Annotated in this window: 45 protein-coding genes, 1 tRNA gene, 1 pseudogene and 1 riboswitch (2 of these 48 cut by a window edge); of the genes and pseudogenes, 15 read left to right on the top strand and 32 right to left on the bottom strand. The window is 73.6% G+C overall.

What is annotated here, in order from left to right; all coding sequences use genetic code 11:
- The 3 genes and pseudogenes from ACFV0T_RS04610 to ACFV0T_RS04620 form a co-directional block, all read right to left on the bottom strand.
- Positions 1–178 carry the start of an enoyl-CoA hydratase/isomerase family protein gene (locus ACFV0T_RS04610; RefSeq protein WP_385774535.1) on the bottom strand. 899 nt of this gene lie to the left of the window's left edge, so the window shows 178 of its 1,077 coding nt (coding positions 1–178); its start codon is at positions 176–178; the stop codon falls past the left edge of the window.
- A gap of 5 nt (positions 179–183) precedes the next feature.
- Positions 184–348: pseudogene (locus ACFV0T_RS04615) on the bottom strand (acyl-CoA dehydrogenase family protein); the annotation flags it as partial.
- A gap of 149 nt (positions 349–497) precedes the next feature.
- Positions 498–2,423, bottom strand: a complete 1,926-nt coding sequence (locus ACFV0T_RS04620; protein ID WP_385774537.1) for an ABC transporter ATP-binding protein — start codon at positions 2,421–2,423, stop codon at positions 498–500.
- 171 nt (positions 2,424–2,594) lie between these two features.
- On the opposite strand from ACFV0T_RS04620, the gene ACFV0T_RS04625 reads away from it, so the two are divergent.
- On the top strand, positions 2,595–3,527 hold the full coding sequence (locus ACFV0T_RS04625; RefSeq protein WP_385774365.1) for a YbhN family protein: 933 nt from the start codon (positions 2,595–2,597) through the stop codon (positions 3,525–3,527).
- Between the two features lie 376 nt (positions 3,528–3,903).
- On the opposite strand, the gene ACFV0T_RS04630 is transcribed toward ACFV0T_RS04625, so the two are convergent.
- Positions 3,904–4,647, bottom strand: coding sequence for an SDR family oxidoreductase (locus ACFV0T_RS04630; RefSeq protein ID WP_385774367.1), 744 nt, complete (start codon positions 4,645–4,647; stop codon positions 3,904–3,906).
- Positions 4,648–4,706: 59 nt separating this feature from the next.
- Here ACFV0T_RS04630 and ACFV0T_RS04635 point away from each other — a divergent pair, with 59 nt between their 5' ends.
- Complete coding sequence (locus tag ACFV0T_RS04635; RefSeq protein ID WP_385774369.1) at positions 4,707–5,471, top strand: crotonase/enoyl-CoA hydratase family protein; 765 nt, start codon at positions 4,707–4,709, stop codon at positions 5,469–5,471.
- 116 nt (positions 5,472–5,587) lie between these two features.
- On the opposite strand, the gene ACFV0T_RS04640 is transcribed toward ACFV0T_RS04635, so the two are convergent.
- Genes ACFV0T_RS04640 through ACFV0T_RS04650 form a run of 3 tightly spaced genes read right to left on the bottom strand, consistent with a single transcriptional unit; the run spans position 5,588 to position 9,647 of the window.
- Entirely contained in the window at positions 5,588–6,811 is a 1,224-nt protein-coding gene (locus ACFV0T_RS04640) for an NAD(P)/FAD-dependent oxidoreductase (protein ID WP_385774371.1), read from the bottom strand.
- Entirely contained in the window at positions 6,808–8,211 is a 1,404-nt protein-coding gene (locus ACFV0T_RS04645) for an FAD-dependent oxidoreductase (RefSeq protein WP_385774373.1), read from the bottom strand. The genes ACFV0T_RS04640 and ACFV0T_RS04645 overlap by 4 nt, the downstream gene beginning before the upstream one ends.
- Positions 8,208–9,647 carry an FGGY family carbohydrate kinase gene (locus ACFV0T_RS04650; protein ID WP_385774375.1) on the bottom strand — a complete coding sequence of 480 codons (1,440 nt, stop codon included), beginning with the start codon at positions 9,645–9,647 and terminating at the stop codon, positions 8,208–8,210. Before ACFV0T_RS04650 ends, ACFV0T_RS04645 begins: the two co-directional genes overlap by 4 nt.
- A gap of 298 nt (positions 9,648–9,945) precedes the next feature.
- Here ACFV0T_RS04650 and ACFV0T_RS04655 point away from each other — a divergent pair, with 298 nt between their 5' ends.
- The 4 genes from ACFV0T_RS04655 to ACFV0T_RS04670 all read left to right on the top strand — a co-directional run bounded on the left by ACFV0T_RS04655 (position 9,946) and on the right by ACFV0T_RS04670 (position 16,312).
- The gene (locus ACFV0T_RS04655; RefSeq protein ID WP_385774377.1) at positions 9,946–10,929 is read left to right on the top strand and encodes a hypothetical protein; all 984 of its coding nucleotides are present in this window, start codon (positions 9,946–9,948) and stop codon (positions 10,927–10,929) included.
- Positions 10,930–11,008: 79 nt separating this feature from the next.
- Positions 11,009–12,589, top strand: coding sequence for an amino acid permease (locus ACFV0T_RS04660; RefSeq protein WP_385774379.1), 1,581 nt, complete (start codon positions 11,009–11,011; stop codon positions 12,587–12,589).
- Positions 12,590–12,791: 202 nt separating this feature from the next.
- Positions 12,792–13,883 carry a mechanosensitive ion channel family protein gene (locus tag ACFV0T_RS04665; RefSeq protein ID WP_385774381.1) on the top strand — a complete coding sequence of 364 codons (1,092 nt, stop codon included), beginning with the start codon at positions 12,792–12,794 and terminating at the stop codon, positions 13,881–13,883.
- 209 nt (positions 13,884–14,092) lie between these two features.
- On the top strand, positions 14,093–16,312 hold the full coding sequence (locus tag ACFV0T_RS04670) for an NADP-dependent isocitrate dehydrogenase (RefSeq protein ID WP_385774384.1): 2,220 nt from the start codon (positions 14,093–14,095) through the stop codon (positions 16,310–16,312).
- Positions 16,313–16,410: 98 nt separating this feature from the next.
- Here ACFV0T_RS04670 and ACFV0T_RS04675 read toward each other — a convergent pair whose 3' ends face one another.
- Positions 16,411–16,752: a DUF5713 family protein gene (locus ACFV0T_RS04675; protein WP_385774386.1), complete on the bottom strand. Its 342-nt coding sequence runs from the start codon at positions 16,750–16,752 to the stop codon at positions 16,411–16,413.
- 82 nt (positions 16,753–16,834) lie between these two features.
- Here ACFV0T_RS04675 and ACFV0T_RS04680 point away from each other — a divergent pair, with 82 nt between their 5' ends.
- Entirely contained in the window at positions 16,835–17,632 is a 798-nt protein-coding gene (locus ACFV0T_RS04680; protein WP_385774388.1) for an N-formylglutamate amidohydrolase, read from the top strand.
- A 230-nt stretch (positions 17,633–17,862) separates the two neighbouring features.
- On the opposite strand, the gene ACFV0T_RS04685 is transcribed toward ACFV0T_RS04680, so the two are convergent.
- The 3 genes from ACFV0T_RS04685 to ACFV0T_RS04695 are packed head-to-tail and all read right to left on the bottom strand — an operon-like array spanning position 17,863 to position 20,461.
- Positions 17,863–18,375 (bottom strand): hypothetical protein, encoded by a 513-nt coding sequence (locus tag ACFV0T_RS04685; RefSeq protein ID WP_385774539.1) that lies wholly within the window; start codon positions 18,373–18,375, stop codon positions 17,863–17,865.
- Between the two features lie 14 nt (positions 18,376–18,389).
- Positions 18,390–18,989 (bottom strand): RNA polymerase sigma factor, encoded by a 600-nt coding sequence (locus ACFV0T_RS04690; RefSeq protein WP_385774390.1) that lies wholly within the window; start codon positions 18,987–18,989, stop codon positions 18,390–18,392.
- Positions 18,990–19,024: 35 nt separating this feature from the next.
- Positions 19,025–20,461, bottom strand: coding sequence for a S8/S53 family peptidase (locus ACFV0T_RS04695; protein WP_385774392.1), 1,437 nt, complete (start codon positions 20,459–20,461; stop codon positions 19,025–19,027).
- A 116-nt stretch (positions 20,462–20,577) separates the two neighbouring features.
- Here ACFV0T_RS04695 and ACFV0T_RS04700 point away from each other — a divergent pair, with 116 nt between their 5' ends.
- Positions 20,578–23,181 carry a CHAT domain-containing protein gene (locus ACFV0T_RS04700; protein WP_385774394.1) on the top strand — a complete coding sequence of 868 codons (2,604 nt, stop codon included), beginning with the start codon at positions 20,578–20,580 and terminating at the stop codon, positions 23,179–23,181.
- Between the two features lie 452 nt (positions 23,182–23,633).
- On the opposite strand, the gene ACFV0T_RS04705 is transcribed toward ACFV0T_RS04700, so the two are convergent.
- Positions 23,634–25,469, bottom strand: coding sequence for a LuxR C-terminal-related transcriptional regulator (locus ACFV0T_RS04705; protein ID WP_385774396.1), 1,836 nt, complete (start codon positions 25,467–25,469; stop codon positions 23,634–23,636).
- Positions 25,470–25,564: 95 nt separating this feature from the next.
- Between ACFV0T_RS04705 and ACFV0T_RS04710 the strand changes: the two genes are divergently transcribed.
- Complete coding sequence (locus tag ACFV0T_RS04710; RefSeq protein ID WP_385774398.1) at positions 25,565–26,650, top strand: M12 family metallopeptidase; 1,086 nt, start codon at positions 25,565–25,567, stop codon at positions 26,648–26,650.
- A gap of 173 nt (positions 26,651–26,823) precedes the next feature.
- Here ACFV0T_RS04710 and ACFV0T_RS04715 read toward each other — a convergent pair whose 3' ends face one another.
- From ACFV0T_RS04715 to paaA, 15 genes are all read right to left on the bottom strand, one after another.
- Positions 26,824–28,233, bottom strand: a complete 1,410-nt coding sequence (locus ACFV0T_RS04715; RefSeq protein WP_385774400.1) for an NtaA/DmoA family FMN-dependent monooxygenase — start codon at positions 28,231–28,233, stop codon at positions 26,824–26,826.
- An 18-nt stretch (positions 28,234–28,251) separates the two neighbouring features.
- Positions 28,252–29,478, bottom strand: coding sequence for an LLM class flavin-dependent oxidoreductase (locus tag ACFV0T_RS04720; RefSeq protein ID WP_385774402.1), 1,227 nt, complete (start codon positions 29,476–29,478; stop codon positions 28,252–28,254).
- A 72-nt stretch (positions 29,479–29,550) separates the two neighbouring features.
- Positions 29,551–29,712, bottom strand: a complete 162-nt coding sequence (locus ACFV0T_RS04725; RefSeq protein ID WP_385774404.1) for a putative leader peptide — start codon at positions 29,710–29,712, stop codon at positions 29,551–29,553.
- Entirely contained in the window at positions 29,693–30,409 is a 717-nt protein-coding gene (locus tag ACFV0T_RS04730; RefSeq protein ID WP_385774406.1) for a GNAT family N-acetyltransferase, read from the bottom strand. Before ACFV0T_RS04730 ends, ACFV0T_RS04725 begins: the two co-directional genes overlap by 20 nt.
- 115 nt (positions 30,410–30,524) lie before the next feature.
- Positions 30,525–31,550, bottom strand: coding sequence for a transporter substrate-binding domain-containing protein (locus ACFV0T_RS04735; protein WP_385774408.1), 1,026 nt, complete (start codon positions 31,548–31,550; stop codon positions 30,525–30,527).
- Positions 31,551–31,646: 96 nt separating this feature from the next.
- Positions 31,647–32,441, bottom strand: a complete 795-nt coding sequence (locus tag ACFV0T_RS04740) for an amino acid ABC transporter ATP-binding protein (protein WP_385774410.1) — start codon at positions 32,439–32,441, stop codon at positions 31,647–31,649.
- Positions 32,438–33,415: an amino acid ABC transporter permease gene (locus tag ACFV0T_RS04745; protein WP_385774412.1), complete on the bottom strand. Its 978-nt coding sequence runs from the start codon at positions 33,413–33,415 to the stop codon at positions 32,438–32,440. Before ACFV0T_RS04745 ends, ACFV0T_RS04740 begins: the two co-directional genes overlap by 4 nt.
- Positions 33,416–33,617: 202 nt before the next feature.
- Positions 33,618–33,767 (bottom strand): hypothetical protein, encoded by a 150-nt coding sequence (locus tag ACFV0T_RS04750; RefSeq protein ID WP_385774414.1) that lies wholly within the window; start codon positions 33,765–33,767, stop codon positions 33,618–33,620.
- Between the two features lie 31 nt (positions 33,768–33,798).
- Positions 33,799–33,908: riboswitch (SAM riboswitch) on the bottom strand.
- Positions 33,909–33,975: 67 nt separating this feature from the next.
- Entirely contained in the window at positions 33,976–34,872 is an 897-nt protein-coding gene (locus ACFV0T_RS04755; RefSeq protein WP_385774416.1) for a glutathione S-transferase C-terminal domain-containing protein, read from the bottom strand.
- 136 nt (positions 34,873–35,008) lie between these two features.
- Positions 35,009–35,119, bottom strand: a complete 111-nt coding sequence (locus ACFV0T_RS04760) for a putative leader peptide (RefSeq protein WP_385774418.1) — start codon at positions 35,117–35,119, stop codon at positions 35,009–35,011.
- 274 nt (positions 35,120–35,393) lie between these two features.
- Positions 35,394–36,503, bottom strand: a complete 1,110-nt coding sequence (gene paaE / locus ACFV0T_RS04765; protein ID WP_385774420.1) for a 1,2-phenylacetyl-CoA epoxidase subunit PaaE — start codon at positions 36,501–36,503, stop codon at positions 35,394–35,396.
- Complete coding sequence (gene paaD / locus ACFV0T_RS04770; RefSeq protein WP_385774422.1) at positions 36,503–37,030, bottom strand: 1,2-phenylacetyl-CoA epoxidase subunit PaaD; 528 nt, start codon at positions 37,028–37,030, stop codon at positions 36,503–36,505. The genes paaE and paaD overlap by 1 nt, the downstream gene beginning before the upstream one ends.
- The gene (gene paaC / locus ACFV0T_RS04775) at positions 37,024–37,875 is read right to left on the bottom strand and encodes a 1,2-phenylacetyl-CoA epoxidase subunit PaaC (protein ID WP_385774424.1); all 852 of its coding nucleotides are present in this window, start codon (positions 37,873–37,875) and stop codon (positions 37,024–37,026) included. Before paaC ends, paaD begins: the two co-directional genes overlap by 7 nt.
- Before the next feature lie 10 nt (positions 37,876–37,885).
- Positions 37,886–38,173, bottom strand: coding sequence for a 1,2-phenylacetyl-CoA epoxidase subunit PaaB (paaB, locus tag ACFV0T_RS04780; RefSeq protein WP_385774426.1), 288 nt, complete (start codon positions 38,171–38,173; stop codon positions 37,886–37,888).
- A complete protein-coding gene (gene paaA, locus ACFV0T_RS04785) occupies positions 38,170–39,141 on the bottom strand; it encodes a 1,2-phenylacetyl-CoA epoxidase subunit PaaA (RefSeq protein ID WP_385774428.1) in 972 nt (323 codons plus the stop codon). The genes paaB and paaA overlap by 4 nt, the downstream gene beginning before the upstream one ends.
- 153 nt (positions 39,142–39,294) lie before the next feature.
- Here paaA and paaI point away from each other — a divergent pair, with 153 nt between their 5' ends.
- Together paaI and paaK are read left to right on the top strand one after the other, a co-directional pair.
- A complete protein-coding gene (paaI, locus tag ACFV0T_RS04790) occupies positions 39,295–39,783 on the top strand; it encodes a hydroxyphenylacetyl-CoA thioesterase PaaI (RefSeq protein ID WP_385774430.1) in 489 nt (162 codons plus the stop codon).
- The gene (paaK, locus tag ACFV0T_RS04795; protein WP_385774432.1) at positions 39,783–41,138 is read left to right on the top strand and encodes a phenylacetate--CoA ligase PaaK; all 1,356 of its coding nucleotides are present in this window, start codon (positions 39,783–39,785) and stop codon (positions 41,136–41,138) included. The genes paaI and paaK overlap by 1 nt, the downstream gene beginning before the upstream one ends.
- A 154-nt stretch (positions 41,139–41,292) precedes the next feature.
- Here the strand turns inward: paaK and ACFV0T_RS04800 are convergent.
- A tRNA-Pro gene (locus tag ACFV0T_RS04800) sits at positions 41,293–41,366 on the bottom strand.
- 42 nt (positions 41,367–41,408) lie between these two features.
- Positions 41,409–42,842, bottom strand: a complete 1,434-nt coding sequence (locus ACFV0T_RS04805; RefSeq protein WP_385774434.1) for an MFS transporter — start codon at positions 42,840–42,842, stop codon at positions 41,409–41,411.
- A gap of 372 nt (positions 42,843–43,214) precedes the next feature.
- On the opposite strand from ACFV0T_RS04805, the gene ACFV0T_RS04810 reads away from it, so the two are divergent.
- Complete coding sequence (locus ACFV0T_RS04810) at positions 43,215–43,802, top strand: TetR/AcrR family transcriptional regulator (RefSeq protein ID WP_385774436.1); 588 nt, start codon at positions 43,215–43,217, stop codon at positions 43,800–43,802.
- Between the two features lie 161 nt (positions 43,803–43,963).
- Here ACFV0T_RS04810 and ACFV0T_RS04815 read toward each other — a convergent pair whose 3' ends face one another.
- The gene (locus tag ACFV0T_RS04815) at positions 43,964–44,587 is read right to left on the bottom strand and encodes an SRPBCC family protein (RefSeq protein ID WP_385774541.1); all 624 of its coding nucleotides are present in this window, start codon (positions 44,585–44,587) and stop codon (positions 43,964–43,966) included.
- 5 nt (positions 44,588–44,592) lie between these two features.
- Positions 44,593–44,955 (bottom strand): ArsR/SmtB family transcription factor, encoded by a 363-nt coding sequence (locus ACFV0T_RS04820; protein ID WP_385774439.1) that lies wholly within the window; start codon positions 44,953–44,955, stop codon positions 44,593–44,595.
- A 211-nt stretch (positions 44,956–45,166) separates the two neighbouring features.
- Here ACFV0T_RS04820 and ACFV0T_RS04825 point away from each other — a divergent pair, with 211 nt between their 5' ends.
- Positions 45,167–45,901: an SDR family NAD(P)-dependent oxidoreductase gene (locus ACFV0T_RS04825; protein ID WP_385774544.1), complete on the top strand. Its 735-nt coding sequence runs from the start codon at positions 45,167–45,169 to the stop codon at positions 45,899–45,901.
- A gap of 330 nt (positions 45,902–46,231) precedes the next feature.
- Here ACFV0T_RS04825 and ACFV0T_RS04830 read toward each other — a convergent pair whose 3' ends face one another.
- Entirely contained in the window at positions 46,232–46,891 is a 660-nt protein-coding gene (locus ACFV0T_RS04830; protein WP_385774440.1) for an O-methyltransferase, read from the bottom strand.
- Between the two features lie 419 nt (positions 46,892–47,310).
- On the opposite strand from ACFV0T_RS04830, the gene ACFV0T_RS04835 reads away from it, so the two are divergent.
- Together ACFV0T_RS04835 and ACFV0T_RS04840 are read left to right on the top strand one after the other, a co-directional pair.
- Positions 47,311–54,546: an SDR family NAD(P)-dependent oxidoreductase gene (locus ACFV0T_RS04835; RefSeq protein WP_385774441.1), complete on the top strand. Its 7,236-nt coding sequence runs from the start codon at positions 47,311–47,313 to the stop codon at positions 54,544–54,546.
- Between the two features lie 8 nt (positions 54,547–54,554).
- Positions 54,555–57,671 carry the 5' portion of a beta-ketoacyl synthase N-terminal-like domain-containing protein gene (locus tag ACFV0T_RS04840; RefSeq protein WP_385774443.1) on the top strand. 2,049 nt of this gene lie beyond the right edge of the window, so 3,117 of the gene's 5,166 nt are visible here — the first part of the coding sequence; the start codon lies at positions 54,555–54,557; its stop codon lies beyond the right edge, outside the window.

Consider the following 57,671-nt stretch of genomic DNA (forward strand, 5'->3'; position numbering starts at 1 on the left):
CCGCGCCGGTGATGACCACGGTCTCCACGGCCGGGTCGTGCTCCCAGGCGGTGAGCGCCGCGTCGATGCGGCGCACCATCGCGTGGTCCAGGGCGTTGAGGGCCTTGGGGCGGTTGAGCGTGATGTGGGCGGCTCGTCCGGCGGTGCGCAGCAGGACGGTTCCCTCGGTGTCACTGATCTCGTTCACACCGGCCATCCGAACGCCTCCGTCAGGCCGCGGGCCACGATGACGCGCATGATCTCGTCGGTTCCTTCCAGGATCTGGTGGACACGCAGTTCGCGGACGATCTTCTCAGTGCCGTGCTCGCCGAGGTGATCGTGGCCCCCGTGCGGCCGGAGCGCACGGTCGCGGGCCGGCCACGGCGCCGGGGCGAACGGTCCGGCGCGGGGGACATCCGGCGCGCGGGACGTCCGGCGCGCGGGACATCCGGCGCGCGGGACATCCGGCGCGCGGGACATCCGCTCCGGGGCAGCGTCCGGCGGGCGGGCCGCACGGCTCACGGCCCGAACGGGCCGCTCACGACCGCCGATTCCTCCGGCGGCGCGATCCGGGTCGCCTCGTCCGCCGTGTGCTGCTCGAACTGGGTGCGGTACAGCTCCGCGTAGCGGCCGTCGGCCGTCAGGAGCTGTTCGTGGGTGCCGCGTTCCACGACGCGGCCCGACTCGATCACCAGGATCTGGTCCGCCGCCCGCACCGTGGACAGCCGGTGGGCGATCACGATCGCGGTGCGGCCCGCCAGGGCCTCGGTGAGCGCCTCCTGGACCGCCGCCTCCGAGGTGTTGTCGAGGTGGGCGGTGGCCTCGTCGAGGATGACGACCCGCTGGCGGGCCAGCAGCAGCCGGGCGATGGTCATGCGCTGGCGTTCGCCGCCCGAGAGGCGGTAGCCGCGTTCGCCGACGACCGTGTCGAGGCCGTCGGGCAGGGCGCGTACGAGGTTGTCGAGGCGGGCGCGGCGCAGGGCGTCCCACAGTTCGTCCTCGGTGGCGGCGGGCCGGGCGAGCAGCAGGTTGGCGCGGACCGACTCGTGGAAGAGGTGGCCGTCCTGGGTGACCATGCCGAGGGTGGCGCGCAGGGAGGCGGGGGTGAGGTCGCGGACGTCGACGCCGCCGAGGCGTACGGCGCCCTCGTCGACGTCGTACAGGCGCGGCAGGAGCTGCGCGATCGTGGACTTGCCGGCGCCGGAGGAGCCGACGAGGGCGATGGTCTGGCCGGGCTCGGCGCGGAAGGAGACGCCGTGCAGGACCTCGGCGCCGCCGCGGCTGTCCAGGACCGCGACCTCCTCCAGGGAGGCGAGGGAGACCTTGTCGGCGGACGGGTAGCCGAAGCGGACGTCGTCGAACTCGACGGAGACCGGTCCTTCGGGCACCTCGCGCGCGTCCGGCCGCTCCTCGATGAGCGGCTCGAGGTCGAGCACCTCGAAGACCCGTTCGAAGCTGACGAGTGCGCTCATCACCTCGACGCGGGCCCCGGCGAGCGCGGTGAGGGGTGCGTAGAGGCGGGTCAGGAGCAGGGCGAGGGAGACGACCGCGCCGGGCTCCAGGGTGCCGCGCAGGGCGAACCAGCCGCCGAGGCCGTAGACGAGGGCCAGGGCCAGGGCCGAGACCAGCGTCAGTGCCGTCATGAACACCCACTGGGCCATGGCCGTGCGCACCCCGATGTCCCGGACGTGGCCGGCCCGGACCGCGAACTCCGCCGACTCCTCCTCCGGCCGTCCGAAGAGCTTGACCAGGGTGGCGCCGGGGGCGGAGAAGCGCTCGGTCATCCGGGTGCCCATCGCCGCGTTGAGCGTGGCCGCCTCGCGCTGCATACGGGCCATGCGGCTGCCCATGCGCCGGGCGGGCAGCACGAAGACGGGGAGCAGGGCGAGGGCGAGCAGGGTGATCTGCCAGGACAGGGTGAGCATGACGGCGAGCGTGAGCAGCAGTGTGACCAGGTTGCTGACCACGCCGGAGAGCGTGTTGCTGAACGCGCGCTGGGCGCCGATGACGTCGTTGTTGAGACGGGAGACGAGCGCTCCCGTACGAGTGCGTGTGAAGAACGCGACCGGCATCCGCTGCACATGATCGAACACAGCCGTCCGCAGATCGAGGATGAGGCCCTCGCCGAGCGTCGCCGACAGCCGCCTGCCCATGATGCCGAGCGCCGCCTCCAGCACCGCGATGAGCGCGATGAGCAGGGCGAGGCGGACGACCGTGCCCTCGTCCCCGTGCGACACGATCGCGTCGACGACACGTCCGGCCAGGACGGGTGTCGCCACGGCGAGCAGCGCGGTCAGCATGCCGAGCAGGATGAACAGCGCGATGCGGCGGCGGTGCGGGCGGGCGAACGCGCCGATGCGGCGCAGGGTCGCGCGGGCGTAGGGACGGCGTTCCTGCTGGGCGTTCATGACGCTGTACAGCTGCGTCCAGGCGGTGGTTTCCATGCTCATGAGAGAGAACGTAGAACCTCAAGTTTCGTTGAGGTCAATGTCCGGCCGAAACACGCGCAGACGAAGGAACCGATGACCTTCACTCCCCAGCCGCTTCCCGTCCGTAAGCCGCCGTCCCCACTGTCGCAACCCCTCGTTGACGTGGTGCGGAAACCCTCTCCCAATGTGACACGCGTCCCCGTCCGCAAGATTCTGTGCCTGCTCCCGCTGCTGATCCTCGGCGTGGTCGCGGTCCGGCACCGGTCGGTGCTCGCCGAGGGCTTCGGCCATCTCAGGGGCGCCGAGTGGCCCTGGCTGCTGGCCGCGGCCGCCGCCACCTGTCTGACCTGGGTCGCCGCGGCCTTCACCCGGCAGGGCGCGGTGGTCGAGCGGCTGCCCAAGCGGCGGCTGCTCGCCACCCAGTTCGCGGCGGGCGCGGCCAACCACCTGCTGCCCACCGGGCTGGGCGCGAGCGCCGTCAACCTGCGCTTCATGACGGTGTGCGGGGTGCCGCTGGCCCGCTCCTCGGCCGCCCTCGCGCTGTACCTGCTCGCCGAGTCCGTGGGCCGGCTGGGCCTGCTGACCGCCCTGCTCCTCGCCTTCCCGCACGCGCTGCGGGTCGGCACGCTGCTGCCGCACGCGGCGTTCGGCCCGCTGCTGTGGGGTGTCGGCGGCGTCGTGGTGGTGGCCGTGGGCGTGCTCGCGCTGGTACGGCGGCTGCGGGCGGCGGTGTTCTCCTTCCTGCGCACCGCGCTGGGCGAGGCGCGCTCGGTGCACACCCGTCCGTCGCGCGCGTTCGCCCTGTGGGGCGGTTCGCTGGCGTTCCCCGCGCTCCAGGCCGCCGGTCTGGCGGCGGTGGGACAGGCGCTGGGGCTGCCGGTGCCGCCCACGCACATCGCGCTGGCGTATCTCGCGGCGACCGTCGCCGTGGCCCTGGTGCCCACGCCGGGCGGACTCGGCTCGGTCGAGGCGGCCCTGATCGTGGCGCTGGTCGCGGCGGGCGGGCCGGTGGCGCTGGCCACGGCGGTGGTCCTGGCGTACCGGATCATCACGGTGTGGCTGCCGTTGCTGCCGGGCGCGTTGACGCTGGGCGCGCTGGTGCGACTGAAGGTGATCTGACCCCCGACGCGTACCGTGGGGCTACGGCGGATCACGATCCCGGCGCGTTCGTCGGAGCTGCGGCGGATCACGATCCCGGCGCGTGGGGCGGGGCTTCGGCGGATCACCATCCCGGCACGTCGGGCCAGGCCTTGGCGGATCAAGATCCCGGTGCGTCCCGCGGAACCACAGCCGGTCACGATCCCGGCGCGTCGGGCCGGGCCAGGCCGGGCTTCGGCTGATCACGATCCCGGCACATCCCGTGGGCTCGCGGTGGCTCACGATCCCGGCGCATCCCCGGGGGTGGCTGCGGCGGACCCCTGTCCCGGCGCTCCCGTCGGGCTACGGCTGGTCACGATTCCCGGCGCGGCCCACGGCGGCCCACGCGGCCCACGCGTCACCACGGCACGGGCTTGCCGTCCCGGAAGAAGCCGCCGTTCGGGCCGTCGTCGGGGAGTGTGGCCGCCCAGACGACCCCGGCCGCGCCCTCGGGCACGGGGCGGCCGCCGCCGCCCATGTCCGTGGCGGTCCAGCCCGGACAGACGGCGTTCACCAGAACCCCGTGCCGGCGCAGCTCTCCGGCCAGGAGCCGGGTGAGGGCGTTGAGCGCGGCCTTGGAGACGCTGTAGGCGGGCGTGCCTCCGGTCATCCCGGCCAGCGAACCGCCCTCGCTGCTGACGTTGACCACCCGGGGATGCGGACTGCGCCGGAGCAGCGGCAGCAGCGCCTGGGTGACCCGCCAGGCACCGAAGAGGTTGGTCTCCATGGCCCGGTGCACCTCGTCCAGGTCGGCCGAACGGGCCTGCGCCCAGGTGTCGTAGAGGATCGCCGCGTTGTTGACGACGACGTCGACGCGGCCGAGGTCGCGGGTCACCCGGTCGGCCATGGCGGCGACGCTCGCGTCGTCGGCGACGTCGAGCTGGACGGCGGTCACCCGCCGGCCGCCGGGGTCGATGCGCCGGGCGGCGGCCTCGCCCTTGGCGAGGTCGCGGGAACCCAGGACGACGTGATGGGCGCCGCGCTCCGCTAGCCGGCGTACCACCTCGTGGCCGATGCCGCGGTTGGCGCCGGTGACCACGGCGACGGGCGGTGTTCCGGTACCGGCGGTACCGGCGGTACCGGCGGAGCGTCGTCCTGCCATCGGGAACTCCTGTGAGTAACTCGTCCCAGACGTCTCGTCGTACAGAAGGGGATTCCACCATGCCGATCCGGACAGAACGCCGGGGACCCGTCACCACTGTCGTGCTCTCCCGCCCCGAGGTGCGCAACGCGGTGGACGGCCCGACGGCCGATGAACTAGCCGCCGCCTTCCGGGAGTTCGAGGCGGACGAGGAGGCGCGGGTGGCGGTGCTGTGGGGTGAGGGCGGTACGTTCTGCGCGGGGGCCGACCTCAAGGCGATGGGCGGCGGCCGCGGCAACCGGGTGGCCGAGGACGGCGACGGGCCGATGGGTCCGACCAGGATGCGGCTGTCCAAGCCGGTGATCGCCGCCGTCGCGGGGCACGCCGTGGCCGGGGGGCTGGAGCTGGCGCTCTGGTGCGATCTGCGGGTGGCCGAGGAGGACGCCGTGTTCGGGGTCTTCTGCCGCCGCTGGGGCGTGCCGCTCATCGACGGCGGCACCGTACGGCTGCCCCGGCTGATCGGTACGAGCCGCGCCCTGGACCTGATCCTCACGGGCCGCCCGGTCCCGGCCCGGGAGGCGTACGAGATGGGGCTCGCGAACCGGGTGGTTCCCACCGGCACCGCGCGCGCCGAGGCCGAGGAGCTGGCCGCGGCGATCGCCGGCTTCCCCCAGGCATGCCTGCGCGGCGACCGGGCCTCGGTCCTCGACCAGGAAGGCCTGGACGAGACGGCGGCCCTGCGCGGTGAACTCCGCCACGGCATGGGCGTGTTGGAGGAGGGACTGGCGGGCGCGGCGCGCTTCGCCGGGGGCGCGGGGCGGCACGGGTCGTTCGACGGCCAGTAGGCGATCGGGCCGTCACGCGGTCACGCAGTCAGGCGGTCAGGCGGTCAGGCGGTCAGGCGGTCAGGCGGTCAGGCGGTCAGGCGGTCAGGCGGTCAGGCGGTCAGGCGGTCAGGCGGTCAGGCGGTCGACACTCGCACCGGGCCGCCCTTCGGATCGACCCGACGGGTCCAGGCCGCGGTCAGGGGAAGCGGGCGGTTCGGCAGGACCGTACGGATCCGCGGGGACTCGGTGTGCAGCAGCCGGCCGTCCTGGGTGACGTGCAGGACCGGGCGGGTGAGGACGGCCGAGGTACGCAGGACGTACGGGGTGCGGTCGGCCGGGGTGACGCGGTTCGGTGCGATCCAGCGCAGGGGCGGGGTCACGAGCAGGGGCACGCCGTCGGGCCGCTCGCCCGCCGCGAGCCACCTGCGGACCTCGGCCGCCGCGTGCGCGCCCTCGCGGACCGCGGTCGCCGCGCTCTCCACGGCGTGCAGCACACTGCCGACGGCGAACACGCCCGGCCGTGAGGTGTGCAGCGTGCCGTCGACGGCCGGACCTCGGGTGCCGGGGTCCAACAACAGTCCGCCGCGCCGGGCCAGTTCGTGGTCGGGGACGAAGTCGCCGGTGAAGACGACCGTGTCGCAGGCGAGCGTGGTCGTACGGCCGTCCCGGTGCCGGACGCGGACACCCGACAGGCGTCCGTGTCCGACGAGTTCGGTGACCGAGGTGTCGGTCAGCAGGGGGACGCGGTGCCGCAGCCGGGAGTCGGCGGCGCGTGCCCGCGCCGTCTGGGCGCGCGGCAGGTCGGTCACCAGGGCGACGACGTCGGCTCCGGCGGCCCGTACGGTGGCGGCGGCCGCGTACGAGACGTCCTGCGCGCCCACCACCACCGCGCGTGTGCCGATGTGCTGCCCGTACAGGTGCACCGCCTGCTGGAGTTCGCCGGTGGTGTACACGCCGGCGGGGCGGGTGCCGGGCACCAGCCGTGCGGCGCGCGGGCGTTCGCGGGCACCGGTGGCCAGGACGACCGCCCGCGCCGCGATTATCTCCCGGCCGCCGGGGCCGACCGTGTGCAGGGAGAGCGGTCCGCCCCAGTCGAGAGCCGTCACGCCGGTGCGGACGTGGGCTCCGGTGCCGGTGGCCGCCTCCGTGAGCAGGCGCGCGTACCGCGGGCCGGTGAGCGGGTGCAGCCAGGTGCCGTATCCGCCGTGCGCGCAGTGCCGGGGTACTCCCCCGGCCTGTAGTTCGCGCTCCAGCACCTCGACCCGGCCCGCGCCCGCCGCGGCGAGCCGGGCGGCCGCCGCGAGCCCGGCGGGCCCGGCTCCGACGACGAGGACGTCGACCGGGCGTACGGCCGTCACGAGCGGGCCTCCTCGAACAGCGCCCGGACCGTCGCCCCGCAGTAGAACCCCTGGCAGCGGCCCGCCCGCGCCCGGGTGCGGCGGCGCAGTCCGTCGAGGCTGCGCGGGGGGATCGTGGCGGCCAGGGCGTCTCGGATCTCGCCGCGCGAGACCCGTTCGCAGTGGCAGACGAGCGTGCCGTACTCCGGGTCGGCGGCGATGAGTTCGGGCCGCTGGTAGGGGCGCGGGAACGCCTCGCCGAGGTTGGGCATGCGGACCGGCTCCAGTTCCCGCGCCGGGGCGGGGTCGAGCCCGTCGGCGACGAGCAGCTCGACGACGTGCGCGGCGATGGCGAGGGACGCCGTCAGCCCGGTGGAGCGGATGCCGCCGACGGTGACGTACGCCTGCCCGGGGTGTGCGCGGATGCGGTAGTCGTCGTGCTCGGTGGCGGCGCGCAGGCCCGCGTAGACGGCGGTGACCTCCTCGGCCGTCAGCTCGGGCAGGATGCGGCGCCCCTTCTCGCGCAGCCGCGTGAGCGCCTCGGCGGTCGAACCGGTGGCCCGTCTGTCGTCCAGGTCCTCGGCGGTGGGGCCGAGCAGCACGTTGCCGTAGACGGTGGGGGCGACCAGGACTCCCTTGCCGAGCGCGGTGGGGACGGGCAGCAGGATGTGGCGGACCAGGTCGCGGGCGGGCTTGTCGAAGACGACGAGCTGGCCCCGGCGCGGGGTGACCGTGAAGTCGTGGTGGCCGAGCATACGGTCGAGGGTGTCGGCGTGCAGACCGGCCGCGTTGACCAGCCTGCGGGCGCGCAGTTCGCCCCGGGGGGTACTGAGGACGTGGACGCCGTCCCGCCGGTTCACCTGCTCCACACGGGTGTTGAGGTGGAGGTCGACACCGTGCCGGACCGCCTGGGTGGCGTAGGCGAGGGTCGTCGTCCAGGGGCAGACGATGCTCTCGCCGGGCACGTGCAGGGCGCCCAGCGCGCCGGGGCCGAGTCGCGGCTCGCGGGCGTACAGTTCGGCGGCATCCAGCAGCCGGGCCGCGTGGTAGTCGTTGCGCTCGGCCTTGTCCGCGAGGCGGGGCAGGGCGGCGAGCTGTTCCTCGTCCCAGGCGACGAGCAGCGCGCCGACCGGTTCGACGGGGATGCCGGACTCGGCGGCGTACGCGGCCAGCAGCCGCGCGCCCTCGCGGACGAGGCGCGCCTCCAGGGAACCGGGGACCGCGTCGAAACCGGTGTGCAGGATCGCGGTGTTGGCCTTGGACGTGCCCTGGCCGACGTCGTCCTGCGCCTCGACGAGCGCGACCCGCAGCGCGGGGTGCCGGGCGAGCTCCCGGGCGATCGCACACCCTACGACCCCGGCCCCGACGACCGCGACGTCGTACGTCGTCGCGGGCAGGGGGCCCCGCGTGGTGACCGTCACGCGGGTGCTTCGTCGAGGAGGGTGCTCACGGCGGTGTGGAAGGCGGCGCGGCGTTCGGCCGCCTCGTCGGCGGTGATGCGCGGTTCGTACACGGCGGCGGGCTTCCAGTCGGGCAGGGCGTCGGCGACGGTCAGCCCGGGGGTGGCGCCGAGCTGGGCCAGCGCACCGGTGCCCAGGGCGGTCGCGTCGGGCAGCGCGGAGACCTCCACGGGCCGTTGCAGCAGGTCGGCCTGGGTCTGCATGAGCAGGGCGGAACGGGTGAGGCCGCCGTCGACGCGCAGCTCGGTGAGCGGGGCACCCTGGTCGGTCGCGGCGGCCTCGGCGAGCGCGGTCACCTGGGCGGCGAGGCCCTCGCACAGGGCGCGCACCACGTGTCCGGGGCCGGTGTCGAGACCGAGCCCGCTGAGCGAGCCGCGGACGTCGCCCCGCCACCAGGGGGCGGCGAGGCCGGCCAGCGCCGGTACGAAGGTGACGCCGCCGGTGTCGGGGACCGTGCCGCCCACCCGGTCGAGGTCGGCGGCACCGGTGATGACGCCGAGGCCGGTGAGCCAGCGGACGGCGGAGGCGGCCGTGTAGACCTGCCCGTCGAGGCAGTAGCCGGTGCGTCCGGCCAGGCGCCAGGCGACACAGCTGACCAGTCCTGAGGTGCCGCGCACCGGGGTGTCACCGGTGTGGGCGAGGAGGAACGCGCCGGTGCCGTAGGTGCACTTGGCGCCGCCGGGCGCGGTGACGCGTTGGGCGAGCAGGGCGGCCTGCTGGTCGACGACGAGGCCGGTGAGCGGGATCTCGGGGCCGAAGGCGGTGGTGGTGCCGACGGGCACGGCGTTGTCGACGACGTCCGGGAGCCGTTCGCCGGACAGCCCGTACAGGTCGAGGGCGCGCGGCGACCAGGTGGTGAGGTCGAGGTCGAGGAGCTGGGTACGGCCGGCGGTCGCGGCGTCGGTGACGTAGGCGCCGGTGAGGCGGTGCACGAGCCAGGCGTCGCTGGTGGTGACGACTCCCTCGCGGGTGAGGTGCCGTCGTATCCAGGCCATCTTGGGCGCGGCGAAGTACGGATCGAGGGGCAGGCCGGTGAGGTCACGCAACTCATCTGCGTGCTGGGCCAGTTCGGCGCAGACCGAGTCGGCGCGGCGGTCCTGCCAGACGAGTGCGTCGGTCAGCGGGCGGCCGCTTCCCGGATCCCAGGCGAGCACCGTCTCGCCCTGGTTGGCGAGGCCGAGGGCCGTGACGGGCTCCCCCGCCTCGGCCAGTGCGCGCGTCCCCGCCTCGACCACCGAGGCGTAGAGCTCGCCGGGGTCGACCTCGACCAGGCCGCCGGGCAGATGACGGGGGTGTACGGCGGTGAACCCGGTGCCGATGACGCCGCGTTCGGGGCAGATCACCAGCGCCTTGGTTCCGGACGTGCCCTGGTCGACGGCGAGCACCGGACCTGTCATCGCGCCCCTTCCCCGAGTGATCCGGAAGTGATCACAGCCCGACAGCCTGCCGTCGCCGCCGGTACCGCGTCAAGCGGCGGCGGCCCCCGCGCCACCTCGTCGTTCGCTGGCTGAGGAACAGTCAACTTCCGTTCCACATAACGAAGTTCGAGACGATCGAGAAAGCGCGGGTGATGCGGAACAGCCGCCTCTATAGTGACCGCCGTCCCGGCGATCTCCTCGACCTGCCGCCCGGAGGAGGGCTGTTGTTACTCCACCTTGCCGTCCTGCCCCGCCCTGGTCCGAGGACGGTCGGCTGATGGCCAGAGAAGGAGCCCGGCCCTCCTACGACCCCGCGGGCCACGACTCCGCGCTGCGCGCCGCCCTCCAGGAGCTGCGCACCGGGCGGTGGATGTCGATGCGCGGGCTGCTCGCCGAGACCACGGCGTGGTGGCAGTGGACGCAGCGCACACAGGTGCTGGCGACCGCTGCCGCCGGTACCGACGTGGTGCGGGCCTGGCTCGCCGAGGAGCCGTCCAGCGTCCCGGCCACGGTGATGCATGCCAGGGTCGCCGTGGAGCGGGCCCTGCGGGCGCACCGCGAGGGCCACCGCCGGGCCCACGAGCTGTGGATCGAGGCCTGGGACGCGAGCAGGACCGCCGCCGACGCCGCTCCGCCGGACCCGGTCCCGTGGGTGTGCCTGCTGTCGCTCGCCCAGTTGGACCGGCGGCGGCTGTGGGACGAGCACCGGGTGGCGGCGCCCGAGCCGACGCTGCCGCCGGGCCCGTGGGGCCTGCTGGCCGAGGCCGACCGGCGCGACCCGCACAACCGCGAGGCCCACCACCGCATGCTCCAGTTCCTGTACCAGCACGCGGCCTCGGAGCGACTGGCCGAGGCGACCGACTACGCGCAGCGGGCCGCCGGTGCCGCGCCGCCGGGCTCGGCGCTGCACCTGCTGCCGCTGTACGTCCGGGCCGAGCGCTACCGGCGCGGCGGCGGCCGCGACGCCGCGCTGGACCTGCACTGGGTGGCGGAGGACGCCACCCGCGAGGCGCACCGGGCGCTGCTCTCCTGGTTCGAGCGGACCGACGCCGACGAGCGTTCCCCGCTGGACCTCAACCAGCTGGCGCACGCCCTGTGGGGCGCGCTCCGGTTCCCGGACGCGGCCCGGGTGTTCGAGGCGCTCGGGCCGTACTACACGCCCGTGCCCTGGGCGTATCGCGCCTCGGAGGGCGGCGGGGGCGTGGAGATCTTCCTCCAGGCCCGGACCCGCTCCCGGGCCGCCGCACACGACCCCGACTGACAACCCCCGCCTGATGCTCCCGCCCGACGCTCCCCCCACCGACGTTCCCCGATCACCCCTCTCCCTACGGAGGTTCCGTATGTCCCGCACCTCTGATCCGTCCGATCCGCCCCTGGCCGCGGAGAGTTCCCTCGACAGTTCCCTTGAGGGCGCGCAGACTCCGCACAGTCCGCACGACGAGGAACAGCGGCTGCGCGAACTCGGCTACCGCCCGGTGCTCGCCCGCCGCATGGGCGGCTTCGGCAACTTCGCGATCAGCTTCTCGGTGATCTCGATCCTGTCCGGCTGCATGACCCTGTACGGGTTCGGCATGGGCGCCGGCGGCCCCGCCGTGATGCTGTGGGGCTGGGCCGGAGTCGGCCTGTTCGTGCTGTGCGTGGGGCTCGCGCTGGCCGAGGTGACCAGCGCGTATCCGACGTCCGGCGCCCTGTACTACATGGCCGACCGGCTCGGCGGCCGACGCTGGGGCTGGTACACGGGCTGGCTGAATCTGCTCGGCCTGCTCGGCGCGATCGCCGGCATCGACTACGGCGCGGCGCTGTTCGCCGGGGCCTTCGCCAACCTCCAGTGGGGCTTCGAGCCGACGCCCGGCAAGACGATGCTGATCTTCGTCGCGATCCTGCTGCTGCACGCCGTGCTGAACCTGTTCGGGGTGCGGCTGGTCAGCGTGCTCAACTCGATCAGCGTCTGGTGGCACCTGGCCGGCGTCGCCCTGATCGTCGGCGCGCTGGCGATCGTCCCCGACCACCACCGGTCGCCGTCCTTCGTGTTCACGAAGTTCGTCAACGACACCGGCTGGGACAACCCCCTGTACGTGGCCGCGATCGGCCTGCTGCTCGCCCAGTACACCTTCTCCGGCTACGACGCCTCCGCCCATCTGTCGGAGGAGACCTCCAACGCCTCGGTGGCGGCGGCACGCGGCATCGTCCGCTCCATCTGGGTGTCGTGGCTGGCCGGATTCGTCCTGCTCGCCGGTCTCACGTTCGCCATCCAGGACTACGACGCCACCCGGGCCAGCGAGACCGGGGTGCCGCCCGCGCAGATCCTGCTCGACGGGCTCGGCACGGACGGCGCGAGCGCCCTGCTGATCGTCGTGATCATCGCCCAGCTGTTCTGCGGGAACGCCGAGGTCGCCGCGGCCAGCCGGATGGTGTTCGCGTTCAGCCGGGACAAGGCGCTGCCCGGGTCCGACCTCTGGCGCCGGGTCAGCAGCCGTACCCAGACCCCGGTCGCGGCCGTGTGGCTGTCGGTGGTGGTGGCCGGCCTCCTCGCGCTGCCGTCGCTGTACTCGGCGACCGCGTACGGCGCCGTCACGGCCATCAACGTCATCGGCATCACCCCGGCGTACGCCATCCCCGTCCTGCTGCGGCTGCGCGCGGGCGACCGTTTCCAGCCGGGCCCGTGGCACCTGGGCCGGTGGAGCAGGCCGATCGGCTGGATCGCGGTGGTGTGGGTGGCCTGTGTGACGGTGCTGTTCTGCCTGCCGCAGTCGTCGCCGGTGACGGTGGACACGATGAACTACGCGTCCGTGGCCCTCGCCGTCGTACTGGTCCTCGCCACGGTGTGGTGGTTCGTCGCCCGCCGTTCGTACGGAACGCCCACGACCGCCGCGTACGGCTCCGACCGCGAACAGGCCGAACTGGCCGAGGGAATCGTCTGACCGGCGCATTCGGTCCGCCGCTCCTGGTACGAACTGCCGTGCCGGATACGGCAGGATGAGCGGTCGCGCCCGGCATCGTCGTCCCGTACGGGGCCGGCGCGACCGCACATCCCGCAAATCGAGCAGGTGACAACGTGACGAGACATCACAGCCGGCCGTCGGCGGCCCCAGGCGCCGCGCACCGTCCCACCGGAGGTGACCGGTGAACCGCGCGCTGACCCTCGACGACCTCATCCTCGCCGGAATCGCCGTGGCGGCCGGCCTGCTGGCGGCCTTCCTGTCGCGCACGGTGCTGCGCTGGCTGGCCAAGCACGCCAAGCGCACCCGCTGGAGCGGCGACGACGTCGTCGTGGACGCCCTGCGGACCGTCATCCCCTGGTCCGCGATCGCCGGCGGCGCGGCCGCCGCGGGCGCGGTGCTGCCGCTGACCAGAACCGTCCAGCGGACCGTCAACCAGAGCCTGACGGTGCTGCTCATCTTCGTCGTGACGGTGTCGGCGGCCCGGGTGATCGCCGGGCTGGTGCAGTCGGTCACGCAGTCCCGCTCCGGTGTCGCCGGTTCCGCCACGATCTTCGTCAACATCACCCGGATCCTGGTGCTGGCCATCGGCTTCCTGGTGGTGCTGCAGACGCTGGGCATCTCCATAGCGCCGCTGCTGACCGCCCTCGGCGTCGGCGGTCTGGCCGTCGCGCTGGCGCTTCAGGACACCCTGGCCAACCTCTTCGCGGGCATCCACATCCTCGCCTCCAAGACCGTGCAGCCCGGCGACTACATCAGGCTGAGCAGCGGTGAGGAGGGGTACGTCGAGGACATCAACTGGCGTCAGACGACGGTCCGCGCGCTGTCCAACAACCTGATCGTCATCCCCAACGGCGAGCTCGCCAAGTCGAACATGACCAACTTCATGCGTCCCGAGCAGCAGTTGACGATCCTGGTCCAGGTGGGGGTCGCCTACGACAGCGATCTCGACGAGGTGGAGCGGGTGACCCTGGAGGTCGTCGCCGACACGATGACCGAGATCGCCGGAGCCCTGCCCGAGCACGAGCCGGCGATCCGCTTCCACACCTTCGGCGACTCGCGCATCGGTTTCACGGTGATCCTGGGCGTGGGCGAGTTCAGCGACCAGTTCCGGATCAAGCACGAGTTCGTGAAGCGGCTGCACAAGCGCTACCGCGAGGAGGGCATCCGGATCCCGGCGCCGACGCGGACGGTCGCGTTGCAGCAGGGGACGGTGGTGATCCCGCAGCAGCGCACCGGGGACGGCGTCGTACAGGCGGACGTCACCGCTCCCTGAGGGGGCGACCGGGGAGGCGGCCGGGGAGGCGGCCCGGAGACGGTCTCGGAGACAACCGCTCCACATTTCGCACAACTGTTCACATTCGGATGATTCCGGCGCCTCGCTCGCCCGGTGGGGCGCCGCACCGGGCGGACCCCTGTCGAGCCGAGGACGCTCAGGAGATATCTTGATGTCGAGCAATGTTGCAGACGTGGAGCGGAGCACCGGTGACTGACTCGACCATCATCTATACGCACACTGACGAGGCCCCGGCCCTGGCGACGTATTCCTTCCTGCCGGTGGTCCGGGCGTACGCCGCGCAGGCGGGTGTCGACGTGGAGACGCGCGACATCTCGCTGGCCGGTCGCCTCATCGCCGTGTTCCCGGAGTACCTGGCCGAGGACCAGCGCATCCCGGACGCGCTGGCGGAGCTCGGTGAGCTGGCCAAGACGCCCGAGGCCAACATCATCAAGCTGCCGAACGTCTCGGCGTCGATCCCGCAGCTGAAGGCCGCGGTCGCCGAGCTCCAGGCGCAGGGCTACGCGCTCCCGGACTACCCGGACGACCCGAAGACCGACGAGGAGCGGGAGATCCAGGCCCGCTACGACAAGGTCAAGGGCTCCGCCGTGAACCCGGTCCTGCGTGAGGGCAACTCCGACCGCCGCGCCCCGGCGTCGGTCAAGAACTACGCCAAGACCCACCCGCACCGCATGGGCGCCTGGTCGGCCGACTCGAAGACGAACGTCGCCACGATGGGTGTCGACGACTTCCGCTCCACCGAGAAGTCCGCCGTGATCTCCGAGGCGGGCGCGCTGCGGATCGAGCTGGTCGGCGACGACGGCTCCACCACCGTGCTGCGCGAGTCGGTACCGGTCCGCGAGGGCGAGGTCGTCGACGCCTCGGTCATGCACGTGGCGCCGCTGCGCGAGTTCCTCACGGCGCAGATCGCCCGGGCCAAGGCGGAGGACGTGCTGTTCTCCGTGCACCTCAAGGCCACGATGATGAAGGTCTCCGACCCGATCATCTTCGGTCACGTGGTGCGCGCCTTCTTCCCGAAGACGTTCGCGCGCCACGGCGAGGCGCTCGCCTCGGCCGGCCTGACCCCGAACGACGGTCTGGGCGGCATCTACAAGGGCCTGGAGTCCCTGCCCGAGGGCGCCGACATCAAGGCCTCCTTCGACGCCGAGCTCGCCGAGGGCCCGGCGCTGGCCATGGTCGACTCCGACAAGGGCATCACCAACCTGCACGTGCCGTCCGACGTGATCGTCGACGCCTCGATGCCGGCCATGATCCGCACCTCCGGTCACATGTGGGGCCCGGACGGCCAGGAGGCCGACACCCTCGCGGTGCTGCCGGACTCCTCGTACGCCGGTGTCTACCAGGCCGTGATCGAGGACTGCCGCGCCCACGGCGCCTACGACCCGTCGACGATGGGCTCGGTCCCGAACGTCGGTCTGATGGCGCAGAAGGCCGAGGAGTACGGCAGCCACGACAAGACCTTCGAGATCCCGACCACCGGCACGGTCCGCCTCGTGGACCAGGCGGGCAACGTGGTGATCGAGCAGACGGTCTCCGCCGGCGACATCTTCCGCGCCTGCCAGACCAAGGACGCCCCGATCAAGGACTGGGTGAAGCTGGCCGTCACCCGGGCCCGCGCCACCGGCAGCCCGGCCGTGTTCTGGCTGGACGAGACCCGCGCGCACGACGCCAACCTGATCGCCAAGGTCCACGCCTACCTCGCGGAGCACGACACCGAGGGCCTGGACATCCGGATCCTCAACCCGGTCGAGGCGACCAAGCTGTCGGTCGAGCGCATCCGCCGCGGCGAGGACACGATCTCCGTCACCGGCAACGTGCTGCGCGACTACCTCACCGACCTGTTCCCGATCCTGGAGCTGGGCACCAGCGCCAAGATGCTGTCGGTGGTCCCGCTGATGGCGGGCGGCGGCCTGTTCGAGACGGGCGCCGGCGGCAGCGCGCCGAAGCACGTCCAGCAGCTGGTCAAGGAGAACTACCTGCGCTGGGACTCGCTGGGCGAGTTCTTCGCGCTCGTGCCGTCCCTCGAGCAGTACGCGAAGACCACGGGCAACGCCCGTGCCCAGGTCCTCGCCGACACCCTCGACCGCGCCACGGCGACCTTCCTCAACGAGGACAAGTCCCCGACCCGTCGCGTCGGCGGCATCGACAACCGTGGCAGCCACTTCTTCCTGTCCCTGTACTGGGCGCAGGAGCTGGCCGCGCAGACCGACGACGCGGACCTGGCCAAGGCCTTCGCCGCGCTCGCCGAGACGCTCGCCACGAACGAGCAGCGCATCGTCGACGAGCTGAACGCCGTCCAGGGCCGGCCGGCCGACATCGGCGGCTACTACCAGCCCGACCCGGCCAAGGCCGCCGCGGTCATGCGCCCGTCCGCCACCTGGAACGAGGCGCTCGCGTCCCTCAGCTGACGCACCGGGCCCCAGGCCCACCGGCTCACGGCTGCGCCCCGGTCGACATCACCAGACCGGGGCGCAGCCGTGTCCCCCCGCGACCACACGGGCGACCGTCACCAGTCCCGTGGGGCGATGAGTTCCTCCACGTCGGCGCCGGTGAAGCCGTAGGCCCGGGCGACGAACGCGAAGTCCTCGGCCATCTCCTCGCGCGCCACCGTCTCGATCTCGCTGTCGGCGGCCTCGAACTCCGCCTCCAGGTCGTTGAACTCCTCGGTGGCGGCGTGGGTGAGGGCGTAGAGCGCGGTCAGGTCGGCGGGGCGCTCGCTCTCGATGCGCTCGCACAGAGTCAGCAGGACCGCCTTGCCCCGGTCCAGCACGTGGTCCGGGTAGTAGTCGTCCGCGTACAGGCCCCGCAGAAACGCGTGGGTGCTCACCTGCTCGTTGCCGACCGGCATGCCGCTGCCCGCCCTTCCTCGGCGTTCGATGTGACACCTTGATCGTGCACCACGCCACTGACAACGCCCCCGGAGCCGCCGCATGACCCTCGCCGCACCCTCCTTCGAGCTGCTGCCCGGCGCCGACGACTCGCCCGTCCTCCTCCATGTGCCGCACTCCGCACGGGAGATACCGGCCGCGGTGCGTGCCGGGATCCTGCTCGACGACCCGGCGCTGGAACGGGAGCTGGACCACCTCACCGACGCGCACACCGCGCGGCTCGCCGCCGAGGCGGCCGAGGCGGCCGCCGTACCCCCCTGGCGGTTCGTCAACCGGCTCTCCCGGCTCGTCGTCGACCCGGAGCGGTTCCCGGACGAGCGCGAGGAGATGCTCGCCGTGGGGATGGGCGCGGTGTACACGCGGACCACGCACCGGGACGCGCTGCGGGCCGCGGACACCGACCCGGAGCCGTTGGTCGAGCGCTACTTCCGTCCGTACGCGCGTGCCGTGACGCGGGCCGTGGCGGAGCGGCTGTCCGCCGTGGGGCGGGCCGTGATCATCGACGTGCACTCGTACCCGACCGAGCGGCTCCCCTACGAGCTGCACGGCGCGGGGCCGCGACCGCCGGTATGCCTGGGCACCGACCCCTTCCACACCCCGCCCGGGCTGCTGGCGGCGGCGCGGGAGGCGTTCTCGGGGTGCGGGGGGACGGGGCTCGACAGCCCGTTCGGCGGGACGTACGTGCCGCTGGAGTTCTACGGCAAGGACGCGCGGGTGAGCGCTCTCATGGTGGAGATCCGCAGGGACACGTACATGACCGAGCCGGGCGGCCCGGCGGGAGCGGGACTGACCCGGCTCGCCGCCGCGCTGGCCGCCCTCGTCGACGCGGTCCCACGCTGACCCGAACCGGAGTGCCGGGCCTCAGGCGCCACGGACTCGCGGGCCCGCGGCACTTGAGGCGCCGCGGGCCGATGTGACACGCGCCGGGCGCCACGGAGCAGCGTGCCGCGCCTCAGCACCGCAGGCCGGCGGCCCTGCGCCTCAGCACCGCAGGCCGGCGGCCCTGCGTCTCAAGCAGCGCAGGCCGACGGGCCCGCGTCTCGAGCACCGCGCACTGGCCCGCCCATGTCTCAGGCGCGCAGCCATTCCGTGACGACCACCTCGCCGCCGGTCCGCAGCCGCAGCGCGAACGGGCCGGACGGGGGCGCCTCGCAGGCGAAGCGGCCCAGGTCGTCGGCGGTGAGCGGGGCGGCCGACTGCGGACCGCTGAGCACCTCGACGCGGGCCGTCTGCGGTGGCAGCACCTGCCCCATCAGGCCCTCGGCGGAAACCTCCACGTCCACGGTCAGCTCACCCGTGCGGAAGGTCAGCATCCGGGGCGGGTCGTCCACTCCCCTGACCGGAATGGCGTCGGTCAGCGAGTCGAAGGTCAGCTCGGCGACCCGCGCGTCGAAGTCGTGCAGCGCGTACGCCTCCACCGCGATCCGGTACAGCTCGGCCGGCACCGGGTCGAGGATGGCGGCGGCCTGCCGGAGCTCCTCCTCCAGACGGTCGCAGTCGAGCTCGGCGTCCATGCCGTCGTCGTAGGCGTCCTCGTCGAAGACGTCGTCGCCCGAGTCGTTCCTGCCGTTCGTGTCGCTCATGTCGCTCATGTCGCTCACAGTGCTCCCCGTGCGTCGAGTCGGGCCCGCAGGCGCCGCAGACAGCGCTGGCGCAGCGGTCCGATGCTGCCGACGGCGATGCCCAGCGCCGCGGACACCTCCTGGTAGCTGGGCGGCTGCGCGGCCATCAGGATGCGCAGCAACTGCCGACAGCGGTCCCCGAGTTCCTCGAACTCCTGCCACAGCCGCCGGACGCGCTCGCTCTCGGCGGCGGCCTCCTCCGAGTCGAGGACCGACTGCTCCGGCGTCCGGTCCTCACTGACCCGGTCCAGCAGTTGCGGATCGTCGGTCGGGGTCAGCCGCCGCAGGCTCTTGATGACCTTCAGGCACTCGTGGCGCGCGGTGCTGGCCAGCCAGGAGCCGGCCTTCTCCGGCTCGCGGATCCGCCCCAGGTGCTGGGCGAAGCGGAACCACACGGTCTGGTACACCTCGTGCCCGTCGGCGTCGGAGAGCCGGTGGGCCCGCACCACGGACCACACCAGTGGGCTCAGCCCCTCCACGAGCGCCTTCCAGGCAGCCGCGTCACCGTCGACGGCCGACCGGACGAGCGCGCCGACATCTGTACGGTCCACGGCCCCACCCCTCGTGTACGGCATGTCATCGTACGCCGTGGAAGGGGCACTTCCGGCCCTCATGCCGGAGGAGCGGGCTGCACGACCGGCACCGGGCGCCACGTGGGCGGCCGCAGCGCCGGCACGTGCGCCCCGCGCACCTCCGCGAACTCGGTGTTCGCCGCGAGCAGTTGCTGACGGGCGGCGCGCGCGTCGGACTCCTTGTTGGCGGTCATGTACGAGGCGATCAGACCGGCGGCGACCGGGGTGGCGAAGGAGGTGCCGCTCCACTGCGCGAACCCCTCGAACATCACCTGGTCGGGCTTGCCCGCGCTGCTCTCCCGCTCCTCGCTCAGCATCCCGGTGTGCCGGGGCGACTGGCAGGTGCAGGAGTAGGTGAAGCCGTAGCGGCAGGCATCGTAGGTGGAGTGCCGGTACACGTACGGGACGGGCGCGTCGAAGCCGGTGAGGGAGCTGGTGAGGCGCTCGCCGGGGGCGTAGACCCGCACCCAGGAGCCGTGGTTGCTGAAGCAGGCGCCGAACTCGCCGTCGCCGCGCAGCGCTCCGACCGACAGCACGGTGTTCTCGTACTCGGGCAGGGCGGCGTAGGCGGCGGGCCAGAAGGGGGTGGCGCTGGCGTTGTTGCCGGCCGCGGCGACCAACAGGGTGCGCTCGCCGCGCAGTTCCTGCATGAAGGCCTCCACGCCGAGCAGGCCGTCGGTGCGGCCGTTGGAGGTGCCGGCGGAGAGGCTGATGATGTCGGGCCAGCCGTCGCGGTCGACGGCCGCGAAGAGCGCCTCGCCGAAGTCGGACTCCAGGATGGCGCCCGCGTCGTTGAGCGTGTTGCGGACGGTGATGTCGGTGTTGGGCGCGACGGCGGCGAGGAGTCCGGCGATGAACGTGCCATGGCCGACGTACTGCTGGAGGACGCCCTGGTCGTCGGTCTCCTGGAGCTGTGCGTCGCCGGCGGTGTGCGCGAGCAGCGGGTACGACCGGTGGTCGTGCATCAGGCCGGTGTCGATCACCAGGACGCCGACGGCGGTGCCCTGCTCGTAGGCCGTCTCGGCCGCCGCCGGGTTGGGCGCCTGCGTGAGCGGGGCGGGCACCGGCTCGTCGCCGGGGCAGGCGTTGACCGCGATGGACACGACGTGGTTGCGGCTGACCAGACGGCGGCCCGCGCGGCCCTCCGCCTCCCGCAGGGCGCGCAGGGCGCCCGCCACCGCGAGGTCGCCGCGCCGGTCGCCCTGTCCGGGGTCACCGACCTGGATCCGGGTGATGCCGGAGCGGTTGGTCTGCGGGCCCGCGCGACGCACATCGTCCGCGACCAGGCCGGCAGTGTCGGTGAAGTGCGTGCGCACGGCGTCCTCGACGACCCGTGCCTCCTCGCCGTCGCGGGCGAGCACGACGCCCTTCTCGTAGATGAACTCGGCGGAGTCGTCCGGACCCAGCGCGAGGGGGACATCGGGAAGCGAGCGCTGGATCTGGTCGAACTGCTCGTGGAATCGCTGAGGTGCCATGCGTGTCCTCCCACTGAGGCGGTGGTCGTCAATCAGAGCCGCGGAACCGTCGATTGATACAGCGCCGGACCCGGGTGACATGGTTACGGGAGCCCAGGAGCACTACCATCCGTCGAGTGACAGCGGGAAGCGAATCGGTTCTCGAACTGCTGCCGATGGTGTTCGCCGCCCCCAACGACGCGCTGGCGCGGGCCGAGGGTGTGCTCGGCGCCGATCCGCCGCCGTTGCACGCCTCGATCGCCCACCAGGTGATCGGCATCTGGCAACGGGACTGGGGCGACCTGCGGATCGCCCTGCGGCATCTGCGGCGTGCCCGGGACCTGGCGGCGCGCGCGGAGTCGGCCGAGCGGGAGGCGGACGTGCTGGGCACGCTCGGCGTGGCGCTCGTGCACGCGGGCCGTACCCGGCAGGGCCTGGCGGCCTTCGAGCGGGGCGTGCTGCGCGGCAGCGGACACACCCGGGCGCGGGTGCTGTACCGGCGGGCCTACGCCTGGTGGGTGCTGGGTCACCATCGCGAGGCGCTGGAGGACGTACGCAAGGCGATCCCGGTGCTGCGCCAGGCCGACGACGTCATCTGGACGGCACGCGCCCTCACGCTGCGCGCCACCGTGCACCTGGCCCTCGGCGCGGTGGACCGGGCGGACGCCGACTTCACCGCCGCCGAGACGCTGTGGGACACCACCGGCCAGGAGCACGACAAGGCGGACGCCGTGGAGAGCCGGGGGCTGGCCGCGTTCCGCTCCGGTGACGTGCCGGCGGCGCTGCGGCTGCTGGACGAGGCCGAGGAGCGGTACGCGAAGCTCGGCACACCGACGTTCATGCTCAACATCCGGCGCTGCGAGGTGCTGATGGCCGCGGGGCTCGCGCCGGAGGCGCTGACCGAGGCGGACGCGGCGATCGGGGTGCTCGACGGGATCGGCGGGCAGTCCACCCGCAAGGCGGAGCTGCTGCTCGGCGCGGCGCGGGCGGCCCGGCGGTCGGGTGATCCGCACACCGCGATAGCCCGCGCGGACCTGGCCGTACGGCTGTTCGCCGCGCAGCGGCGCGGCTGGTGGGAGACGCACGCCCGGCTGGTGCTGATCGAGGCGCGGGTGGCCGCCGGGCGCGGCTCGGGGCGGCTGGTCGCGGACGCGGCGGCGGTCGCGGAGCGGCTGGCCTCCTTCGGCGCGCCGGCCGCGCCGGAGGCCTCGCTGCTGGCGGGCCGGATCGCGCTCGCTCTCGGCTGGACGGCGGACGCCGAGCGGCATCTGGCCGTGGCCGCGCGCAGCCGGCACAGCGGGCCGCCGCTGGCGCGGGTCACGGGCTGGGCCGCGCAGGCGCTGAGCGCGCGGTCGGCCGGATCCGGCCGGGGCGTGCTGGAGGCCTGCCGGCGTGGCCTGGACGTGCTCGACGACCACCGGATGACGCTGGGTGCCTCGGAGTTGCGGGCCCGTGCCACCGAGCAGGGCGCGGAACTGGCGGCGCTGGCGCAGCAGGCGAGCCTGGCCCGGGGCGGACCGCGGCGGTTGCTGGAGTGGAGCGAGCGCTGGCGGGCCACCGTCCTGTCGGCGCCGCCCACCCGGCCGCCGGCCGACCCGGCGCTGCTGAGCGGGATGACCGCCTTCCGCGAGATCGCGGCGCGCGCGGAGGAGGCCCGTAGGGACGGCCGTCCGGTCCCGGCCCTGGAGCGGGAGCAGCGGCGGCTGGAGCGGGAGGTCCGCTCCCGGACCCTGCACATCCGCGGTGAGGATCCCGGCGGCGGGGACCGGTTCGACACCGGCCGGCTGCTGGAGCGGCTGGGCGACGGGCGGCTGGTGGAACTCGCCGTGGTGGACGGGCGGGTGCACGTGCTGCTGTGCGGCCGGGGCCGGGTGCGGCGCTACGCGGCCGGGCTGCTCGTCGAGGCGGAGCGGGAGGCCGAGTACGTCCAGGCGGGGCTGCGGCGGCTGGCGCATCCGGGGGCGGAGGGCCGGCTGCCGGTGGTGGAGGCCGCGGGGCGCCGGCTGGAGGAGCTCCTGCTCGGTCCGGTCGCCGGGCAACTGGGCGGCGGGCCGGTCGTGGTGGTGCCGCCGGGCCGGCTGCACCGGGTGCCGTGGGCGCTGTTGCCCTCGCTGCGTGAGCGGGTGCTGAGCGTGTCGCCGTCGGCGAGCAGCTGGCTCCGCGCCCGGGAGACCGAGCCGCCGCCGGGCGGACGCCATGTGCTGGTCCGCGGGCCGGGGTTGGCGACCGGGGGTGCGGAGGTGCCCGACCTGGCCGACCGGTACGGCACCCCGACCGTTCTCGAGCACGCCGACGCGTGCGTGCCGCGGGTGCTGAAGGAGCTCGACGGGGCCGCTCTCGCCCATATCGCGGCGCACGGCACCTTCCGCGCGGACAGCCCCCTGTTCTCGTCGCTGCGGATGGCGGACGGGCCGCTCATCGTGCACGACTTCGAACGCCTGGACCGCAGCCCGTACCGGATCATCCTCTCCAGCTGCGACACCGCCCGGCTCGCCTCGGTCGGTGCCGACGAACTCCTCGGCCTGGTCACCGCGTTGCTGCCGCTGGGTACGGCCGGAGTGGTGGCGAGCAGCGCGCCCGTCAACGACGCGGCGGTGGTGCCGCTGATGCTCGCCCTGCACAAGGGCCTCAGCGGGGGCCTGTCGCTGGCCGAGGCGCTGCGCGACGCGCGCGCGGCTCTGCCGGGAGACGCGGTGCACCAGGCGACGGGGTGGGCGTTCACGGCGTTCGGGGCGGCGTGACCGCCCTGGGCCTCACCGGCCCCGTCGACCAACCCGGACCGCCGAGGGACTGTCCGGCCCCGTCGCGCATCAGGCCCCGCCCAGAGACTGACTGGCCCCCCGTCGCGAATCAGGCCCCGCCCAGGGACCGACTGGCCCCGTCGAGCAACCCGGACCGCCCTGGGCCTGACAGGCCCCGTCGACCAACCCGGGCCGCCGAGGGACTGTCCGGCCCCGTCACGAATCAGGCCCGCCCAGGGACTGACTGGCCCGTCGCGAATCAGGCCCGCCCAGGGATTGACCGACCCCATCGGAAGTCACGCCCCGCCCAAGGGCCCTGGCCCCGTCGGGCATCACGGGCCGCCTTGGGACCGACTGACCCCGTTGGGAGTCGCGCCCCGCCCGAAACCGACCGACCCCGTCGCGAATTTCGCTCCGGTCGGAGCCCGGAGACCGCCCGGCCCCCTCGGGAGTCACGCCGAGCGGGCCTCCGGCTCCTGGTGTGTGAGCGAGGGCAGGGCGCCTCGGTCACCGGTGCCGAGGCGGGCGTAGGCGCTGTAGAGGTGGTTGCCGACGGTACGGACCGAGAGGGTGAGCTGTTCGGCGATCTGGCGGTTGCTGAGGCCGGCCGCGGCGAGGGTGACGACCTGCCGTTGGCGGGCGGTGAGTTCGCCCAGGACCAGGCCGGAAAGGGCCGGGGTGCGGGCACCCGGACAGCGCCGGGCGAGGGCGACGGCGCGGGTGCGGGAGGTGCGGGCGGCGCCAGGGTCGCGGTGCGCCCGGACGGCTTGGGCGTACGCCTCCGCAGCGAAGAGCAGGAAGCCGCGCTCCGCCAGGGCCTCGGCCGCACGGTCCAGGGCGGGCCCGTCGCCGCGCGCGAGGGCCCGCGCGTGCGCCGCGAGCACACCGCCGGCGGGCAGGCGGCGAGCGGCCTCGCCGGGGCCACCGAGGCGGACCGCTTCGTAGTCGGCGTACATGTCGTGGCCCGCGGCCACCCCGTGCAGCGCCTTCAGTGCCCCGTCGACGTCCGCGCGGGCGGCCGCCAGCCACCCCGCCGGGACGCCGTCGGTGACGACCTCGCCCGCGGTCGTGACATCGCCCGTCTGAGCTGCGGCCAGGGCCAGTTCGGCGCGGCAGGCGGCGTCGTCGGGGGTGTCGCGCAGCCCCTCCCGCGCCCAGGCCGCCGCCTCGCGCAGCTGTCCCCGCAGGCGGGCGAACCGGGCTCGTACGGCCGCGTGCTCGGGCGGCAGCGGCGCCCCCTCCGCCACGAGCCACTCCCCCACGGGTGTCGCCGACTCCCGTACGTCGGTGTGCTCGATGCGGTGTTCCAGCGCTGCCGACTCGTTCTTCAGGGCGAGTTCGCGCGCGCCCGGGGTGCCGGCCAGCCGCCTCGCCCGCAGCCGGCCGGCCGCGGCCCGCAGCACCGGACCGTGCAGGGGGTGGGCGAGGCGGACGTCGCCGCGCTCGTCGACGCCGATCAGGCCGTCGGCCTCGAGACGTTCGAGGCCGCGCAGGTCGAGGGCGTCGACGTCCAGCGGGAGGGGCTCGGCGAAGGCGAGGCGGTCGAGGGTCTCGCGTTCGTCGGGGCAGCCGCGCCGCAGCAGGTGGGCGGTGTGTTCACGGACGGCGGCGGTCACCGGCACCGGGCCGCGCCAGACGCGCTCGCCGGTGTCCGGGACCCGAATGAGCGCACCCTGTTCGCGTACCGCGCCGAGCAGGTCGCGCAGCAACCGCAGGTCGCCCTGGGCCAGGCGGTGCAGCCGGTCGGCGGTGAGCGGTTCGAGGGCGCCGCCGGCCCCCGCCGCCAGCAGCTGCGCGGTCTCCTCGCGGGGCAGCGGCTCCAGGGCGAGGCGGGGCAGCAGTTCACCGGTCCACAGCCGGGCCACGGCACCGGGCGCCGGGGCGCCGTCCGTCGCGACGACCAGCAGCCGGGTACGGCCGTGCACCGCGAGGTGGTGCACGAGGGCGGCCGAGGCGTCGTCCAGCAGGTGGGCGTCGTCCACCAGCAACAGTCGGACACCTGACAGCAGTTGGACTGCGCGGTGCAGGGTGACGGCTTCGGGCAGCAGGTGGGCGAAGGCGCCGAAGGGGAGGTCGTGGCTCTCCGGGGTGCCGGTCACCTTGACGAAGTCGCTCCCGCGCAGGGCCTCCGCGGCCAGTCTGGTCTTGCCGCGGCCCGCCGCTCCGGTCACCACGATGCCGGGCCGCCCTGCGCCCAGGGAGCGCCGGACCAGCTCCAGTTCGTCCTTCCGGCCGGTGAACGGCCAGGGCAGTTCGAAGGTATTCGCGTCCCGTCGGAAAGTCGTCACGACGATATGAGCCGGGATACTCACCCCTGATACAGGGTGACTTGAGTAGCCCCCGACTCAGGCGCCCGGCGCGCGGCCCACGGCAGGCTGGGGTCATGACCGCCCGCTACTGCTCCCTCGCGCAGCAGTCGGCCCCCGCCTTCCCGGCCGGGCTGACCGCCGAGCGGCTCAGCGCGCTCATCGGCGGACGTCCGATGTGGGTCAACGGCACGGTCGTGCACTACTGCTTCCTCGACGGCGAGGCCGACGGCTCCGTGATCCCCGTACCGGGCGGCGCGGGCACCCGGTGGGTGTCGTGGGTCGGCGCCAAGGAGCAGCAGGACGTGGTGCGCGAGTGCTTCCAGGAGTGGCAGGACCTCGGTATCGGCGTGGCCTTCGCCGAGGTCGGCGACCGCTCCGAGGCCGAACTGCGCATCGGGTTCCAGCTCGGCGACGGATCCTGGTCGACGGTGGGCAGGGACGCGCTCCGGGTCGGGCTGAGCGAGCGCACCATGAACTTCGGCTGGGACCTGACCGCGCCCGGGGAGCGCGGGACGGCCCTGCACGAGATCGGCCACGCGCTGGGCATGCTGCACGAGCACCAGAGCCCGTTCGCCGGCATCCACTGGGACGACGAGGCCGTGTACGCCGACCTGGCGGGCCCGCCCAACTACTGGAGCCGGGACCGGACGTTCTTCAACATCCTGCGCAAGCTCGACCCGTCCGAGGTCAACGGCTCGGTCTGGGACCCGCTGTCGATCATGGAGTACCCCTTCTCGACGGGGCTGATCCTGGAGCCCGAGCAGTTCCGCGGCGGTCTGAACCCGCCCGGCGGTCTCTCGCCCCTCGACAAGGCGTTCGTGCTCCGCTGGTATCCGCCGCGGGGCGGGCGGCAGCCGTCCGCCCTGGTGCCGTTCCGTTCGGCGCCGCTGCGTCTCGGTCCGGGCGGGCAGGCCGACTTCGTCGTCGAGCCGTCGGAGACCCGCGAGTACACCCTGGGCACCTTCGGCGACAGCGACACCGTCGTCGTGGTCTTCGAGGAGCGGGACGGGGAGCCCCGCTTCCTCTGCGGCCAGGACGACGGAGGCACCCCGCACAACGCCACGGTCAGGGCCCGTCTCGTCAAGGGCCGCCGCTACTTCGTCCGGGTGCGCCTGTACTCCGCCTGGGGTTCGGGCGAGACGGCGGTCATGTGCTGGTGAGCGCACGACCGACCGTACTCGGGCGCGCAGACCACTGTCCGGCGCCGGGGGAAACGGTCGAGGGGGGTCACCTTCGGGGGAGGGTGATCCCCCTCGACCACGCCGTTTCGGCGCTCGCGACGGGGTCCTCTACGGCGAGACCCGGTGCCCGGTCGGGGTGAGGGCGCGACTGCTCACGAGGCGGCCCGCACGGTCCGCGAGGTCCGGCGCTCGTCCGGGTGGGCGAGGCCCAGGTGGTCGTCCGGATGCGCGAGGCCGAGGTGGTCGCGCAGGGTCGTGCCCTCGTAGTCGGTGCGGAAGACGCCCTGTTCCTGGAGCAGCGGGACGACCCGGTCGGCGAAGGCGTCCAGGCCGGTCGGGGTGATGTGCGGGACGAGGATGAAGCCGTCGGCGGCGTCGGCCTGCACGAAGTCGTTGACGGCCCGCGCGACGGTGGCCGGGGAGCCGACGAAGTTCTGCCGGTTGCCGGTCTCGATGACCAGGTCGCGGATGGACCAGCCGTGGGCGTTGGCCAGTTCGCGCCACTCGCGGGCGGTGGCCAGCGGGTCGCGGTACATGCGCACCTGGGCGCGGCCCTTGGCGACGGTGTGCTCGCCGAGGTCCGGGTCGATGTCGGGGAGCGGACCGTCGGGGTCGTAGGCGGACAGGTCCCGGTTCCAGACGAACTCCAGGTGCTTGATGGCCGTGGCGCCGCTGACCTGCCGTCGGCGGACCTCGCGGGCGATCTCCTCCGCCTCGGCGTCGCTGTCGCCGAGGACGAAGCTCGCGGCGGGCAGGATCAGCAACTGGTCGGGGCGGCGGCCGTACTTCGAGAGGCGTCCCTTGACGTCCGTGTAGAAGGCCTGGCCGGCGTCGAGGGTGGCGTACCGGCTGAAGATCGCGTCGGCGGTCGAGGCGGCGAACTCGCGGCCCTCCTCGGAGTCGCCGGCCTGGAAGATCACCGGGCGGCCCTGCGGGGAGCGCGGGACGTTGAACCTGCCCTCGATGTCGAAGTGCTGCCCGTGGTGGGCGAAGGCGCCGGCCGCGGCGTCGCGCAGGAAAGTGCCGGAGGCCTGGTCGGCGAGGATCTCGTCACCGTCCCAGGAGTCGAAGAGCTCGCCCGTGGTGGCGAGGAACTCCTTGGCGCGGGAGTAGCGCTCCTCCTGTGGCAGGAAGCCGCCGCGGCGGAAGTTCTCGCCGGTGAAGGCGTCCCAGGACGTGACGACGTTCCAGGCGGAGCGGCCGCCGGAGAGGTGGTCGAGGCTGGCGAACTGGCGGGCCACCTCGTAGGGCTCGTTGAAGGTGGAGTTGATGGTGCCGGTCAGGCCGAGGCGGTCGGTGACGGCGGCGAGTGCGGCGAGGACGGTGAAGGTGTCCGGTCGCCCCACCACGTCCAAGTCGTATATCTGGCCGCCCTGTTCGCGCAGCCGCAGGCCCTCGGCGAGGAACAGGAAGTCGAACTTGGCGCGTTCGGCGGTCTGCGCGAAGTGCGCGAAGGAGCTGAACTCGATGTGGCTGCCGGCCTTCGGGTCGCTCCACACGGTGGTGTTGTTGACACCGGGGAAGTGGGCGGCCAGGTGGATCTGCTTCAGGGGCTTGGTCATCGTCGGTCTCCCTCCCGCTCAGACGGCGGCGTATCGGTTGGCGGGACGGGTCAGGCCGAGCAGTCCGCGCAGGGTGTCGGCCTCATAGGCGTGGCGGAAGGCGTCGCGGCGCTGCAGTTCGGGGACGAGACCCCGGGTGATCGCGGGGAGGTCGTGGCCGACGACGGCGGGCCGCAGCCGGAATCCGCTCAGACCGGCCGCCTGGAACTCCTGCAGCAGGTCGGCCAGTTGGGCCGGGGTGCCGGTGAAGACGCGGGCGTCGCTGGTGTACTCCTCGCCCGCGAGGGTGTCGAGGCGGTCGCGGCGGGCGGCGGCCTCGGCCGGGTCGTCGTCGAGGAAGACCACCAGGTCGCCGAAGACGTGCAGCGGCTCGGCAGCCCGTCCGGCGGTCCGTTGCTCGGCGCGGATCTCGGCGACGATCGCGCGGGCCTGGGCGGCGTCGTGCGGGGTGACGTGACCGACGTCGGTGGCGCGGGCGACCAGGCGGTAGGGGACCGTGTCGTGGGCGAGTGCGGTGACCAGGGGCTGGCCCTGCGGCGGACGCGGGGTGATGGACGGGCCCTTGACGCTGAAGTGGCGGCCCTCGAAGTCGATGTAGTGGAGCTTGTCGCGGTCGATGAAGCGGCCGGTGGTCACGTCCCGGATCTCCGCGTCGTCCTCCCAGCTGTCCCAGAGGCGGCGCACGGCCTCGACGTAGTCGGCGGCCTCGTCGAAGAGGTCGGTCACCACGTCCCGGGTGGCCGGGGCGTCGTAGGCCTCGATCCTGGGGATCGTGCGGCGGCCGAAGTGCGCGGCCTCGTGGGGCCGGGCGGTGATCTGGACGCGCAGGCCCGCCCGGCCGGTGCTGACGTAGTCGAGCGTGGCGATCGCCTTGGAGAGGTGGAACGGCTCCGTGTGCGTCACCACCGCGGTCGGGACCAGGCCGATGTGGCGGGTGAGGGGGGCGACGCGGGAGGCGACGAGTACGGCGTCGAGGCGGCCGCGGACCTGGTCGGTACGGTCGTCCGGGTCGAGGAAGTGCGAGGACTGCGGGCCCAGACCGTCCTCGATGGTGACGAAGTCGAGCAGTCCGCGCTCGGCCTCGGCGACCAGGTCGGCCCAGTATCCGGCGGTGAACAGCTCACGGGGGCGGGCGACCGGCTCACGCCAGGAGGCGGGGTGCCAGCCGGTGCCGTCGAGGGCGACGGCGAGGTGCAGAGAGGAGGGTGCGGAGGGTGTGGGCGTAGCGGAGGGAGTCGAGGACACAAGGGTGCCTTCCTGGAGATCCGTACGAGAGAGCCGGCCTCACACGACGGGGAGGGCCAGGCGGGGAACGGGTCAGGAGCAACAGAGCGCGCCGGCCACGCGCTGGAGGTCGATGTGCTGCCGGGAGTGGAGGTGCACGGAGCGCGGTGCGCGGGTCACGTCCGTCCCTCCCTCGTCAGGGCGCGCCGACGCGCGCGGTACGACTCGTTCTCGCTCACAACGCCTCGACCTCACCGGGTGTTCCCGGTGCGCGCACCGACATGATGGCCGAGCGGCGCCGGAGGGCGAAGCCGAGGGACTCGTAGAGGCGGATCGCCGGGGTGTTGTCGGCGGCGGCGTGCAGGAACGGGGTGTCGCCCCGCTCACGGATGCCGGCGGCGACCGCGCGGATCAGCCGGGTGCCGAGGCCCCGGCCGCGGTGCTCCGGGTCGGTGCAGACCGCGCTGATCTCGGTCCAGCCGGACAGCCGCAGCCGTTCGCCCGCCATGGCGATCAGGCGCCCCTGGTGCCGGATGCCGAGGTAGGTGCCGAGGGCGACGGTCCGCTTCAGGAACGGGCCCGGGCGGGTGCGGGCGACGAGGTCCAGGATCTCCGGCACGTCGGCGGAGCCGAGCTGTACCGCCTCCGGGGCGGATGCGGTGCACAGCGCGTCGGTGGCGACGAACTGGACACCCACTCCCCCGCCGACGGTCTCCCAGCCGGCCGGAACCCGGTCGACCGGCTTGACGTGTACGGCGGTTCCGGCACCGACGAGGGTGCGCAGGTCGTCCCAGGCGGCCGGGTCCGCGGGGTCGGCGAGGGCGGCGAAGGCGTAGACGTCGGCCGGGTAGCGGGCGGCGAGCCCGACCCGTTCGGCGAGGTGGGCGTGGGGACCGGTGAGGGCGGCCCATACGGCGTTGTCGAGCGGGTGCGGGTGGGGCGGGCGGGCCACGGAGGCGGAGTCCTTCCTCGACTGACGTGACTGGACCGACGTAACTGGACCGACGTAACTGGACCGACGTGACCGCCGACGCGGTCTGCGGGGCCGCGGGTCGTCCGGCGCCCGGTCAGGAGTCGGTCAGCGGCAGCCCGGGCGGGTTGACCTCGGACTTGGCGACGGCCTCGTTGGAGAGGTTCCAGGCGGCCAGCCACTTGGCGTACTGGCCGTGCTCGATCAGGTGGTTGATGGCGTCGGCCAGGGGCTCGGCGAGGCCGCTGTCCTTCTTGGCCGTCGCCGCGATCAGCCCCTGAAGGGAGGCGCCCGCGCCGGAGTACGTGCCGGCGTTGGCGGTCGGGGTGTTCGTGCTCGCCGTCTGGGTGACGTGGTAGGCGACGCTCGGGTTGGGGGCGAAGTAGGCGTCGATCTTGCCGCTGTCGAGCGCCAGGTAGGTGCTGTTGGCGTCCTGGAAGTACTTGACGGTGAGCTTCTTGCCCTCGCTCTCCAGCTTCTTCTTCCACGCGATCAGGATGCGTTCCTGGTTGGTGCCCGCGCCGACCGAGACGGTCTTGCCCGCGAGGTTCCTGTAGTCGCCGTCGAACTTCCAGTCGGCGGACTTCAGCGTCTCGAAGGCGAGATTGTCCTGACGGTAGGAGGCGAACTCGTACTTCTTCTTGCGCTCCTCGGTGTCGGTGACGTTGGTGAAGGCGACGTCCACCTTTCCGCTGTCGATGCCGACGAAGAGATTCTCCCAGGTGAACCTCTTGACCTCCGGCTTCAGGCCGAGGACGGCGGCGACCAGGCGGCCGAGGTCGGGCTCGGAGCCGGTGAGGGTCTTCTGGTCGCCGCCGACATAGCCCAGCGGGGCCGAGCCGGAGGGCAGGGTGCCGCTGCCGATCACCAGCTTGCCGCTCTTCCTGACGGCGGCGGGCAGTTCGGCGCTGATGGACTTGACCTCGGACACCCCGAGAGTGGTCTGTTCGGCGGCTCCGTTGGAGACCCGGCCGACGGTCACGCTGCCCGAGGCGGCGCTGTCGGTCGCGGTGGCGGCGTCGCTCTCACCGCCGCAGGCGGCGAGGCCGGTGGCGAGGGTGGTCGCGGCGGTCGCCGCGGTGATGCCGCGCAGCAGGCCGCGTCGGGTGAAGTGTGTGGGCATGGCCGTCCTTTGTCACTGAGGAGAGAGGGTGATGGTGAAGATGGCGCCGAGGGAGGTCGCGGGAGGGGAAGTCGCGGTGCGTGATACCCGGTGGGGTCAGAGCACCTTGCTGAGGAAGTCCCGCGTCCGCTCGTGCCGGGGCGTGTCGAGAACCTCGCTGGGCGGTCCCTGTTCGACGATCCTTCCGCCGTCGATGAAGACGACCCGGTCGGCGACCTCCCGGGCGAAGCCGACCTCGTGCGTGACGATCACCAGCGTGGTGCCGCTGGTCGCCAGGTCCTTGATGACGGCGAGGACCTCACCGACGAGCTCGGGGTCGAGCGCGGAGGTGGGCTCGTCGAAGAGGATCACGCCGGGGCGCAGAGCCAGGGCGCGGGCGATGGCCACGCGCTGCTGCTGGCCGCCGGACAGCTGCCGCGGGTAGGCGCCGGCCTTGTCGGCCAGACCGACCCGGCCGAGCAGTTCGCGGGCCAGCTCCCGGGCGGCCGGCTTGCCCAGCCTCCCGGTCGCCACCGGGGCGGCGGCGACGTTGTCCAGCACGGTCAGGTGCGGGAAGAGGTTGAAGTTCTGGAAGACGAAACCGATACGGCCGCGCTGGGCCAGGATGGCCCGCTCGCTCAGCTCGCGCAGCCGGCCGCCGTGCCGGCGGACGCCGATCGGCTCGCCGTTCACACTGACGTGGCCGATCTCCGGCTTCTCCAGGTGGTTGATGACCCGCAACAGGGTGGACTTGCCCGAGCCGGACGGACCGAGGATCACGGTGACCTCGCCGGGCCGCACGGTCAGGTCGACGCCGTCGAGCACCCGGTGGGTGCCGTACCACTTGTGCACGTCGTGCACCTCGACGGCGGCGGGCGCTGCCTCGGCGGTGATGAGCGTCTCGGTGGTCATACGGCGGTCTCCCTGCGCGCACGGTCACGAAGGTCCCGCAGGCCGGTGCGCAGCCGCCCCAGCGGGGTCGGCGGCAGGGAGCGCGTGGCGCCCCGGGCGTAGTACCGCTCGACGTAGAACTGGACGACGGACACGAGGCTCGTGAGGATCAGGTACCAGACGGTGACGACCAAAAGCAGCGGCACGATGTCACCGGGGTAGGTGGAGCCCATGCTCTGTGCCGAGCCGAACAGGTCGAGCAGCGAGACGTAGAAGACCAGCGAGGTGCTCTTGATCAGGCCGATCAGCTGGTTGACGTAGTTCGGGGTGATGGAGCGCAGCGCCTGCGGGAAGACGATCTTGCGGAACTGGTAGCCCTTCGGCAGACCGAGCGCCGCGGCGGCCTCGTGCTGGCCCTGGTCGACGGAGAGGATGCCGCCGCGGACCACCTCGGCGGCGTAGGCCGCCTCGTTCAGACTGAGCCCGATGACGGCGACCACCATGTCGGTGGCCAGCCGGGACTCGTCGAAGGAGAAGAAGGCGGGGCCGAAGGGGACGCCGACGCTCAACGTCTTGTACAGGGCGCTGAAGTTGTACAGGAAGAGCAGCACCACGATGAGCGGGATGGAGCGCAGCGCCCAGACGTAGGTCCAGCCGGCCGCGCGCAGGACGGGGCTCTTCGAGAGCCGGGCGAGGGCCAGCAGGATCCCGCCGAGCAGGCCCAGCACCGCGCTGTAGGCGGCCACTTCGAGGGTGATCAGCAGTCCGTCGAGGATCGCCGGCCGCAGGAACCAGTAGCCGAAGCGGTCCCACTGGTAGAAGGGGTTGGACACCAGGCCGTGGACGAACTGGGCGATCAGGACCAGGGCGACCGCGGTCGCGATCCAGCGGCCTGGTCTGCGCAGTGGCAGAACTCGCTGCGGCGTGAACTGTTCTGACGGGGTGTCGGAGGCGGGTGCGGCGGCAAGGGTGACGACGCCTGGGGGTTCACTCATGAGGGGCTCCGGCGGGAGTCGGACACCCCGGTTCACGGTGACTGCGGCCGGTACGACACTCCAACGGGGCGGTCGGGACCACACCGGGAGAGGCGTACGCGGGCACGGCGCACGAGTACGTGCGAGGAACCGGGGCGAGGCGGACAACGGCACACCGCTCGGGCGGTGTTCGTCGGGAACGCGGAGTCGGGGGTGTGCGGTGTCAGCCCCGACAGCGGGCACGGCCCGGTGCGGTACACAGTGCGCTGTTCACGCGGAGCAGGTCGACGGCCCGGTCGGCGACGAGCGGGTTCGCGTACGGCCGTACGCAGCCCTGGGAGCGGCGGGTGGCCGTCCTGGGAGCTGCGTACATGTCCGTCACCGTCACTCTTCCGGCCCGTGGGGCCTCGCGCTTACCGAAACGTCATCCGGTCCGGTCGTCACCTGGGGCACCCCACCGCGATGCGAGGGTTGCCGGCCAGCGAGCCAGGGCTTGTCGCTGACACTCATGACCGATCTGGTCCGTAAGTTAAGTCAGCCGTCCGAACGTCTGTCAACGCCCGTCCACTTGATGGAACGCCTCACGGCCTGTCGACCTGCGGCCGGAACGCCCGGAGGTCCGCCGCGTGGGCGGCCCAGTCCAGGATCTGGACGGCCGATCCGGCGGCCTCCAGGCCCCGGCAGTGGGCGTGGTGGCGGCGGGCGACGCCGTCGAGGTCGAGGTGGCCGCCGAAGGCGGGGTGGGCGGACAGCCGCCGGGCGTAGGCCCACAGGGCCGGGTGGCCGACGACGCGGTGCACGGCGGTGGCATCCAGGTGGTGGCGGTGCACGGTGTCGAGCTTGACCAGGGTGACCCACAACTCCACGTCGGCGCCGGTGAGTTCGTCGCCGATGAGCCAGGTGCGGCCGGAGAGACGGCGGTCGAGCGAACCGAGCGTGCCCAGCAGGCGGTCGAGGGCGGCCGCCCGCTCGGCCTCCCCGGTGTCGGCCTGCCCGGCGCGCTGTGCCGCCGCGTCGACCCCGGTCGCGCACAGCCGCTCGACGGCCTCGATCTCCGCCTCGGTGCCGCACGGGTACAGCGCGGGACGACCGCCGCCGAAGCCGCGCGCCAGGTCGCGTGTGATGTCGGGGGCGTGGGTGCTGACGATCCGCCCCGACCAGCTGTCGCTGAGCACCGGCGCGAGAGCCGGTCCGGTGTGATGGTGGGCGCTCGCCTCGTACAGCGGGCGCAGCGCGGCGTGCCCTCCGTCGGGACAGTCGGGGACCGCCGGCAGTCGGGTCACGGGACAGGCCTGGTCGAGACCGAGCAGGCTGTGGGTGACGGCGATGCGCAGGCCGTCGGGACAGGCGGTGGTCAGATGGAGCCGGTAGCGCAGCGGCACGGCGTAGTGCCCGCTGCGCGCGTCGCGGCCGATGCGGCCCCGGAAGGCGCGGGCGGATCGGGCGGACGGCACGGCGGCCGGAGGCGTGACGGACATGTCTCTCCCCTGGAGCGGGCGCGCGGGACGTACGCGCGGCGGATGCGACGTCGGACGGGGAAGGGGAACGCGGTGCTCACCGGTGCCGACGCGGGCCTTTTCGGCCGGGCGCCGTGGGCACGGGTGGTGGCCGGGCTCAGGCCGGGGAGCTGATCGCGCTGCACACCCGTTGCAGATCGATGTGACGGCGGGAGGTCAGCAGAGGCGAACGGCTCACGCGTACGGTGACCGGTCCGAGGCGCCTCATGTTTCCCTACCTGTTCACTAGGATTCCCTCTGGAGTGTCGATCCGCCCGGAGCCGTCGTCAAGGGGGCGTCCACCAGGTGAGTACGAGTCCGACCCCGTCGGCGGCGGAGGGGGCTGCGAGGGCACTGTCCCGTGCCGGGCTGCGCACCGAACCCGCCGGGTTCGCGGGGGACTTGCCGGGCAGAGAGAGGGCGGGAGCCGCCGCCTCGCCCGGACGGCCCAGCTCGACTCGGCTCGGCTGCTCCAGCAGAGGGGCCCCTCGTCCGGCGGGTGTTCAGCTGTCGTAGTCGACCGTCAGACTCTCCGAGACCGGGTACGACTGACAGGTCAGGACGTAACCCGCGTCGACCTCGGCGGCCTCCAGGGCGAAGTTGCGGCGCATGTCCGCCTCGCCCTCGGTGACCAGCGCACGGCAGGTGCCGCACACCCCGCCCTTGCAGGCGAAGGGAAGGTCGGGGCGGGTGCGCTGGGCGCCGTCGAGGACGGTCCGCTCACGGGAGAGGGCGGAGGTCGTGGAGCGGCCGTCGAGGGTGATGGTGACCTGGCTGACCGGGCCGGACTCGGTGGCGTCCTCGTGGTGGCGCACCTCGCGCACCGGCTCGTCGTCGGCGTAGAACAGCTCCTGGTGGACGCGGTCGCCGGGCACTCCGAGACCGGCCAGCACCTGCTGGGCGTCGCGGACCATGCCGTGCGGGCCGCACAGCCACCAGTGGTCGGCGCTCGGCACGTCGACGAGGGCGCCGACCAGGGCGGCGAGCCGCTCGGCGTCGAGCCGGCCGGACAGCACCTCGGCCTCGCGGGGCTCACGGGAGAGCACGTGGGCGAGCTGGAAGCGGGTCGGGTACAGATCCTTGAGGTCCGCCAGTTCGTCGGCGAACATCACCGTGTCGGTGCGCCGGTTGCCGTAGAAGAGGGTGACCCGCGAGCGGGAGTCGGCGGCCAGGACCGACTCGGCGATGGACACCATGGGCGTGATGCCCGAACCGGCGGCGACCAGGACGTGGTGACCGGGCTCGGTGAGGTCGGGGGTGAACGCGCCCGTGGGAGCCATCACCTCGACCGTGTCACCGGGACGCACCTCGCCGACCAGCCAGGCGGAGAACAGGCCGCCGGGCACCACACGCACGCCGATGCGCGGCACCGATCCGGCCGGGGAGCAGATCGAGTACGAGCGGCGCTCGTCCCGCCCGTCGATCTCGCGCCGCAGGGTCAGCGACTGGCCGGGCGCGAAGTCGAACTCGTCGGCCAGTTCGTCGGGGATCTCGAAACTGACGGCGGCGGCGTCCGCGCACAACGGCTGGACGGCGGCGACCCGCAGGGCGTGGAAGGCCGGGCGGCGGCGGGTACGCGGGCGTACGGCCGAGGCGGGGGCGGTCGGGGCCATCAGATCTCCTTGACGTACTCGAACGGCTCGCGGCAGGCGAGGCAGCGCCACAGCGCCTTGCAGGACGTGGCGGAGAACCGGGAGGTCTCCTCGGTGTCCGCCGCACCGCAGCGGGGGCAGGGCACCGCCGTGCGCCGGGTGGCGGACAGCACCAGGGGCACGGGGCCGGCGGCGCGCCGGGGTGCCGCGCCGGGCGGGGCGATGCCGTGCTCGGCGAGCCTGCGGCGCCCTTCGGGGGTGATCCAGTCGGTCGTCCAGGGCGGGTCGAGGACGGTACGGATCTCCACGCGCGGGTAGCCCGCGGCGCGCAGCCGGGCCGCCACGTCCGCGCGCATCTCGGCCATGGCCGGGCAGCCCGAGTAGGTCGGCGTCAGGCTGGCGACCACGGTCCCGTCCGGGCTCACCTCGACGTCCCGCAGCACACCGAGGTCGGCCAGGGTCAGCATGGGCAGCTCGGGGTCCGGGACCTGCGCGGCGATCCGCCGGGCCCGCCGGGCGTCGGTGAGCACGGCGGGCCCGGTCACCATGTCGCCCCCGGGTACGCGCGTGCCACACTCTGCAACTCGGCCAGCAGGGGCGCGAGATGCTCGGTGCGGTCGCCGTCGCGGCCGGCCCCGGACAGCGGCAGGACCTCGGGCAGGGGGAGCCCGGCCGCGTCGAGCACCTGGCCGAGCACCGCCGTCACCTCGTCCCGTACGTCCGTCGCGTCGATGCCGAACCAGGGTGCCGCGGCGAGGAGTTCGTCCAGGTGAGGGAGGACCTCGGCCAGGGCGGCGCGCATCCTGCGGTGCGACTCGTCCGTGCCGTCGCCGAGGCGCACGGCCCAGTCGGCGGCGTACTGCCGGTGGTACGTCAGCTCCTTGACGCCCTTCGCCGCGATCGCCGCGAGCACCGGGTCGGGTGCCGTGGCGAGCCGCTCGAACAGGGCGAGGCGCCAGGCGGACAGCACCAGGAGCCGCACGATCGAGAACGCGAAGTCACCGTTGGGCAGTTCGGCCAGGCGTACGTTGCGAAAGGCGTCGGCGTCACGGAAGTAGGCGTAAGCGTCCTCGCCGCGCCCGCTGCCGTCGACCTGGCCGCAGCGCGCGTACAGCAGGCGGGTCTGGCCGAGCAGGTCGAGGCCGATGTTGGCCAGCGCCACCTCCTCCTCCAGTTCGGGGGCGCGGGTGGTCCACTCGGCGAGCCGCTGGGCGGACACCAGGGCGTCGTCGCCGAGCGCCAGGGCGCACGCGGCCAGTTCGGCGACGTCCACGCCGTCGGGGACGGCGGTGTCCACGCCGTGCAGCGGGTCCTCGAACCCGGTGCCGAACGCCCAGCGGGCGTCGTCCCCGTGGTCCTCGGCGAGGGTCAGGTAGACGTGGTCGTCGCTCATGCCCTGCTCCTCAGATGTGCGGGACGTCGTCGGGGATGTCGTAGAAGGTCGGATGGCGGTAGACCTTGTCCGCGCTGGGGGCGAAGAACGGGTCCTTCTCGTCGCGGCTCGACGCGGCGATGTGCTCCGAGCGCACCACCCAGATGCTCACGCCTTCGTTGCGCCGGGTGTAGAGGTCGCGGGCGTGAGTGAGGGCCATCTCGTCGTCGGCCGCGTGCAGCGAGCCGACGTGCACGTGGTTGAGGCCGCGCTTGCCGCGTACGAACACCTCGTACAAAGGCCAGTCCTGCTGTGTCATGCCACCGCGCCTTCCTGTGCCCGCTCGCTCCGCCTGGCCGCGTGGGCGGTGGCCGCCTCGCGCACCCAGGCACCCTCGTCGTGTGCGTCCCGGCGGCGCGCGACGCGCTCGGCGTTGCACGGGCCGTCGCCCTTGATCACGCGCATCAGCTCGTCCCAGTCCGGGGTGCCGAAGTCGTGGCGGCCACGCTCCTCGTTCCAGCGCAGCTCGGGGTCGGGCAGGCTCACGCCGAGCTTGGCGGCCTGCGGGACGGTCATGTCGACGAACCGCTGACGCAGCTCGTCATTGCTGTGCCGCTTGATCTTCCAGGCCATGGACTGCGCCGAGTTGGGCGAGGCGTCGTCGGGCGGACCGAACATCATCAGGGACGGCCACCACCAGCGGTTCACCGCGTCCTGGACCAGCTCACGCTGGGCCTCGGTGCCGCGCATCATGGTCAGCAGCAACTCGTAGCCCTGCCGCTGGTGGAAGGACTCCTCCTTGCAGATCCGCACCATCGCGCGCGCGTACGGTCCGTACGAGCTGCGGCACAGCGGTACCTGGTTGCAGATCGCCGCGCCGTCCACGAACCAGCCGATCACGCCGACGTCGGCGAAGCTCAGCGTCGGGTAGTTGAAGATCGACGAGTACTTCTGCCGGCCCTCGATCAGCTTCCGGGTCAGGTCCGCACGGTCGGCGCCCAGGGTCTCCGCGGCCGAGTACAGGTACAGCCCGTGGCCGGCCTCGTCCTGGACCTTGGCGAACAGGATGGCCTTGCGGCGCAGCGACGGCGCCCGCGTGATCCACTCCCCCTCCGGCTGCATGCCGATGATCTCGGAGTGCGCGTGCTGCGCGATCTGCCGGATCAGCGTCCGGCGGTAGCCGTCCGGCATCCAGTCCCGGGGCTCGATCCGCTGGTCGTGCGCGATCGTCGCGTCGAAGTGCTCCTCGAGGCCCGGGGGGGCGGGCGTGGACTCTGTCGTGGTCATCGATACCAGCTTCCCAACCGACCATTCGTTCGGTTCCAGTGTGCCGGGTCATCCCCGGCCGGGCAAGACCTTGACAGCCGATGCCGGTGCTGGATTACTTTGGCGGAGCGCACGCTAACCGAATGTTCGGTCGGTTCACAAGGCGGTGAGAACGTGACGCAGGCCCGTGACACGGCCCCCGGTCCGACGCGGGAGATGTTCGCCGCGGACGAGGCCGCCCGGCAGCTGGGCATCGAGCTCGTCGAGCACGGCGCCGGGACCGCCGTCCTGCGGATGACGGTGACCCCGGCGATGGTCAACGGGCACCGGATCGCCCACGGCGGCTGTGTGTTCCTGCTCGCCGACACGGCCTTCGCCTGTGCCTGCAACAGCCACGGCCCCGTGACCGTCGCGGCCGGGGCCGACATCGACTTCGTCGCCCCCGCGTACGAGGGTGACGTCCCCGTGGCGACGGCGACGGAACGCACCCGGTTCGGCCGCAGCGGCCTCTACGACGTGAGTGTGCTGCGCGGTGACGAGGTGATCGCGGAGTTCCGCGGGCGCAGCCGCACGGTGGGCGGGGCGCGGACGGTGCACGACGGTGCGCGGGCGGCTCGAAGCGATGCGCGGGCGGTTCGGAACAGCACGACGAGGGAGTCGTAATGAGCAGCGGAAGCGGACTGACGGCCCCCGCGGCCACCGGCGGCGGACGACTGGGGGAACCGCTCCCCCGGGAGCTGCTGGACGACGGCGAGCGCCTGACCCGCGAGGAGCTGCGAGAACGCCAGCTCGACCGGCTGCGCGCGACGCTGCGGCACGCCTACGACAACGTGGAGCTGTACCGCGGGAAGTTCGACGCGGCGGGTCTCAAGCCCGACGACTGCCGCACCCTGGAGGACCTGTCCCGGTTCCCCTTCACCACCAAGGCCGATCTGCGGGACACGTACCCGTTCGGCATGTTCGCCGTGCCCATGGCGGACGTACGGCGCGTGCACGCCTCCAGCGGCACCACCGGACGCCCCACGGTCGTCGGCTACACGGAGAACGACATCTCCCTGTGGGCGGACGTCGTCGCCCGCTCGATCCGCGCCGCGGGCGGCCGCCCCGGCCACAAGGTCCATGTCTCCTACGGCTACGGCCTGTTCACGGGCGGCCTCGGCGCGCACTACGGCGCCGAACGCGCCGGCTGCACGGTGATCCCCGCCTCCGGCGGCATGACCGCGCGCCAGGTGCAGATCATCCAGGACTTCAGGCCCGAGATCATCATGGTCACGCCGTCGTACATGCTGACCCTGCTCGACGAGTTCGAGCGGCAGGGCATCGACCCGCGCACCAGCTCGCTGAAGGTGGGCATCTTCGGCGCCGAGCCGTGGACCGAGGAGATGCGCCGCGAGATCGAGGAGCGGCTCGACATCCACGCCGTGGACATCTACGGGCTGTCCGAGGTGATCGGTCCGGGGGTGGCGCAGGAGTGCGTCGAGACCAAGGACGGGCTGCACGTCTGGGAGGACCACTTCTACCCCGAGGTCGTCGACCCGATCACGGACGAGGTCATGGCCGAGGGCGACAGCGGCGAGCTCGTCCTCACCTCCCTCACCAAGGAGGCGCTGCCGATCATCCGCTACCGCACCCGCGACCTGACCCGTCTGCTGCCCGGCACCGCCCGGCCCGCCTTCCGCCGGATCGAGAAGATCACCGGCCGCTGCGACGACATGATCATCCTGCGCGGGGTGAACGTCTTCCCCAGCCAGATCGAGGAGATCGTGCTCCGCACCCCGGGCGTGGCCCCGCACTTCCAGGTGCAGCTGACGCGGCGCGGCCGGATGGACCACATGGACATACGGGTCGAGGCCCGCCCCGGCACCGGCACCGAACTGCGTGAGGCGGCCGCCCGTACGATCGCCCGGGGGGTGAAGGACGGGGTCGGGGTCAGCGTCGAGGTGACGGTCGTCGAACCGGAGACCCTGGAACGCTCCCTCGGCAAACTCCGGCGGGTGAAGGACCTGCGCGGGCAGTAGCACCGCACCGCGGTCGGCTGGGCGACGGTGTGCCCCGCCTCGGACGACGAGGCGGGCCGTCTACAAGGCCCCGCACGACGAGGCGGCCGTCCACGAGGCCCCGGACGACGAGAAAGGCCCCCGCGGACTTCCGTCCGCGGGGGCCTGCGCACCGTCGGGACGACAGGATTTGAACCTGCGACCCCTTGACCCCCAGTCAAGTGCGCTACCAAGCTGCGCCACGTCCCGGTGCGCCTCTCGCGGTGAACCGCGTGATCGCGCAGGTCAACACTACCGTACGCGCACAGGTGCTTGCGCCGGGGCGCCGGCCGCGCGAGCCGGTCCGAGGGTTCCCGCGGTGCGCCGGACCGGGACCAGCAGGGCGGCCAGGGCCGCGCCGAGGCAGAGCAGCGCCAGCAGGGCGAAGGCGTGGGTGTAGCCGGAGCCGTAGGGCAGGCCCGAGGGCTGGAGCCGGCCGGTCACCAGGACACCGGTGAGCGCGGCGCCGATGGAGCCGCCGATGGTGCGGATGTTGGCGTTCATGCCGGTCGCGGCACCGGTCTGCTCGGGCGGGACGCTGCCGACGATGAGGTTCGCCATCGAGGCGAACGCGAGTCCGATACCGAGGCCGAACACGCCCGCGACCAGGCCGATCTGCCACTGCAGGTCGTGCCAGAGGGTGAGGATGCCGAGCGCGAGCGCGCCGAGCCCGGCGCCCGCGGTGAGCAGCGCCTTGGCGCCGACGCGGGGTTCCAGCCTGCCGCCGACCACGCCCGAGAGGAACATCGCGACCAGCATCGGCAGCATGAGGAGCCCGGACGCGGTGACGCTCGCTCCGAAGCCGTAGCCCGCGGAGCGCGGGGTCTGGACGAAGCCGGGCAGGAACGACCAGATCGCGTACATCCCGGCGCCGAACAGCAGCGCCGCGAGGTTGGTCGTCCACACGGCGGGCAGCCGCATGACGCGCAGGTCGATCAGCGGGCTGGCGGAGCGGGCCTCGGTCCGCAGCCACAGCGCGCACAGCACCGCGGCGAGGACGAACAGCCCGATCACCCGGGTCGAGCCCCAGCCCCAGTTGGTCGCCTGGCTGAGCGGCAGCAGCAGCGCCACCAGCCAGCCGGACAGCAGCACGGCACCGGTCCAGTTGACCTGCCCGGCGGCCCTGCTGCGCGATTCGGGAACGTAGCGCAGGGCGATGAGCGCGGCGGCGGCGACCACGGCGACCGGGATCCAGAACAGCCACCGGTAGTCGAGCGCCGAGACGATGGGTCCGGCGGCCACCATGCCGACGCCACCGCCGGCCGCGATCACGGCGGAGAGGTTGCTGATACTGCCGCTGACCTCGGACGCGGCGAACTCGTCCCGGATGATGCCGAAGGACAGCGGGAACAGCGCGCCGCCGATGCCCTGCACGACCCGGGCGAGGATCAGTACGCCGATGTTCGGCGCGAGCGCGGCGAGCAGACAGCCCGCGAGCACGGCCACCAGGACGGCGACGAGGGTGCGCTTCTTGCCTATCAGGTCGCCGACGCGGCCGAGGATCGGGGTGAAGACCGAGGCGGACAGCAGATACGCGGTCATCACCCAGGTCACGGTGGACTGTGAGGTGTGCAGCGCGTGCTGGACGGTCGGCAGGGCCGGCGCGATCAGCGACTGCAACATGGAGAACACGCCGGCACCGGTCGCGAGGACCGCGAAGGTGAGGCGGGTGGACTTGCGGGGCATGGAGAGCCTCTCCGAATCCGAGCAGGGGTGCGGGCCGGGTGCGTCCGGCCGCGGCCGTACGGGCCGGCGCGCCGCGGGGAAGCGTCGGGCACGCCGACGGCCGCGGGGGACGGTCACACGGGAGGGTGGGGTGGAACGTGAGGTGGGCTGCGGTGGAGCGTGAGGTGCGGTGGCACGGGAAGTGCGATGGTGCGGGCCGCGGGACGCAGGATGGATCGTGGTGCGTGACAGGGGGGTGCGACGGAAGGACGAGTGGCGGGTGCGATGAGACGCGCCGCGACAGGAACAGCCCCGCACTGGTAAAGTGGAGGCACTCCTCCACTGTAGCGGAGGTCAACCTCCGTTTCAACCGAGCCCGCCCGGGAGGCAGCAGTGACGGCCGAGCCCTTCCCCGTCAGCGAGATCGTCGCGACCCAGCGTCCGCACCGTAAGGACGCGGCCCGCAACTACGACGCCCTGCTGGCCGCCGCGCGCGAGGCGTTCGCCGAGCACGGCGCGGAGGCGTCCCTGGAGGACATCGCCCGGCGCGCGGGCGTCGGAATCGCCACGCTCTACCGCAACTTCCCCACCCGCCGGGCCCTCTTCGAGAGCGTCTACGCCGGCGAGGTGAACGAGCTGTGCCGGGTGGCGCTGGAGGTGGCCGAGCAGGAGCCGTGGCAGGCGCTCACGGCCTGGCTGAGCCGGTTCGCCGGCTACCTGGTCACCAAGCGGGCCGTGCGCGAGGCGCTGGAGGACGAGTCGGGGATCTTCCTGGCCTGCCGGGACTCGATGTACGCGGCGGGCGGTCCGCTGTTCGAGCGGGCGCAGCGGGCCGGGGCGGCCCGCACGGACATGGACTTCGGCGACCTGCTGCGCCTGATCGCCGGAGTCACCGCGACCACCTTCGTGGACGACGCGCAGCGCGACCGCGTCCTGGCCATCGCCCTGGACGGCGTACGGACCTACCGCGACGCGACCTGAGCGACCCTCGGGCATCGGCGGCCGCGCGAACGACGGCGGACGGGACGGGCACCCGCGCCCGTCCCGTCCGCCGTCAGGCCACTGCCAGGCCACCGTCGGGCCACCATCGGGCAGCGGGCGGACCGCCCTCGGACCGCCTTCGGGCCACCCCGTAAGGCCGGCTACTCCGTCGCCGTGTACGCGGCCGTGGTCCGCCGCGCCGACTCCCGCGCCCGAGTCTCGTCCTCGCCACCCGCGATGTCCGCCGCGCACCAGGCCTCGCTGCTGGCCGTGACGAAGCGGCGCCCCTCCTCGGAGCCGAACCAGGTCATGGCCGCCGCGGGGTCGACCGCGGCACCGGTGGACAGATGGCGGGCCAGCCCCGTCAGTGCCATGTCCCAGCCGACGCCGACGGCGCCGGGGCCGAACTCGGCCCACTTCTCGTCGTCGACGTGGGCGATGTGCTCCAGTTCGAAGCGGGTCGAGCCGTCGCCCTCCGCCGTCAGGCGCAGCTCGATCCAGCTGACCTCGCCGCCGAACTCCCAGGTCGCGGAGAAGCCTTCGGGCGGGTCGCAGCGTTCGACCGTGCCCCCGGCGTTGCCCTTCAGCTGGTAGCGGCCGCCGACGCGCAGCTCGCCCTCGACGGGGAGGAACCAGCGCGGAATCCGCTCGGGGTTGGTGCAGGCGTCCCAGACGTCGTCCAGCGGGGCGTCGTACGTCTGGCTCACGGTCACCACGCGGGCCTCGCCCGCCTTGAGGACACGCCTGCCGACCTGTCGGCTCACGGCGTTGATCTGATGGGTCACGTCGATCAAGGGGTGCTCCTCGGGGGTTCGTCGGCGCCGCGCAGCCGGCGCTCGCGCTTGCCGCGGGCCAGTTCCGTGGCCAGCGCGTCCAGGTGTGGGGTCCAGAAGCGGCGGAACCGGTCGAGCCAGGCGTCGATGTCCCGCAGCGGCTCGGAGTTCACCGCGTACAGGCGACGGGTGCCCTCGGGGCGTACCGTCGCGAAGCCGTTCTCCCGCAGCACCTTGAGGTGCTGTGAGACGCCTGGCTGCGATATCCCGAACTCCTCGCGGACGATCTCGCCGACCGCGCCGGAGGTCATCTCGCCGTCGGCCAGCAGCTCGAGGATCCGTCGGCGCACCGGGTCACCGAGGACGTCGAAGGCGTGCATGGCGCACACTGTATCACTCGACGCTTATATAAGCGTCGAGTGAATGATGCGGGCGGCGGGGCACGGCGGTTCCCGACGAAGTGCCGTGGCCGCATGCCTTCAACTCTTCGGCGGATACGGCTACACCCGTGTGAGGGTCGTCGTCGGCGAGTCCCGGGGATGGTGAGGCGTGAGCGCGGAGGACTTCTCCGGCCGGGCGGGAACCGCGTTCGTGGCGGGCGGCACCGGCGCGATCGGCGCGGCGGTCGTCCGGCTGCTGGCGGAGCGCGGGACCGACGTGACGTTCACCTACCGGGCCGCCGGGACGGCGGCGCGGGCTCTGGTGGACGACGTGAAGGCGTGCGGTCGCCGGGTCCGCGCCGTACGGCTGGACCTGGGCGACGAGCGGGCCACGGCCGCGGCGGTCTCCGGCGCCGCGGAGACGTTCGGCGGACTGCACACGGTGGTGTACGCCGCCGGGCCGCATGTGCCGATGCGGCATCTGAGCCGGGTGACGCCGGGCGAGTACCGGGCCCAACTCGAAGGCGACGCGGTGGCGTTCTTCAACCTGGCGCACCCGTGCCTGCCGCTGCTGCGGGAGAGCCGGGGCGGCCTAGTCGCCGTCACCACGGTCGCCACCCGCCGCTTCCCCGTCCGCGACGGGCTGTCGTCGGGGACGAAAGGCGCGGTCGAGGCGGTGGCGCGGGCCCTGGCCGCCGAGGAGGGACGGTACGGCGTCCGCGTGAACTGCGTCGCGCCCGGCATGCTCACCGACGGCATCGCGGCCCGGCTGATCGACTCCGGTGAACTCGACGAACAGGCCCTCGCCGTCACCCGGCGCGCCATCCCGCTGCGCCGGTTCGGCGAGGCGCGGGACATCGCGGAGGCGGTCGCGTTCCTCGCCTCGGACCGGGCCGGGTTCATCACGGGGCAGGCGCTGGGGGTGGACGGTGGGTACAGCGTGTGATCCGCGGGCTCATCGCTGCACGTCCCGGTGGGCCTCGTCGCACTGCCGCCCACGGCCTGGACGTAGGACCGAACCGACGCCCGGGGAACGGGACTTCACCGACACCGGTCGTCGGAGAGCGGGACTCGACCGACACCGGTGGTCGGAGAACGGGACTCACAGTGGCACTAGTACGCCCGGCCGGGGCCCGCGTCGGGTCGGCCGGATCTCGTCGCCGGCGCTCGCACGTCGGCGGTGCCGGCGGCGGCACGCACGTCTCCCCCGGCGGACGATCCGGAGCCCCCGGTGACGCCCCGCTGTCCGCCGTCGGGGTCGGGAACCGGCGCCGCCTCAGCCCACGGTGTACACCGCGACCTCGACATCGTCGCCGACCGCGCTCGACACGTACCGCGCGTCGCCGCGGACGTGGGCGAGGAACTCCGGGCTGCGGTCCGCGTTGTCGGCCACCACCAGGGCGCCCGGGGCGAGCCGCGGCTCCAGCAGGCGCAGCACGTCGAGGTAGACGTCCTTGGCTCCGTCGAGCAGCACGAGGTCGACCGGTCCCGGAAGGTCATGGGCGAGGGATTCGAGGGCGTCGCCCTCGCGCACCTCGACCAGGTCGGCGAGGCCCGCGTCGGCCAGGTTGCGGCGGGCCGCCTCCGCCTTGGTCGGCTCGTACTCGCTGCCGACGAGCGTGCCGCCCCCGTTGTCCCGGAGCGCGGCGGCGAGGCAGAGCGTCGAGACGCCGAAGGAGGTCCCGAACTCCACGACGCGGCGGGCCCCCCGGGAACGGGCCAGGACGTAGAGCAGCCGGGCGGTGTCGCGGGAGACCGCGAGGTGCGTGTCCTTGGCGGCGGCGTAGAACGCGCGGGAGTCCACGCTCCCCCGGGCGTCACGTCCCTCGGCCGGGGTGCGCGCCATGCGCGCGCGGAAGGCCTCCCCGGTCCGGACGGCGTCCGCGAAGAGCCGCTCCAGCACGTCGGCAGCCGGCGAGGTGGTGAGAGTCGTCATAGGCACAAGCCTTTCCCGGTCACTCCAAGATCGACACATGGAATTTCCCTCGAGCCGTCTGACGAAGGGAAAGTGCGCCTCGATTCGGACATGCCACACCAACAGAACTCGTTCATTCACTCAGCCGTGTTTCGGCCATGTGTGAAGAGAGTGAACGGCACGGCACCAGAAAGGAATTGATGCGGTTTCCGACGTCCGTTCCACGGCCCGTGATTGACCGGATCGGTGCGCCCGCATACTGCCCCGCTGGTTCAACATTGACCAGTCAGTAATAACGGGACTACCTTTCGACGCGTTTCGAGCAGGCGCTTTATTCGGTGTTCCCGGCTGCCCCATGTCCCGCCGGAATCCGATTCGCCGCCTTTGTTGTTGTCGTCCCGCACCCCCCACCGTGCAGTCTCAGCTTGATTCGGAGAATCATGACGTCTGCTGTGCGTTCCGAGGACATGATCATCGGCATCACCCCGTTCGGCGAACCCGACGCCGGGCTCGCCTCGGCGATCGGCCGGGCCGGCGGGCTCGGCGTGCTCGATCTGGGCGACGGCGACCGAAGATCCCGCGACGCGCTGGCGCGGCTGCGCCGCCTGGCCCCGGGCCGGTTCGGTGTCCGGATCGGCGCCCGCTGCCGACTGACCCCCGCCGACCTCGCGTCGGACCCGGGCGACGCCGACGGTCCGGACACGGTCGTCCTCGCCACGGACGCGCCGTGGCGGCCCGGCGAGGTCGTCACGCTGTACCGCGTGCTGGTGGAGGTCACCAGTCTCGACGCGGCACGGGAGGCCGTCCGCGCCGGGGCCCACGGGCTGATCGCCCGCGGCGCAGAGTGCGGCGGCCGGATCGGGGAGTTGGGCACGTTCGTCCTGCTCCAGCAACTGCTCGCGGCACCCGACGTGACGCTCCCGGTCTGGGCCTGCGGCGGCATCGGCCCCCGGACGGCCGCCGCGGCGGTGGCCGGCGGGGCGGCCGGAGTCGTCCTGGACGGCCAGCTCGCGCTGTTGGCCGAATCCGCGCTGCCGGAGGCGACCGCTGCGGCGCTGCGTTCCCTGGACGGCTCGGAGACCGTCGTGCTGGCCGGTCACCGCGTGCTGCTGCGCCGTGGCCCGGACACCCGGCGCGTCGACGGGACCGACCCGGCGGCCGTGGCGGCGGCGCTGGGCGCCCAGGACCCTCGTACCCAGTTGCTGCCGGTGGGTCAGGACGGCTTCCTCGCCGCCCGGTTCGCCGAGCGCTGGGGTGACGTGGGACGGACCGTGCGCGCGCTCACGGACGCGGTGTGCGACGCCGTACGCGACGACGTGCCCGCCGGGGCGCTGGGCACGGACTCCGCGATGAGCCGGGCGCTCGGCACCCGGCTGCCCGTCGCGCAGGGGCCGATGACCCGGGTCAGCGACCGGGCGGCCTTCGCGGCGGCGATCGCCCGGGACGGCGCGCTGCCGTTCCTCGCGCTGGCGCTGGCGAACGGCGAACAGACGCGGGCCGTGCTGACGGAGACCCGGGCCGCCGTCGCCGGGCGGCCCTGGGGCGTCGGCGTGCTCGGCTTCGCGCCGGAGGACGTGCGCGCCGCCCAGCTGGCGGCCGTACGGGAACTGCGGCCGACGCACGCGGTCATCGCGGGCGGACGGCCGTCCCAGGCGCAGGCGCTGGAGCGGGACGGGATCCGCACCTTCCTGCATGTGCCCTCACCGGGGCTGCTGGGGCAGTTCCTGCGCGCCGGGGCGCGCCGGTTCGTGTTCGAGGGCTCCGAGTGCGGCGGGCACGTCGGGCCGCGCGGCAGCTTCCCGCTGTGGGAGGCGCAACTGGCGGTCCTGGAGGACTTCCTGGACGCGGCCGACGAGAGCGCGGCGCCCGAGCTGGAGGTGTTCTTCGCGGGCGGCGTGCACGACGAGCGGTCGGCCGCGATGGTGGCCGCGCTGGCCGCCCCGCTGACCGCGCGCGGAGCCGCCGTCGGCGTCCTCATGGGCACCGCGTACCTGTTCACGGCGGAGGCGGTGACGGGCGAGGCGATCCAGCCGCTGTTCCAGCGCCAGGTGCTGGCGGCGGAGCGGACCACGCTCCTGGAGACCGCGCCCGGCCACGCCACCCGTTGTGTGCCCAGCCCGTTCACCGCCGACTACCGCGCGCACGAGAGGCGACTGCGGTCCGAGGGCGTGGCCGACCGGCGGGTCTGGGAGGAGCTGGAGCGGCTCAACGTCGGGCGGCTGCGCGTCGCGAGCAAGGGCGTGGACCGGGACACCGACGGCGCGCTCACTTCCGTCGGCGAGGAACGCCAGCTCGCCGACGGCATGTTCATGGCCGGGGAGGTGGCCGTGCTGCGCTCGGCGACCACCACCGTCGCGGCGCTGCACCGCTCGGTGACCACCGGGGCCGCCGACTTCCTCGCCGGGCGGGCGGCGGAACTCCGCGACCGGCTCGGCGTGGCCGGGACCCGGGAGCCTGAGGCGCTCGCGCCCGCGCCGCTCGACATCGCGGTCATCGGGATGGCCTGCATGTTCCCGCAGGCACCCGACCTCCCCTCGTTCTGGGCGAACGTCGTCGGCGGCCGGGACGCGGTCGGCGAGGTCCCGCCCGAGCGCTGGGACCCGGCCGTGCACTACGCGCCGGAGGGCGACGGCGGCCCCACCCCCTCCAAGTGGGGCGGCTTCCTGCCCCGCATCCCCTTCGACCCACTGCGCTACGGCATCCCGCCGGCGTCCCTCGGCAGCATCGAGCCGGTCCAGCTGCTGTCCCTCGAGGCCGCCCGGCGCGCCCTGGAGAACGCCGGATACGGCGACGGGGGCCGGGAGTTCGACCGCTCCCGGACCTCGGTGGTGTTCGGCGCCGAGGCGGGCAGCGACCTGTCCAACGCGGCCACCCTGCGCTCCGTGCTCCCGTCGTACTACGGCAAGGTCCCCGGCGCTCTCGACGACCAGCTGCCCCGGCTCACCGAGGACTCCTTCCCCGGCATGCTCGCCAACGTCATCTCCGGCCGGATCGCCAACCGGCTGGACCTCGGCGGCACCAACTTCACCGTCGACGCGGCCTGCGCCTCCTCGCTCGCCGCGGTCGACGTCGCGTGCAAGGAACTCGTCGGCGGCACCAGCGACGTGGTGCTGTGCGGCGGCGCCGACCTGCACAACGGCATCAACGACTACGCCCTCTTCTCCTCCGTGCACGCCCTGTCCCCCACCGGCCGCTCCCGGGCCTTCGACGGTTCGGCGGACGGCATCGCGCTGGGCGAGGGCGTCGCCTGCGTCGTCCTGAAGCGGCTCGCGGACGCCCAGCGGGACGGCGACCGGATCTACGGTGTGATCAAGGGGCTCGGCAGCTCCAGCGACGGCCGCTCCCTCGGCCTGACCGCGCCGCGCCCCGAGGGACAGCGCGCGGCGCTGGAACGGGCCTACCGCAACGCGGGCGTCTCACCGGCCGACGTCGGGCTCGTCGAGGCGCACGGCACCGGAACCGTGGTCGGCGACCGTACCGAACTCTCCGTACTCAGCAAGGTGTTCGACGCCGCCGGGGCCAAACCAGGGGCGTGTGTGCTCGGTTCGGTGAAGTCGCAGATCGGGCACACCAAGTGTGCCGCCGGGCTCGCCGGGCTGATCAAGGCCGCCCTGTCGCTGTACACCGGGGTGCGGCCGCCCACCCTGCACATGGAACGGCCCAACCCGGCCTGGGACGAGGAGAAGAGCCCGTTCGTCTTCCACACGCGGGCCCGCCCCTGGGCGGCGCCGGCCGGACGACGCGTCGCGGGGGTCAGCGCGTTCGGCTTCGGCGGGACCAACTTCCATGTGGTGCTGGGCGCTCACGCGGGCGGCGTGGCGCCGGTGCAGGGGCTGGACGCCTGGCCGGCCGAGCTGTTCGTCTTCCGCGGCCGGGACACGGCGGCCGCGCACCGGGCGATCCAGGAGCTGCTGACGGCCGCCGAGGCCGACGGCCGGCCGTGGCGGCTGCGCGACCTCGCGCTGAGCGCGGCCCGCCGTGCCGACGTCAGCGGGGACCCGGCGCGGGTGGCGGTGGTGGCGACGGACGTGGACGACCTGATCGACCGGCTGCGGCGGGCACTTGCCGGGGAACACGATCCGGGCCGCGGGATCCATGTCGCCAGGGGCGTCGAACCGGTCCCCGGAACCCACCTCGCCGGGAAACCTGATCCGGCACACGGCACCCAGGTCGCCGAGCAACACGCACCGGCCCACGGCACCCACCTCGCCGGGGACCGTGCGGAGGGGGCGGTCGCCTTCCTCTTCCCCGGTCAGGGCAGTCAGCGCACCGGCATGTTCGCCGAGCTGTTCATCGCGTTCCCCGAGCTGCGCCACTACCTGGAGCTCGGCGGCGACCACGCCGACCTGCTGTATCCGCCGGCCGCCTTCGACGACACCGCGCGCGACCGGCAGCGGGCGGCACTCACCGACACCAGGGTCGCGCAGCCCGCCCTCGGCATCGCCGGACTCGCCGCCCACGCCCTGCTGACCACGGCCGGAGTACGGCCGGACATGGCCGCCGGGCACAGTTACGGCGAACTGGTCGCCCTGTGCGCGGCCGGTGCCCTCGACGCCGGGACCCTCCTCGCGCTCAGTTCCGAACGGGCGGCGGCGATCCTCGCGGCGGCCGGCGCCGACCGAGGGGCGGACCCCGGGACCATGGCCGCGGTCTCGGCCGGCGCCGAGGACGTCGCAACCGCCCTGCGCGCGGCGGGGGCACCGGCCTCGGTCGTCGTCGCCAATCGCAACGCGCCCGGGCAGACGGTGATCTCCGGCCCGGTCGAGGACGTCACGAACGCCGTACGCCTGCTGCGCGCGGCCGGGTACGGAGCTCAGCGCATCCCGGTGGCCTGTGCCTTCCACAGCCCGCTGGTGGCGGGCGCCGCCGACCGGTTCGCCGAGGCGCTCGCGGCCCGGCCGGTGCGCGCGCCCGAGTTCCCGGTCTGGGCCAACCGCACGGCCGCGCCGTACGCCGCCGACGCGGACGCGGTACGGGCCGAGCTCGCCGCGCAGATCGGCGCCCCGGTCGGGTTCGTCGAGCAGATCGAGGCGATGTACGCGGCGGGCGCGCGGATCTTCGTCGAGGCCGGTCCCGGGTCCGTGCTGACCCGGCTGGTCGAGCAGATCCTCGGCGACCGGCCGCACCGGGCGGTGGCGTGCGAGCCACGGCCGGACAGCGGCCTGCGCGGCTGGCTGGACGCGCTGGCCCGACTGTCCGTGGCGGGGCTGCCGGTGCGCACCGGCTGGCTGCTGCGCGGCCGCGACGCCGTCGACGCGCTGCGTACGCCGGTGCCGAAGCGGCCCGGCTGGACGGTGGACGGGCAGCTGGTCCGCACCGCCGCCGGAGGACTCCTTCCCGGTGCGCTCGCGCCGGCCCGACGAGTCGTGGAGAGCGTGGAGACGACTGTGACGACGAACCCCCCGCACGGCGTCCCGTCCGGCCGGGAAGGCCGGGAAAGCCAGGTCGGCCAGGACGGCCAGGACGGCCAGGACGCGCTGATCGCCGAGTTCCTGCGCACCAGCCGCGAGATGGTCGCGGCCCAGCGCGACGTCCTGATGACCTACTTCGGGGCATCGGCCGGAGAGCGGACCGTCGCACCGCCCGCGCCCGCAGCCGTTCCCGTGCCGCACGTCGCCGCGCCCGCACAGCCGTTGCCCGAGCACGCGGCCGAGACCCCCTCCGAACCGGCCCGGGGCGGTACGGACGTCCAACAGGTCGTCCTGGAGATCATCAGCGAGCGCACCGGCTACCCGGTCGACATGATCGAGCCCGACCTCGACCTGGAGGCCGACCTCAGCATCGACTCCATCAAGCGGGCCGAGATCGCCGGTGAACTGGCCAGGCGCCTCGGCGTCGGAGACGGCGTGGACCTCGCGGGTCTGGACGACGCGGAGTTGGAGGAACTGGCGAAGGCACGGACGGCCGCCGCGGTGACCGACTGGCTGACCGCCCGGCTGACGGTCACCGCCGAGCCGGCCGAGGCCGCCCCGGAACTGGTGGATCCGGAAACGGTGGATCCGAATACGGCGACCGCGAAACCTGCGCGGGCGGCCGCGGCGGCGACGGCCGAACCGGCGGAAGCGGCTGGATCGGTGCACGCGGCCAAGGCGGCGGAGGTGCCGGACGGATCGGTGACCGGCGAGGCACCCAAGCGGTATCTGCTGCGGCCGGTGCCCCTCGAACCGGCGGCCGGCCCGCGGGATCCGGCGTCCGTACTGTCCGGGACGCGGTGGGTGGTCCTCGGCGACGGAGCCGGGATCGGCGCCCGGCTCGGGTCGTACGGCGCCGATGTCGTCGTGTTCGACGGCGAGCACCTGCTCACGGAGGCCGACGGCCGGGTGGACGGCGTGCTGTATCCCGTGCCGGGCGGCACACAGGTGCTGCCCGACGCGTTCCCCGTCCTCAAGGCCGCCCTGGCCCGCGGACCGCGCCGGCTGCTGGCCGTGCGGACCACCGACGGCGGGGTGCCGGACACCGGGACGGCCGGGCTGCACGGCTTCTTCCGCACGGTGGCGCGCGAGTACCCGGAGACGGTCGCGCGGATCGTCGACGTGTCCGCCCCCTCGGCCGTCGCGGACGCGCCGGGGAAGGACGTACCGGCGGGGGACGCGCCGGTGACGGATGGGACGGTGGAGAACCCGACCGCGGGAGGCGCGACCGCGGGAGGCGCGTCGGTCGAGGACGTGCTGGTCGAGGAGATCTGTGCCTGCGACCGCACCCCGGTCGTCCTGCGCGGGCCCGGCGGCCGGTTCGGCCTGGAGCTCGTCGAGACGGCGCTCGGCACACTCGGCACCACGGGCGCGGGTCCGGCCGGTGACGGGGCCGCCGAGGCTGCCGCGCTGGGGCTGGACCGGGACTCGGTTGTCCTGCTGGCCGGTGGGGCCCGGGGCATCACCGCGCAGTGCGCCGTGGCGCTCGCCGCCGCCTCCCGGTGCCGACTGGAGCTGCTGGGCCGGACACCCCCGCCGGACGGCCAGGAGGCCGCGGACACGGCCGCCGCCCGTACCCCGGCCGAGCTGCGCGCGGCGCTCGCCGCCCGTGGCGGACTGCGGCCCACCGAGATCAACCGCGCCGCCGAACTCCTGCTGGCCCAGCGGGAGATCACCGCGACCCTGGCGGAACTCACCGCGCTCGGCAGCCGGGTCCGCTACCGCTCCGTCGACTTCCGGGAGCCGGACGCGGTGCTCCAGGCGGTCAAGGAGATCCACACCGAGCACGGCCGGCTCGACGGCGTGGTCTACGCGGCCGGGGTCATCGAGGACCGGCTCATCGCCGAGAAGACCGCCGAGTCCTTCCAGCGGGTGTTCGGCACGAAGGCGACCGGCGCCGACGCCCTGCTCACGGCGCTGGAGGAGTTGCCCGAAGGACCTGCGTTCACCGTGCTGTTCGGCAGCGTCTCGGCCGTCCTGGGCAACCGGGGCCAGGTGGACTACGCCGCCGCAAACGACGCCCTCCAGACCCTCGGCGCCGCCTGGGCCACCCGTACCGGGCACCGGGCACTGACGGTGCACTGGGGGCCGTGGGCGCCCGCCGCCGGGCACGGCGGCATGGTCGGACCGGAGCTGGCCCGCGAGTACGGCCGGCGCGGCATCGGTCTGATCGACCCCGAGGAGGGAACCGCGGCACTGCTGCGGGAGCTCGCCTGGGGCGACACGTCGACCACCGCCGTCGTCTACACCTCCTCGGGCTGGTGACGGCCCCCGTGACGCGTCGTCACGTCCCGGTCGCCATAGTCGGGATGTCGGTGCTGCTGCCCGGGGCCCCCGGCCTCGACGCGTACTGGCGCAACCTGCGCGACGGCGTGGACGCGATCGACGACGTACCCGAGGGCCGGTGGGACGCCGGCCACTACCGGCCCGGGACCGCGTCCGGCCCGGCCGTCGCGGACCAGGTGTACTGCCGACGCGGCGGGTTCGTGGACACCCTGGCCGAGGTGGAGGTCACCCGGTTCGGCATCATGCCGAACTCGGTGGCCGGCACCGAGCCCGACCAGCTGATCGCGCTGCACGTGGCGGCGGCGGCCCTCGCCGACGCGGGCGGCACGGACCGGCTGCCCGACCGGCGGCGCGTCGGCGTGGTCCTCGGCCGGGGCGGCTACCTCACCCCCGGCCTGGTCCGGCTCGACCAGCGGGTGCGCACCGCGAGCCAGCTGGTCCGCACGCTGGGCGAACTGCTGCCCGACCTGACCGCCGGGCAACTCGACCGGGTGCGGGCCGCGTTCACCGAGCGGCTGGGGCCCGACAGTCCCGAGTCCGCGATCGGCCTGGTGCCCAACCTGGCCGCCTCCCGAGTGGCCAACCGGCTCGATCTGCGCGGCCCCGCCTACACCGTGGACGCCGCCTGCGCCTCGTCGCTGGTCGCCGTCGACCAGGCGGTGGGCGAACTCGCCACCGGACGCTGCGACCTGATGCTCGCCGGGGGCGTCCACCACTGCCACGACATCACCCTGTGGAGCGTCTTCTCCCAGCTGCGCGCCCTCTCCCCCAGCGAGCGCGTCCGCCCCTTCCACCGGGAAGCCGACGGCATCCTCATCGGCGAGGGCACCGGGGTCGTGGTGCTCAAGCGGCTGGCCGACGCCCACCGCGACGGCGACCGGGTCTACGCCGTGATCCGGGGCACCGGGGTGGCGAGCGACGGCCGGGCCGCGGGCCTGGTCAACCCCGATCCCGGCGGCCAGGCCCGGGCCGTGCGACAGGCGTGGCAGGCCGCCGGGCTCGACCCGGCCGCACCCGGCTCGATCGGCCTGCTGGAGGCGCACGGCACGGCGACCCCGGCCGGGGACGGCGCCGAACTGGCCACTCTCGCCGCGGTGTTCGGCCCGGCCGAGGCATCGGGCGAGCAGCGTGCGGTGATCGGCTCGGTGAAATCGATGATCGGGCACACCATGCCCGCCGCCGGGGTGGCCGGTCTCGTCAAGGCCGCCCTCGCGGTGCACCACGGGACACTTCTGCCGACCCTGCACTGCGACGATCCGCACCCGGCGCTGGCCGGAACCCGGTTCCGTACGCTGGAGAAGGCCGTCCCCTGGGAGACCTCGCCCGACCGCCCGGTGCGCCGGGCCGCCGTGAACGCCTTCGGGTTCGGCGGGATCAACGCGCACGTGGTGCTGGAGGAGGCCCCGGGACCGGCCGCGATGCCGTACGCGCCCGACACCGTCCCCACGCTCGCCAAGACCGCCGACCGCCCGGTCGCCCTACTCTCCGACCGCCCGGTCATCGGGGTCGCGGAGACCAACGGGCACCCGGTGGCCGAGGTCGCCGCGACCACGACGTTCACCGGCCGCCCGGTCACGAAGCCCCCCACCCCGCCAGGCACCGAGGCCACCGACCGCCCGCTCCACGTGGTCGCCGACCGACAGGCCGGGGAAGCCACCGACCGCCCGCTCCACGAGATCCCCGACCGCCAAGCCGGGGAAGCCACCGACCGCCCGCTCCACGAGATCCCCGACCGCCAAGCCGGGCAAGCCACCGACCGCCCGCTCCACGAGATCCCCGACCGCCAAGCCGGGCAAGCCACCGACCGCCCGCTCCGCGAGGTCACGGATCGCCGGGCCGTGGAAGGCACCGTCCGCCCGGTCCCGGAGCCCACCGACCGCCCGGTCACGGTCCTCGCCGACCACCCGATCGCGGCGGCCGCCGAGGTCGCCGAGGTGGCCGAAGCCACCGAAACCGCCAGGCGCACGGCGGTGCAGCTCACCGAGCCCGAGCGCGTGCTCCTGCTCGCCGCCGACAGCCCCGAACGTCTCGCCGCCCTCCTGGACGGCGCCGACGACGCGGTACGCCGGGCCGGGCTCGACGCCGCCCGCCCGCATCCGGACGCGGGCCCGGCCCGGCTCGGCATCGTCGACCCGACCGCGAAGCGGCTGGCCCTGGCCCGCCGCGCGGTCGCCAAGGGCCGTGGCTGGCACGGCCGCGGCGACGTCTGGTTCCGGCCCAGGCCCCTGCTCGGTCCCGGCCGCGGCGGACTCGCCTTCGTCTTCCCGGGCCTGGAGGGCGAGTTCACCCCTCGGGTCGACGACGTGGCCGCGCACTTCGGGCTGCCCGGCCCGGCCCCCGAGGGGGACCGCGTCGGCGACGTGGGCCGGCACGGCCTCGGGGTCGTCGCCGTCGGGCGGCTGCTCGACGCCGCGCTGCGCCGCTCGGGTGTCGTACCGGACGCGGTCGCCGGGCACAGCGTCGGCGAGTGGACGGCGATGACGGTGGCCGGGCTGTACTCGGGAGCCGAGGTCGACGCCTTCATGGCGACGTTCGACCCGGACACGGTGACGGTCCCGGGCCTCGCCTTCGGCGCGATCGGCGCGCCCGCGGACCGGGTGCTGGCCGCCCTGGGACAGGAGTGGGCGGGGTCCGGCCTGGTGCTCTCCCACGACAACGCGCCCGGCCAGTCGATGGTGTGCGGACCGGACGGCGCGGTCGGGGAGTTCGTCCGGGCGTTCCGCGCGCAGGGGGTGCTCAGCCAGGTGCTGCCGTTCCGGTCCGGTTTCCACACCCCGATGCTGGAGCCCTACCTCGGGCCGATCAGGGAGGCCGCGCACCGCTTCCGGCTGTACCCGGCGACCGTCCCCGTGTGGTCCGGGACGACCGCGGCGCCGTTCCCCGAGGGGGCGGCTGAGGTGCGTGAGCTGTTCGTCCGGCACCTGCTGGAACCCGTACGCTTCCGGCAGTTGACGCAGGCCCTGTACGCGGCGGGGCACCGGGTGTTCGTGCAGGTCGGCCCCGGTCAGCTCGGGTCGCTCATCGGCGACACCCTCGGCGGGCGCGACCACCTGGCCGTACCCGCCAACTCCCCGCACCGCACGGGTCTCGCCCAGCTCCGCCGG

Source organism: Streptomyces sp. NPDC059582 (assembly GCF_042735715.1).
Lineage (GTDB): Bacteria > Actinomycetota > Actinomycetes > Streptomycetales > Streptomycetaceae > Streptomyces.

Coding starts and splice junctions, on each gene's coding strand:
- ACFV0T_RS04655 (WP_385774377.1), top strand. CDS start 9,946: ATGGCCAGAGAAGGAGCCCGGCCCTCCTACGACCCCGCGGGCCACGAC.
- paaC (WP_385774424.1), bottom strand. CDS start 37,875: ATGAGCGACGACCACGTCTACCTGACCCTCGCCGAGGACCACGGGGAC.
- ACFV0T_RS04760 (WP_385774418.1), bottom strand. CDS start 35,119: ATGAGGCGCCTCGGACCGGTCACCGTACGCGTGAGCCGTTCGCCTCTG.
- ACFV0T_RS04620 (WP_385774537.1), bottom strand. CDS start 2,423: ATGGAAACCACCGCCTGGACGCAGCTGTACAGCGTCATGAACGCCCAG.
- ACFV0T_RS04755 (WP_385774416.1), bottom strand. CDS start 34,872: ATGTCCGTCACGCCTCCGGCCGCCGTGCCGTCCGCCCGATCCGCCCGC.
- paaB (WP_385774426.1), bottom strand. CDS start 38,173: ATGACACAGCAGGACTGGCCTTTGTACGAGGTGTTCGTACGCGGCAAG.
- ACFV0T_RS04735 (WP_385774408.1), bottom strand. CDS start 31,550: ATGCCCACACACTTCACCCGACGCGGCCTGCTGCGCGGCATCACCGCG.
- ACFV0T_RS04710 (WP_385774398.1), top strand. CDS start 25,565: ATGACCGCCCGCTACTGCTCCCTCGCGCAGCAGTCGGCCCCCGCCTTC.
- ACFV0T_RS04820 (WP_385774439.1), bottom strand. CDS start 44,955: ATGCACGCCTTCGACGTCCTCGGTGACCCGGTGCGCCGACGGATCCTC.
- ACFV0T_RS04835 (WP_385774441.1), top strand. CDS start 47,311: ATGACGTCTGCTGTGCGTTCCGAGGACATGATCATCGGCATCACCCCG.
- ACFV0T_RS04660 (WP_385774379.1), top strand. CDS start 11,009: ATGTCCCGCACCTCTGATCCGTCCGATCCGCCCCTGGCCGCGGAGAGT.
- ACFV0T_RS04830 (WP_385774440.1), bottom strand. CDS start 46,891: ATGACGACTCTCACCACCTCGCCGGCTGCCGACGTGCTGGAGCGGCTC.
- paaD (WP_385774422.1), bottom strand. CDS start 37,030: ATGGTGACCGGGCCCGCCGTGCTCACCGACGCCCGGCGGGCCCGGCGG.
- ACFV0T_RS04745 (WP_385774412.1), bottom strand. CDS start 33,415: ATGAGTGAACCCCCAGGCGTCGTCACCCTTGCCGCCGCACCCGCCTCC.
- ACFV0T_RS04805 (WP_385774434.1), bottom strand. CDS start 42,842: ATGCCCCGCAAGTCCACCCGCCTCACCTTCGCGGTCCTCGCGACCGGT.
- paaE (WP_385774420.1), bottom strand. CDS start 36,503: ATGGCCCCGACCGCCCCCGCCTCGGCCGTACGCCCGCGTACCCGCCGC.
- paaA (WP_385774428.1), bottom strand. CDS start 39,141: ATGACCACGACAGAGTCCACGCCCGCCCCCCCGGGCCTCGAGGAGCAC.
- ACFV0T_RS04695 (WP_385774392.1), bottom strand. CDS start 20,461: ATGGCACCTCAGCGATTCCACGAGCAGTTCGACCAGATCCAGCGCTCG.
- ACFV0T_RS04650 (WP_385774375.1), bottom strand. CDS start 9,647: ATGACAGGTCCGGTGCTCGCCGTCGACCAGGGCACGTCCGGAACCAAG.
- ACFV0T_RS04675 (WP_385774386.1), bottom strand. CDS start 16,752: ATGCCGGTCGGCAACGAGCAGGTGAGCACCCACGCGTTTCTGCGGGGC.
- ACFV0T_RS04715 (WP_385774400.1), bottom strand. CDS start 28,233: ATGACCAAGCCCCTGAAGCAGATCCACCTGGCCGCCCACTTCCCCGGT.
- ACFV0T_RS04635 (WP_385774369.1), top strand. CDS start 4,707: ATGCCGATCCGGACAGAACGCCGGGGACCCGTCACCACTGTCGTGCTC.
- ACFV0T_RS04630 (WP_385774367.1), bottom strand. CDS start 4,647: ATGGCAGGACGACGCTCCGCCGGTACCGCCGGTACCGCCGGTACCGGA.
- ACFV0T_RS04690 (WP_385774390.1), bottom strand. CDS start 18,989: ATGCCGTACACGAGGGGTGGGGCCGTGGACCGTACAGATGTCGGCGCG.
- paaK (WP_385774432.1), top strand. CDS start 39,783: ATGAGCAGCGGAAGCGGACTGACGGCCCCCGCGGCCACCGGCGGCGGA.
- ACFV0T_RS04740 (WP_385774410.1), bottom strand. CDS start 32,441: ATGACCACCGAGACGCTCATCACCGCCGAGGCAGCGCCCGCCGCCGTC.
- ACFV0T_RS04685 (WP_385774539.1), bottom strand. CDS start 18,375: ATGAGCGACACGAACGGCAGGAACGACTCGGGCGACGACGTCTTCGAC.
- ACFV0T_RS04680 (WP_385774388.1), top strand. CDS start 16,835: ATGACCCTCGCCGCACCCTCCTTCGAGCTGCTGCCCGGCGCCGACGAC.
- ACFV0T_RS04750 (WP_385774414.1), bottom strand. CDS start 33,767: ATGTACGCAGCTCCCAGGACGGCCACCCGCCGCTCCCAGGGCTGCGTA.